Here is a 57,671-nt window from a genome sequence, read left to right on the forward strand (position 1 = left end):
AGTGAGGTTGCAGGTTAAGACCATTACCTCTGACAATGGTAAAGAGTTTGCTCAGCATAAGAAGGTGAAACAAAAGCTCTTTAGCCCTTTCTTCTTTGCCGATGCTTATGCGTCATGGCAGCGAGGAACCAACGAGAATACCAATGGCCTTATCAGAGAGTACTTGCCTAAGGGTTGTGACTTTAGACAAGTCTCTGATAATGAAATACAGGACATTGAGAACAAACTAAACAACAGACCAAGAAAACGATTAGGGTTTAAAACGCCTATGCAGGCGTTCTATAATATTAATTAGCGTTGCACTTGGTGTGTTAATCTAAGATGTGAAAAATAATCAGTTTGAATGGCTGATTATTTCAGCACTTTCAACCCTGCTTTGTTATCGCGTTTAGGTTTAGTCGCAGCTTTTGGTTTATTCGCTACCGCGCTAGCCTCTTCTTCAGGCTCATAGTTATCGTACTCGTTAGGATCAAAAAACATCCCTTGCGAGTTTTCTTTAGCATAGATGCCAAGTACCGCTTGCAAGGGTACCCAAATTTCTTGCGAGACACCGCCAAAACGCGCACTAAAATGAATATAATCATTTTTCATACTCATATTGCCTGTAGCACGGCTGGCGATGTTTAATACGATACGACCATCTTGCACATGCTCGGTTGGTATCTGTACGTTATCAGCAGTAGCATCGACCATCAGATAAGGCGTCAAGGCGTTGTCTTCTATCCATTGATATAGTGCACGTACCATATAAGGACGGGTAGGTGTAATAGAGGTGGTTTCGCTCATCTAATGATTTCCTATACTAATGATGTTCAATAATGAAAAGATATTTTATTTAGCAAATTATCGCACAATAAGTGCAAGTCAATTTCTGTTATATTGATACTTATTCTAAGGCAGCTTCTTATACTTGTCTAATTAACGTACGCTTTTTTGGAAGCTACTACGCTCAAACACTCTCGTTTGATATTCAAACAATGGACGGCTGATAGCACGTGGCAGCTCAATCCCCATTTCATCCAATCGCCATAATAGGGGTGCTAATAACACGTCACACCAACCAAACTTATCAGCCATAAAATAAGGCTTATGAGCGAACAGCGGCGACAGAGTAATCAATGAATCACTGAGTTGTTTTTTAGCAACGGCAGCCTGTGCTTTATTAAAACTATCTGGATGCGTGAGGAGGCGCTTGCCAAGTACGAGCCAATCACGCTGAATGCGCCAAGCCAATTGGCGAAACTGTGCACGTTCCTGCGGTGTCTCAGGGAGCAGTTTGTTTGTGTGATAACGCTCTTCAAGATATTCAAAAATAACATTAATCTCATAAAGCGCAATCTCACGCTGCTGCAATACAGGTAAGGTATGATAGGGATTAAGCTCAGTCAAATCTTCAGGGCGCTCGGAATGCAGACGAGACAAATAGTAAGCAAGCTTTTTTTCTTCAAGTAATAGGCGTACCACATGACTGTCGTAGCCGTCATCAGCATATAAAATTAGCTGACTACTTGGAATGTCATTCGCATCAATCATGAAAGCCTAATGTTAAGAGTGAAGGTTGTCATCGTAAACAAACTCGCAACGTTTATCAAGGTAGTGTACGTAAACATTAGCGCTGAGTGGCTTATTTTCCGGCTTATCTGGTATTTCAGCTTAATGTCAAAGCACAAAAAAAGGCACTACCGAAGTAGTGCCTTTTTTAATTATCAGAACTGTCTGCTAATTATTACTTATTTGACGTCTTTCCAGAATTCTTTGTTCAACAAGTAAACTGGGATGAGTAGTACTAACAAGAATAAAATAACAAAGAAACCAATGACTTGACGGTCGTGACGAGCAGGCTCACCCATCCAAGCCATAAAGTTGACTAAGTCACCAACTTCAGATTCAAATTCTTCTTGGCTTAGCTCTTCTTGCATATTATGCAATACGTGGGGCATAGCAGCATTGGCCAGTACTAAGTTGTTAGCGCCCCAAGGACGACTTGGATCTTCATAGAATGATAATAGGTATGTGTATACCCAGTCATCACCGCGCAGTCTCGTCTCAAGTGACAGATCAGGAGGTGCAGCACCAAACCAAGACGCTTGAACCTCAGGGTCTATCTCAGCAGTAATGTGGTCACCGATTTGATCGGTGGTAACCATCAAATACTTTTCAACCAACTCAGGCGGTATCTCTAAATCTTGTGCAATACGCGAGTGACGAACATACTTGGCTGAGTGGCACCCAGCACAGTAGTTCATAAAGATTTTCGCGCCGTTCTGTAGTGAGCCTTTATTGGTAAAATCAATTGGGGCTGTACTACAGGCCAAATGCTCATCAACACCTTCAGCATTAGTAAACGTACCACAACCACTGCCTTCAGCCATTGCTGTACCAGCAGTCAAGGTCAATGCCGCGCCTAAGCCTAGACCCGCTAGGGATTTGATTAGCGTGCTCATTAGTGACCTCCGGTAACGCGTTCTGGTGGCTGTTTACACTTCTCGATGGCAGTGTAAAACGGCATCAGTAAGAAGAATAAGAAATATAGAATCGTGAATACACGAGCCATAATAGTCGCAGTTGGCGTTGCAGGTGTCGCACCTAAATAGCCAAGTACGATAAAGCTAATAGCAAAGACAGTTAGTGCAATCTTAGACAAGATACCTTTGTAGCGTATTGAGCGTACAGGTGATCTGTCGAGCCACGGTATCAAGAATAGTACAGCGATGGCCGCACCCATGGCGATGACACCGCCCAGCTTACTTGGAACCGCACGCAAGATAGCGTAGAAAGGCGTGTAGTACCATACTGGTGCAATATGCGCTGGTGTTTTCAGTGAGTTCGCTGTCTCAAAGTTTGGTGGCTCAAGGAAGAAACCGCCGCCTTCAGGGAAGAAGAACACCACCGCAAAGAAACAGATAAAGAATACTACAATACCTACCATATCATGCACAGTGTAGTATGGATGGAATTCGATACCGTCTAATGGTACGCCATTTTTGTCTTTTAGCTTCTTAATATCGATACCATCAGGGTTGTTAGAACCTACATGGTGCAATGCGACAATGTGCATGAAGACCAAGCCCACAAGGACCAATGGAATAGCGACAACGTGTAGCGCAAAGAAGCGGTTTAGGGTGATACCTGAGATGATATAGTCACCACGTACCCACTCAGCAAGACCGTCACCGATTACCGGCAGCGCCGCAGGAAGGTTTAAGATAACCTGAGCACCCCAAAATGACATGTTGCCCCAAGGGAGTAGGTATCCAAAGAAACCTTCGGCCATAAGAGCCAAATAGATGCCCATACCGATGAGCCAAATAAGCTCACGAGGTTTTTGATATGAGCCGTAGAGCAGTGCTCTAAACATATGCAAATACACCACGACAAAGAACGCTGAGGCGCCAGTCGAGTGCATATAACGGATGAGCCAACCGCCTTTGACATCACGCATGATGTATTCTACAGACGCAAATGCGCCCTCGGCACTAGGATTGTACATCATCGTCAGCCAAATACCAGTCACCAACTGGTTGACCAATACGACCATTGACAATACGCCAAAGAAGTACCAAAAGTTAAAGTTCTTTGGTGCGTAGTACTTTGACATGTGGTATTCGTAGGTTTCAGTCGCTGGAAAACGCGCGTCCACCCAATGCATTAACTTTTTACCCATACTCATGTTAAGCCTCCCCAACCGTCAAAATGGTACCATCCATACCATATTCTGGAACGGGTAAATTAAGCGGTGCAGGAACGCCACTATATACGCGGCCTGCTAAGTCATATTTTGACCCGTGGCACGGACAGAAAAACCCGCCGTACCAATCATTGCCACCTAAATCCACCGCGCCCACATCAGGACGGTAATTTGGTGCACAGCCTAAATGAGTACAAACGCCTTCCACAACCAATACGGTTGGTTCTATCGAGCGAGTAGGGTTTTTGCAATATTCTGGCTGTAGAGACGCATCAGACTCAGGATCAGATAATAAAGGCGTAACTGATTCTAGTCCTGCGACCATGTCTTCTGTGCGTTTAACGACATAAATAGGTTTGCCACGGTATTTGACAACAATCATTTGTCCATCTTCGATAGCACCAATATCTTGGGTTACTGCAGCCCCTGCAGCCTCAGCTTTAGCGCTTGGGTACCAAGAACGGACAAAAGGTGTCGCCACGGCAGCTACCCCAGCTGCACCAATCGCGGCAGTTGAGGCAATAAGAACTCTACGGCGTTGTACATTAACGCCTTCGGCTTGGCTCATTAATACTTCCTCCAGGTGAATGAAATGGGATTATCCCACACTGGGTTTGTGGCTTAGAAAATATACAATATCAAGCCACTTTAGCTGTGCCTAATTTTGCTAATTGTTACTATTCTAAGCTATTTCGGTGATAAAATAAATTATTGCGTTAAAAATAAAGCAACCTTAATAGGGCATATTAGGGGGTTGAATATGATAACCATATTAAAACAGTCGGATTATCAATGTTTAACGCCAACTTTGCTTTTATAGGGATTGTAAATGTCATGACCTTATAATTAATAAGGATTTTTCAGCAATAGCGAATGATACTTGAAATTACGAAAATGTTCACTAACTTTCACCATCTCACTACTGGATAAAACGAATATCACCACTCTATATATAATAAAGTGGTGATGCTTTCAGAATAATTAATAATGCTTTATCAGACTATCAGAAACTTGTTTATCGAAATACGCAATGCAAAGTACATATGCGATATTCTAATAAATGTGGCTAGAGAAGTGCCATTATTAGTCTTCAAGCTCGCTCCAACGCTCAAGCTTACTCATCATTTCATCTTCGATGGCCAACAAGCGCTCACTTGCGGCTGTCGCGGCATCAAAGTCGGTATTAAACCAAGAGCCATCAGCCAATTTTTCTTGTAGTTGAGTTTGTTCGGCTTCGAGTGCGGCGATTTCTTTGGGTAAGCTATCTAGCTCGCGCTGCTCATTGAAGTTGAGCTTTTTGGCGGCTTTATTTGGCTTCCCAGCGTCAGCTTTATTGGCTGATTTTGACGCTTTAGTATTGCTAACGGGTGCTTTTGCGGCGCGCGCGGCTTCCTCGCGGTTTTTTTGTATCAAGTACTCTTGATAACCGCCGACATACTCTTTGACGATGCCATTGCCATTTTCATCCGTGTCAAATACCCAGGTGGAGGTGACCACATTGTCCATAAATGAGCGGTCATGACTGATCAGCAAGATGGTACCGTTAAAGCTGCTGACCGACTCTTCTAATAGCTCAAGGGTGGCCATATCCAAATCGTTGGTTGGCTCATCAAGTACTAATATGTTGGCAGGTTTTAATAACTGCTTGGCCAGCAATACACGGTTGCGCTCACCACCTGACAAGGCTTTGACAGGGGTACGTGCACGCTCTGGTGCAAATAAGAAGTCTTGTAAATAGCTCATGATATGTGTCTTGCGACCGCCAACTTCGACAAAGTCAGAACCTTCTGAGACGTTTTGCGCGACGCTGGCTTCAAGATCTAGCTGATCACGCAGCTGATCAAAAAAGGCAATTTGCAAATTGGTGCCAAGCGTGACGCTGCCGGTCTTGGTGACCTCGTCATCCGACATATCGAGTAGGGCTTTGATAAGGGTGGTTTTACCAGCACCGTTAGGGCCGACAATACCGATTTTGTCGCCGCGCATAATAGTGGTCGTAAAGTTGTCAACCAGTACATTACCCTCATATTCAAGGTGCAGGTTTTTGACTTTACAAACGAGCTTGCCGCTTTTTTCGCCTTGACCCATCGTGATGTTTACATTACCCACTTGCTCACGGCGTTCGCGGCGCTCTTCACGCAATGCTTTTAGTTCACGGACGCGGCCCTCATTGCGGGTACGGCGAGCTTTGATGCCTTGACGAATCCAGACTTCTTCTTGCGCCAGTTTTTTATCAAAATTGGCGTTGTTCTTTTCTTCAGCCTGTAATTGTAGCTCTTTTAGCTCTTGATAACGAGCGTAGCCTTTGGCGCCTTGAGTGACGTCATAGCTGGTCAATTGACCACGGTCAAGCTCTACAATACGAGTCGCAAGCTTATCAACGAATGCTCTATCGTGGGTGACAAACAGTAGAGTTAGACCTTGCCAATCGAGCAAGAAGCGCTCTAACCACTCAATACTATCAACGTCTAGATGGTTGGTTGGCTCATCAAGTAGGAGTACATCAGGTTTGGTGACCAGCGCACGAGCAAGTAATACGCGGCGCTTACGACCACCAGAGAGTGATGACAAATCATCTTCCGGATCAAGTCCCATTGTTGTGATCAGACGCATGGCATCACGTTCTAAGTCCCAGCCATGGACGGCGTCGATATCATGCTGCAAGGTCGCCATGTGCTCGCAAGCGTCCATGTCGCCATTGGCGCACATCTCCACTTGCTTATTATAATTGATCAGCAGCTCAGCTGTGCGGCGGCTACCGCCCATGACGATATCGAGTATGCGTCCGCTCGACTCGGGGACGTCTTGCTCAAGCATCGCAACACGCATACTGCTGTTGGTGATGATCTCACCACTATCTGGCTGCAATGAGCCATTAATCAGTTTGAATAAGGTGGATTTACCTTCGCCATTGCGGCCAATCAAACACACACGCTCGCCTGAATTGATAGAAAAATCAATACCATCAAGAACAGGCGCGACGCCAAACGCTAAGTGAATGTCTTTTAAATGAATCAGTGCCATAGAGTATCTTAAGCTTATATAATAGTGAGGTAGGGGTTGTTGCAAAATTGCCAGCAGTATAACATGCCACCGCGCAACTGTAGTGCGAGTAAATCGTTTTATCAGTACTATTTATAGCTTTTATTCATAGCGGCTATTTTTTGTTTAGCATGATGGATTTAATGATGCCACTTAGGTTTTGTCACCTATTTTACTTGATAAACCTTTCAGCCTTATATTTACGATACTTTAGAGAAAAATATGAATCAATCTAATAACAAAGATGCTGCTGCGAGCATACAAGACGACTTGCAAACCCAAGTAATTGATCTGCAAATGAATGTAGCGCACCTTGAGATTACAGTAGAAAGGCTTGATGAGGTGATCGCACGTCAAGATAAAGATATTCAGACATTACAGCGTCAGCTACAACTGATTTATAAGCAAATAGAAAATCAAGACCCAGAGAGTGGTATTGCCCCATTTGATGTGATGGCGGATAGACCACCACATTACTGAAAAATAATAGCAAGTAAGATAACCAATAGTAAATAGTCGCAATATGTATATTTTTAGATAAAGGTACCCTTTGGTGACTTAATAGTCATAATATGGAAATAATGTATTTTGGCAGTTGTTTTAGTGTTAAAAAATCTTTACTATCTTCCACCTCGGATGCTGCTTACTTAAGAGAATTAAGTAAAGCAGTAAAACAATGCGGATGTTTGGAGATGTAAAATGCGCGCCACCTTTCACTTAAAAACTCTTGCAGTAGCTGTTGCTGCTCTATCTGTCGCTAGCGCTGCTAGTGCTGCTGGTCTTGACCGTTCAGGCCAAGATGTCACCGCATTCCTACAAGATGGTACTTATGCTGAAGCTGTCTATACCTATATCGATGCGGACGTGACGGGTAAAGATACTTCAGGTAATAAGATTGATGATATCGCAGAGTCTTATGACTTTTTCCGTTATGGCGTAAAAGCAGACATCAACGACACGTTTAGTGTTGGCGTCTTATATGATGAGCCTTTTGGCGCAGCCGCTGACTATACTGGTGATAATAACTTTGTAAATGCAAACGGTGAGGGTACTAACGTAGAAGTACGTACAGAGAGTATTACTGGTATCCTTGGTGCGAAGTTTGGTCAAAATAAAAACTTCCAAGTATACGGTGGCCCAGTTGCTCAGCGCGTAAAGGCAGATGTAAAGCTACGCGGTCCTGCTTATGAAGCTGCGAACGGTTACACTACGAATATTAATGCTGATCAAGATTACGGTTATATCGCAGGCGTAGCTTATAGCAAGCCTGAAATTGCGTTAAAAGCATCATTAACATACCGATCGGAAATCGAACATAACGCTCAAGCATCTGAAATTTATCCTGTTGTAGGTTCTGGTCTTATACCAGCTCCTGTGGTTTCTGCACTTGGTCTGTCAACAAACAGAGTTGATAGTATTGAAATAACTACGCCTGAATCAGTGAACTTTGATTTTCAAACTGGCATCAACCCTACAACCCTAGCGACTGCCAAAGTACGTTGGGTACCATGGAGTGATTTTGCTATCGTACCATCACTATATAACGATGTTAGCAAGATTTCGACTCAGGATGATAAGGGGTTAGCGTTAGTTAGCTATGATGACGACCAATGGCAAGTAGAGCTAGGATTGGCTAAGCGTGTCGCGCCAGCACTTGCTATCAGTGGTACTGTTGGTTGGGATAGTGGTGCAGGTGACCCAGTCACCTCATTAGGTCCTATCGAAGGCTATTATAGTGCTGGTCTTGGCGCGAAATATAATGTGACCGAAAACTGGGCGATATCTGCTGGCGGTAAATACTTATGGTTCGGTGATGCCAAAGGTCAAATCCCAACTAAGACGATCGTTAGTGATTTCGAAAGTAACGATGGTTTTGTATTGGGTGTAAAGGTATCTTACCAAGCTCAGTAAATCACAAATAAATTATGTGATACTGTTTGCTACTAATATAAAAAAGCGATCCTTTAAGGGTCGCTTTTTTATTATGTGTTTTTAAAAATCACATTTAACAGACTATAGGTAAAAATATTTATTTTCTGGCTATAGACCTTACCGTAAAAATCACATTAAAGACAAAAAGTAAACCACAGTATTTTATTTATATCTTATATGTACTGTTCAGTCATAATTGAGAAATAAAGCACTTTTAATGTTGTTTTAGTGTCAAAAAGACATTAGTATTCAACTTAGGACAAAACTTTAGTAATATCAATATCGAGCATAGCAATGCTACATAATGGTTATTAAAGTATTAATACAACAAGGATCGTTGGAGATACACAATGCGCACTACCTTTCATTTGAAAACCCTTGCAGTAGCTATTGCTACTCTTTCTTTCGCTAGCGTAACCAACGCTGCTGGTCTTGATCGTTCAGGTCAAGATGTCACTGCTTTTTTTCAAGATGGCACTTACGCTGAAGCGGTCTATACTTATATTGATGCTGATGTAAGCGGCTACGATAGTGCGAATGTCAACCCTGGTCAAAATGACTATGAGCGCGGCAATAAAACGGGCGACATTGCTGAATCTTATGACTTCTTCCGCTATGGCGTAAAAACTGATATCAACGACACGTTCAGTGTGGGTGTACTATATGATGAGCCTTTTGGTGCTGCTGCTGAATACACGCAAAGTAATTTTGTGGCAAGCAATAATCCTCAAGCTTCAGGAGGCGAATTGGTAGGTGATGGTGTAGACCCACAGACTGCAGGTGCTATAGCATTAGCTGAGTCAGCCACTGCAGGCGAGAATACTAACGTTGAAGTTCGTAGCCAAAGTTTGACTGGTATTTTGGGAATGAAATTCGGTGCCAATAAAAACTTCCAAATTTATGGTGGTCCAGTTGCTCAGCGTATCCAATCTGAAACCAAATTGCGTGGCTTAGCTTATGGGCCTGCTAGTGGTTATACCTCAAACAGCAATCCTGATATGGATTATGGTTATATCGCAGGTATTGCCTATAGCAAGCCTGAAATTGCTCTAAAAGCAGCGTTGACTTATCGTTCTGAGATTGACCATGATATAGATATCTCTGAGAATTATCCTATAGCAGGTATTTTGGCTCAAGGAGCTGCTTTGCAGCAAGGAGCGACTCCAGCACAGGCAGCGGCTATAGGGGCTGCGGCTGCTAACCGGAACAGTAATTATGAGATTACAACCCCTAAATCAGTCAACTTTGATTTCCAGACTGGTATTAATCCTACAACTCTAGCAACGGCAAAAGTACGCTGGGTACCTTGGAGCGATTTTGTCATCACACCACCATTATATAATGACGTTAGTAAACGTAATTACGGCCCTGATGGTTTGGACTTGGTTGAATACGAAGATGACCAATGGCAAGTGGAGCTTGGTCTTGCCAAGCGTGTTGCACCAGCACTTGCTATCAGTGGTACTGTGGGTTGGGATAGTGGTGCTGGTGATCCAACAACGTCGTTAGGTCCTGTCGATGGCTATTACAGCGTCGGTCTTGGTGCCAAATACAACGTGACGGAAAACTGGGCCGTGTCGGCTGGTGGTAAATACTTATGGTTCGGTGATGCAAAAGGTCGTCTACCTAGTGGAAAAATCGTTGGTGATTTCCAAGATAATGATGGTTATATTGCTGGTTTAAAGATTTCTTATCAAGGAAAGTAGCTTCCTTATATAACTGTTAGATAATAAAAAGCGGCCTATCATAGGTCGCTTTTTTATTGATTCCAATATTTTGAAGTGAATAAAAACTCTTAGATATGGAAAGATATTTAGAGTGTTTTACAGAAAGTAAATTAATAACTGATAGCTACAACCTACTTACTACTCATATGTTGTTATACGTTTGATATCTGCCTTCCAGTTGATTGAATGGTAAGCAATGTATCCATTGTCGCTACCTATATGATAGTTAGCTATCCATATAGGTAGGGGCATGTTTAGACAGATCCATTTGGTAATAGTACATAGCTATTCTATTAAGAGTAGATACTCATAATAGAAGGTTAGAGCAGCCTTCCTACTTATAATAGTAGCTACTTACATCATAATTAATAGCTACCAATAAAAAACCTCGCCATTAGTGGCGAGGTTTTTTTATAGTGATAAGGTAAAGTTACTGTATAAACCTACTTGTTCAGGTTCAATTCCATCTCTTTGTATTTAGCGGCGACTGATTCTCTTGGACCGCCCGTCATGATACTGACTACAAAAATAGCGATGGTACTTAAGATAAAGCCTGGAACAATAGCATATAACCAGCTATTTAGTGCCATACCATCTATTTGGAAAGGACCATAGATCCATAAGATAACCGTCAATGCACCTACAACCATACCGGCAACAGCGCCATTACGGTTCATGTGGCGCCATGTGAGACTGAAAATAACCAACGGCCCAAACGCTGCACCAAATCCTGCCCATGCGTTTGATACTAGGTTCAATACTGAGCTGTCTGGATCAGAAGCTAACAAGATAGCAACAATAGCGACCACGACAACTGAGATACGTCCAACCAATACTTGACGAGCTTCTGGTGCATCTCTGTCAAAGAATAGTTTATAAACGTCTTTGGTTAATGAGCTTGATACTACCAATAACTGCGATGAGATGGTACTCATGATGGCCGCTAAAATCGCTGCTAATAGGAAACCTGAAACCAACGGGTGGAATAGGAACTGAGTGAATACTAAAAAGATAGTCTCAGGATCATCTAACGTCATAGCTGTCTTTTGTACATAAGCACGACCAGCAAAACCAGTCATCAATGCGCCGATAAGACTGACAATCATCCAGCTCATACCGATATTACGTGCAGTAGGCACATCTCGTACTGAGCGGATTGCCATAAAACGCACAATAATATGCGGCTGACCAAAATATCCTAAACCCCATGCCATAAGTGAAATGATACCGATGATACTCATACCGCTAGTAATATTTAGTAGGCTTGGATCAATGTTTCTAACCGCTTCAGTCGTGGCTGAAACACCGCCAAGATCTGTAAAGGCAACGAGAGGTACAATGACCATCGCAAACAGCATGATAACACCCTGTACAAAGTCAGTCATCGATACCGCTAAGAAACCACCGAATAGCGTATAAGCAACCACTACACCAGCAGTAACCCATAGACCAGTACCATAGGATAGATTGAGTGAGCTTTCAAAGAGTTTACCACCGCCTACGAGACTTGCCGCTGTGTAGACAGTAAAGAATAAAATGATAACCAAAGCGGAGATTACACGCAGCATATGCGATTTGTCTTCAAAGCGGTTGGCAAAATAGTCAGGTAAAGTAATAGCGTTATCAGCAACTTCGGTATAAACACGAAGACGCGGTGCTACGATGAGATAGTTCAATAAGGCACCAAGGGTCAAACCAAGTGCGATCCAAATACTCACCACGCCATCTGCATACATATAGCCTGGTAGTCCGAGTAGCAACCAACCTGACATGTCCGATGCGCCTGCTGAAAGTGCAGTAACTGCTGGACCTAGATTACGTCCTCCTAAAAGATAACCCTCGGTATCATTGGCTTGCTTAAAATAAGCATAAACACCAATTCCAATCATCACTAAAAAATAGGCGCCAAGTGATATAAGCACGCCACTAGAAACTCCGTTCATATAAGTTATCCTTAACCAACATCGTTGGCTTTAATTATTTTTTAACTATAAAAGTTCTGTCTTAAAAGACGATGCCTCAAACAAAATATCTCAAACAATGTCTAAAGACAAAAAAAGCCATTAATTAAGACATAATGGCTTTTTTCAGTATCTTTTGTAGTTTTATATGATTGATGTCGTTATATGGCTAGCACTCATATAGAGATAGAGAACAATGGGAACCTCGCATTCCACTTATCTGCTGTTATTGCTCGCATCTGCTATTTATATATGAGTATTAGCAACCTACATAACCAATCAGCGAAACCATTAAACCTACTGTTAACCATCATATCTTACTAGAAGTATTCAATATATGACTATCAGTGTCCTTGTGGTAAATTTTTGTTATTAAAACAACGTCAAGCATATTATAACGTATGAGAGTCACGAATGCGAATAGCTTAAATACCTAAATTGTTGTATTGGGATGTTTTTACTCAATTGGCGCCAGCAAATCTAGTAATGCGGTTACGCTACTAGATTGTGTTAGCTTCGGATTGATAACCACACCTAAATAGCGTTGTAACTCAATGTTGTCTGCCATATCGATACGTTCCAAATCTTGACTGACCATAGTTTGCGGAAGGACTGACCAACCCAGTCCAACAGAAACCAGCATCCGAATAGATTCAAGCGGATTGGTACTCATCGTGGCATAAGGTTTTAGGTTATGCTTAGCAAACTCAGCCAAAGTAATCTGACTGGTAAAGGTATTGGCAGACGGTAGAATAGCAGGATAGCGTGCTAACTGCTCTAAAGTGACATTAGATTTGGTCGCTAGAGGTGACAAAGTACCCGTCATAAAATACAGGGGATCTGACCAAAGCGTGTGATAGGTCAAGCGTTTATCGTATACAGGCGGTAGCGTGACAAACGCTAATGACAGATCGCCGTCCAGTACTGCTTTGTGGGCCTTTTCTGAGTCAACAAAATGAACTTCTAACTGAACAGCAGGATAAGTCTGAATAAAATGCTTAAGCACGGGTGCTAGATGATGTAAACCAATATGATGGCTTGTGCCAATTACAAGCTTGCCAGAGACGATATGCTGAGAGTGCTGCAAGTTAATCTTGAAGTTCTCATAATCTTCCAACCAGCGTTTGGCGTGTGGCAGCATCTCAATAGCAGCCTGCGTGGGTACAATCCCGCGGCCTACAGTATCAAATAAAGTAATGTTAAACTCATCTTCTAAGTTTTTGATGCGCTTACTGACGGCAGGCTGAGTAATGAACAGCTTTTCTGCGGCACCTGAAATACTGCCAGTGTGCATAACGGTAACGAATGTCGTCAAGTTTGTGGTGTTCAAACGGATTTCCTTAGCTACTTTATGAGCTATAAATAAAAGTGGGCTGAGCCAATGATAACGTATTAAAAATAAAAGTTTGCATCTGGTTAAAAATCATCAATTATTATTATAGGATTTGCCTGCTATAATCACAAGATATCAAGGCGTATTGTCACATATTTATTCTTTTAAGTTGATTATTTGCAGTCTCAAGCGTGTTTAGGCGCTGCTTATAGCCACAAATCTAAAATTATTAATGAATAATATTTATACTACACAAAATATAGCAATTCTAGAATATATATTTCAATATCATTGATTAGGTAGAAGTTATTGCAAAATGATGCTCTCACACAAATCATAAAGAGCTATCATGCAGTTAAATACGACATTATAGATAAATCTAATCGTTAATTGAACAAACAGAACCTTAGCTTGCCAACAGGTGAGCAAGCGAAAATCAAGTCAGTAGTAATTAATAAAGGATAGCATCATGGCCGGTCAAACTTTATATGACAAACTTTGGAATGCTCATGAAGTCACCAAGCGTGACGACGGTTCGAGCTTAATTTATATCGATCGCCATCTGTTGCATGAAGTGACGAGTCCACAAGCGTTTGAAGGATTGGAGCTTGCCAATAGAGCACCATGGCGTTTGTCTGCCAATATCGCCAGTCCTGATCACAATGTGCCAACAGTCACCAAAGAGCGCTCAGCAGGTGTCACTGGTATTAAAGACAAGGTATCACGTCTGCAGGTTGTCACATTGGATGAGAACTGCACCAAATTTGATATCGCAGAATTTACAATCAACGATGCGCGTCAAGGAATTTTGCATGTCGTTGGTCCTGAGCAAGGTCTTGTGTTGCCAGGTATGACCGTTGTTTGTGGTGATTCGCACACAGCGACACATGGCGCACTTGGTTGCTTAGCACATGGTATCGGCACCTCTGAAGTTGAGCACGTATTGGCAACGCAGTGCTTGATCCAAAAGAAATCAAAAAATATGCAAATCCGCGTCACTGGTCAACTTGGTGCGGGCGTGACCTCAAAAGACGTCGTGCTCGCCATTATTGCGAAGATCGGTACGGCAGGCGGAACTGGACATGCGATTGAATTTGCAGGTCAAGTGTTTGAAGACATGAGTATGGAAGGTCGTATGACTGTCTGTAACATGGCAATTGAGGCTGGTGCTCGCGTGGGTATGGTTGCCGTTGATGATACGACGATAGACTATGTTAAAGGTCGCCCGTACGCGCCAAACGAGTCACAGTGGCCACAAGCTGAAGCCTACTGGCGTACATTATATTCAGATGATGACGCAGTATTTGATACCGTGGTTGAGATCGATGGTAGCCAAATAGCACCGCAAGTATCTTGGGGTACCTCGCCTGAGATGGTCGTTGATATCACCCAATCGGTACCAACACCTGACCAAGCCATTGATGAAGCCCAAAAAGAGGGTTGGTTACGCGCATATACCTATATGGGTCTAGAAGCTGGTCAGAAAATCACGGACATTCAGCTTGATCGTATATTTATTGGCTCATGTACCAATTCGCGTATCGAAGATTTGCGGGACGCTGCAGCAGTGATCAAAGGACGCAAAGTGGCTGATAATATCAAAGAAGCCATCGTTGTTGCAGGTTCTGGACAAGTAAAACTACAAGCAGAGGCTGAAGGTTTAGATGCTTTGTTTACCGAAGCTGGTTTTGAATGGCGCGAGCCGGGTTGTTCAATGTGTCTTGCCATGAATGCAGACAAACTTGAGCCGCAAGAGCATTGTGCATCGACGTCTAATCGTAATTTCGAAGGTCGTCAGGGTAATGGTGGTCGTACGCATTTGGTCAGTCCAGCAATGGCAGCTGCAGCAGCGTTGGCAGGTCATTTTGTAGACGTTCGTACGTTTTAAGACTGATAATAAGTAGCTGACATCATGCTTATATCAACGATAAATATATGAGCATGATGTCAAAACGGTAAAAATTTATTTACTGTTTAATATGCTTATCAAGATCGTCAACCAGCAAAAATATAATTGATAGGAAATTTTATGCAAGCTTATAACACCCAAACCGGTATCGTTTGCCCACTTGATCGCGCAAACGTCGATACCGATCAAATTATCGCAAAACAGTTTTTGAAGTCTATTAAACGTACAGGCTTTGGCGTGAATTTATTTGATGATTGGCGCTATCTTGATGAAGGATATCCAGGCCAAGACCCCAGCACACGTGTTATCAATCCAGACTTTGTATTGAATAAACCCCGTTATCAAGGCGCTACTATATTGCTAGCACGCAGAAACTTTGGCTGTGGCTCTAGTCGTGAGCATGCACCTTGGGCACTTTCTGAGTATGGCTTTCGTACGGTTATCGCACCAAGCTTTGCTGATATCTTTTACAATAACTGCTTTAAAAATGGCATGTTACCGATTGTACTAGATGAAGCAATTGTGGATACTTTAATGAAGGCGACTGTTGCTAATGAAGGCTATGAGCTGACGGCAGATCTTGAGCGTCAGGTAGTCATCACGCCAACAGGCGAAGAGTATGCCTTTGAAGTGGATGCTTTTCGCAAACATTGCTTGTTAAATGGGCTAGATGATATCGGTTTAACCTTGCAGCAAAGCGATGCTATCAAAGACTACGAGCATAAAATGATGCAAAAAACGCCGTGGATCTTTAACGACGTACGCGCTTAGGTAAGGATTTTATGATGCCTTGCTCACAAAACTGCTGGCCAGTCGCAACGCATCGTTGAGTTATGGCGGTGAACTGGCTAAAATGAAGGGTAGTTTTTGACACATTTTATTATCTTCCTTATAAATTATCTTTCTGATAAACAGTAGCCGCCATTATGAATAAAAAACGTTATGCTCTATCGACAAGTACGATTGTTGCTGCAAGCTTATTTTTGTCAGGCTGCCAGCTATTGACGGGCTATCAAAAAATAGATGAGGCAGAAAGTGCGAAAGCGTGGGTAGGTAAGATCCAACCCGTTGCTGGCGAAGTAAATATCGCGTGCGTGGGTACTTACCACTGTGAAATCGTGCAAATAGATAAGACACTGGTTATTTCTCCTGATAATCATGAGCCAGTTAATCCTCAGATTGTAGAGGCTTTACCAAGTTATAAAGGTACTGCAACGCCCCAAATGAGCATAGAGATGACACCGCTCATGAGTAAAAACTCTATAAAGATATTGCCATTAGCCGCATCTGGTATGCCAGGGTTGACCAACTATTATGCACGGGTGATGCCTGCAAAACGTGAAGTCCATGTCAATTTTTATCCAGAGAATAACATGGGATACGTTGAGCGTTTTGCGATGATTCATGATTTTGCGGACGCAGGTACTTACAAGTTACGTGCTTATCAAAAGAAAAGTAGTGAAAAATCTGGCAGTTTGTTGGATACAGCGTCGCCTGAGCCTTTATGTATTGATCTATTACAAGGTAATAAGGTGCAGCGCCGATTCTGTAAACAGTTAGAGTCTGAGCACCAAGGTGAGTTTGTAGAGACAGGCATGGTCAAAGCAGTGACGTCAGCATCTAAACCTAAAACGACCACAGCGTAATAAAAATTAATTGATAAAAATATATCCAAAAGGATTAGTATGGCAACGATTTTAACATTAGCGGGCGATGGTATTGGCCCTGAAATCATGACTCAAGCCATCGACGTGCTCAAAGCCGTCAATGAGAAGTTTTCACTTGATTTGACATTAGAGTCTGGATTGATTGGTGGTGTGGCTATTGATGCCACAGGTGAGCCTTTACCTGATGAAACATTAGCGCGTGCACGTGCAGCAGATGCTGTATTATTAGGCGCTGTCGGCGGCCCTAAATGGGATACGATTGAACGTAGTAAGCGCCCTGAGCGCGGTCTGCTTAAAATCCGTGGTGAGCTGGGTTTGTTTGCCAATTTACGTGTGGCAAAGCTTTATCCGCAGCTAGCCAATGCGTCAAGTATCAAGCCTGAAATTATATCTGGTTTAGATTTGCTGATTGTTCGCGAACTGACGGGTGGCATTTATTTTGGCGAGCCACGTGGTATTCGCACACTAGAAAATGGTGAGCAGCAAGGCTATAACACGATGGTGTATAGCACCAGTGAGATTCAGCGTATCGGTAAAGTTGCTTTTGAGTTAGCAAAAACCCGTGCCCAAGCCGCAGGTACAGCTGCCAAGGTATGTTCAGTAGACAAAGCCAACGTCTTAGAAGTGACTGAGCTGTGGAAACAAACAATGATTCAGATGCAGCAAGCAGAGTATAGCGATGTGGCGTTATCCCATATGTATGCTGACAATGCTTGTATGCAGTTGATCAAAGATCCTAAGCAGTTTGATGTCATGGTAACAGGCAATATGTTTGGTGATATCTTATCTGATGAAGCGGCAATGTTGACCGGTTCTATTGGTATGCTGCCATCAGCGAGCTTGGATGAGGATGGCAAAGGTATGTATGAGCCATGTCATGGTTCTGCGCCTGATATCGCTGGGCAAGATAAAGCCAATCCATTGGCCACTATTTTGTCTGTCGCTATGATGCTGCGTTATACCTTTAAGCAAGAGGAAGCCGCACAAGCGATCGAGCAAGCAGTCAGTGATGTGCTTGATGATGGTCTGCGTACGCTTGATATTTTAGACAGCAGTGAAGCTGGACTCAAGCAAGTGGGCTGTCAAGAGATGGGGCAAGCGGTATTGGCTAAACTGGTATAAGTCAGCTAATCTAATGTAGACCATTTTAAGGTAGTTTTTACAGTTTAATCTCGTTCATTTTATACCCATAAGTTGCTGAGCAATTTATGGGTTTTTTCTGTTATATGATATTGAGTCATGCCTTATTGTAAACGGATCAGTGTGTTTGTTCACTCTCTTAACAAATGCACAGTAGGAAGAGTCGGTTATTAACATAAAGCTGTTAGGGAATAGTGGCAAGACTATGGCAATATATTTTTATAATAAATTTTTCGATATTTTTTGATATATGGTAACTATTTAGGGAGTTTTTTTATGTCTCAATTACTTAAGGTTAGCAGCCTTGTTATAGCGATGGGTACAACGTCCGCATTATTAATAGGTTGTAGTAGCAATGCTAATAATAGCGCACAAACGGCTAATGACAGCAAGTCGCCTAATAGTGGTATGACAGGTACTACAACAGATAATAATAACCATGCAGGAACCGAAGCAAAGATGAGTACTAGTAGCAACCAATCTACTAGTAACCAAACTAATAGCAACAGTATCGATGCTGATACGATGGACAGCACGATGACTGATAGTAACGATATTAGTCCAGTAACCAACGGTGTTAGTCAGCAAATAGAGGGTAATAGCAAAGCCGCAAATTCGCTAAATGAATTACTAACCAAAATTGAATACAGTACAGAAAATCTATCAGAAACTGCTAAAAAGGTAAATGAAGCAACATGGAAAGCTGATACCAAAATTGATCGTAATGTTGCTACCAAATTACAAGCGCTACTGAACTGGAATCATAGTGGTGTGGGTGCAGTGGATGGCTATTGGGGCAAAAACACGCGTAAAGCCATGCAAGCTTTTCAAAAGGCTCAAGGATTACCAGTAACTGAAGCGGTCAATGAAGAGACGTGGCAAGCATTAACTAAGAATTCTACGCTTACTTCACAGCCTGTATTGGTCAGTTATCAGCTGACAGATGCTGATGTGAATGTCAAAACTACCCAAATTCCTGCTAGTGCTGAAGCCAAGGCCAAGCTAGATGGTATGTATTATGAAAGCGTCCTTGAAGCCTTGGGCGAAAAATTTCATATCAGTCGTGATTATCTCAAATCGCTTAACCCCAATGCCAGCTTTAAAAGTGGCGAAACCATCATTGTCTATAACCCAGGTAACCCTAATACAACACCAGTGAGCCGAGTGGTCGCTGATAAAGACACGCAAACCCTATATGCATACGATGACAGTGACAATCTGGTTGCCAGCTATCCAACCACAGTAGGTAGCACAGCAACACCTTCACCAACGGGTACGCATAAAGTCAAAGTCAAAATTCACGAGCCAAATTACACCTATACTAGCGATAATGGCAAAAAATCTATTATCCCGCCAGGCCCTAACAATCCCGTTGGTGTGGTATGGATTGGCCTTAGCAAACCATCGTATGGCATTCATGGATCACCCGATCCTGAACGTATCAGTCGTCAGGCATCAGCAGGTTGTGTTCGCCTCACTAACTGGGATGCACTGAGCCTATTAGGTGTTATCAAGAACGATGCCACTGTCGAGTTCAAATAACTCATCGTTTAATTATTTCATAAAACGCAGACAAAAAAATACCGCTGAAATTTAGCGGTATTTTTTATGGTAAAACAAACAGCAAACACGAAATAGCTAAAACAGTGATAGGCAATAATGAGCAGGTTAGCGTTTTCATTATTATTATCAGTCAAACCACTCAAGCGTCTATATCAGCTATCAGCGATAAAGTAGCTATTTGGTTATTGGCTGTATTTTTATAAATACTTTTATAACCATATGAGTTGGCGAGTATTTAGTTTTTACCACGGTAAGTAATACGACCTTTAGATAGGTCATAAGGGGTCATTTCAACCTTAACTTTATCACCTGTCAAGATACGAATATAGTGCTTACGCATCTTACCTGAGATGTGTGCAATGATTTCGTGTCCGTTTTCTAAACGAACCTTGAACAAAGTGTTAGGAAGGGTATCAATGACTTCGCCTTCAAATTCGATAATATCGTCTTTTGCCATAATTTGTATCAATCAATTAAAAATAAGCCCATATTATACGTAAGTTAGCGGATTAAAGCAATACAGAACCTGGTTTTGACTTGACAGCATGTAAGTGATATGTATGCTAATTTAGTCAGGTAAGTTTAACCAAATCGGTGTGAGGGGTGCCTGCGGCAATAGTCGCTGGAAATGCTCAGGATAATAGGCATTGATGAAATACAAGCCATCCCCTGAGGCCGTAGGCGGCGCAATTGTTCGATCCTCTTTGCTCAAAATGTTTAAAAAGTCTGCTGGCTCTAACTCATGTCTGCCAATCGCGTATAGCGTACCCATCAAGTTACGAACCATGTGATGCAAAAATCCATCTGCCTGTATATCGAACACTATAAACTGACCATGAGCGAAAAGGTCGGCATGACTGACGGTACGTACTGGCTGATTGGATTGACAGGCTGCCGCACGGTAGCTGCTAAAATTGTGAGTACCAACGATATCGGCAGCTGCCTTTTGCATCGCTGCTAGGTCTAAAGGCTCATAGATATGGGTAACCTGATGATTGAGTATCGCAGGGCGCTGCGCTTGATTAAGGGTGATATAACGATAACGACGAGCAATCGCACCAAAACGCGCATGGAAGTCAGCTGGCATCGGTTGAATCCAGCGCAAAGCAATATCGTCAGGCAGTAGGCTATTGACACCGCGTAACCAGTTATGAGTAGGGCGATACGCATGCGTGGTAAAATGAGCAATCATATTGCTGGCATGGACACTGGCATCAGTACGTCCAGCGGCGATGACTTCGACGGATTCATTGGCGACCTTGCCGATAGCGGTTTCTAGTGCTTCTTGTACACCCAGCACTTCTCGTTGCCGCTGCCAACCATGATAGTGCGTACCCAAAAACTCAATCGCAATCGCCAAAGTATAGGTTGGTGAACGTTCAGGTTCGATAGTTTCAATCTTAGACATTTTGGTTTCTAAGCTTATAAAGTCGGAATTAATTAAGGAGCATTTATCGCTTTTTGATGCTTGTGCCAGGCTGACTGACATTATTCAACCAGCGCTGTCGGCGCCTTGCTGGACTGTCATAGCGCAGTAGCAACCATAACAACCGTGCATAAATAGCAGGGATGGTTAAGCGTCCACCAGCAATAACGTGGTAGTCATATTGCCAACTGCCTGCCGCGTAGCTGTCGCTCACACCGCCAAACGGACATTGACTGGCAGATATCACCATGTGTCCATGCTCGTGAACCAAATCAAGCGTCTTTGCTAGTGCAGTCGAATAGGGAATATTCCCCGCGCCAAATCCTAATAGGATAATGCCACAAGACGGCTGTGATAATAACGCTTGTAGTTGATCATTGAGCACCTGAACATCATTAGGTAAGCAGTATAAAGCATGGATTTTGGCCTGATCAGCACTTGCTTTGATATTGGGTAGTAAGTCTTGCTGATCATCAAGCCAATGCTGCCTACGGGTATCTGAGAGATTTTTTATATAACTGTTGGCTGGATACGCTGCTCGAGAGTGACCAGTAAATGCCATAAGGTCATGACTGTGAATTTTTTGCACCGTTTGTGCAGGCCACGATTCACCGCCAAAGCTGATCTTGACACCTGATTCACCAGCCGCAGCTAGCTTCAATGAGTCGTTAAGGTTGCCCCAAGCGTCGCTATGAGCATCGATATCGTAGGAGTGAATCACTTCACTATCTAATAACGGCCGCATACTTCCAGTGACCACAATACAAATATCGCTACCGGCAAACGCTTCTGCTAAAAATGCACCTAAATAACTCAACGTGTCAGTGCCACTAATCAGGACAAAGCGTTTATTACCTTGATTATAAGCATTCAGTAATAGCTGATAAAAATGTACAAAATCAACTGGCGTAAGCTGGCTACTGTCTTTGATCAGCGTGTTGTCTAGCCATGAAATTTCTGGTGAACCAGTCGTATTGCCTTGCTCAGCCAATAGTTTTTGTAGCGTAGGTAAAAAGATATCTGCCGATAGCGGCGCTAGAGGTTTGCCATAGCTACCAAAGGTACCACCAGCATAGATTAATTGAATGGGGTCAGACATAGTTTTGGTCATAAAAGAAGATGGCATAGTATCAACACAGTAAACAATTATGAAAAAAGAAGCGCCAGAGCGTTTATTAGTGACAGGTTGAGAGGTCAGTAATAGATAGTATCAGAATTAAATGCAAAAAATCAGCAAGCCTCCGATAATAAGAGATACTTGCTGATAGGCATCTAAACGACTGATTATGCTGTGCGCTCAAGTAATAGTTGTGCTTGTTGTTTCTGCTCACTATTACCCTGAGCGATCACTTCATTAAGCAAACGTTTGGCACTGTCATATTCGCCTAATTGTAAATACTGATTGGCTAAATCTAGCGTCACTTGATTGCTATCTAATGATTTTACAAAGTCAAAATCTGCGGCAAAGCGCGATGAAAAATCTTCTGCTGATTCAACCGCTTCATGACTGATATCTGTTTCAGGTTCTGCTGGTGCAACGGTAGAGGCTGGGGGAGTCGCTACGGAAGAATCTAATAAAGAGTCAGTTTCTATGATATCGAAGTCATCAGCTATAGGCGTGTCATCATCAAATCTTAACGACGTAACTGGCGTAGTATCTGATGCTTCAAAAGCATCAATGTCGGTGTCATCGTTGATCAGTTGTTCTTCAAAACTTAAGTTTGCAACGCTATCATCTTCGAGAGTACTACTGTCATTATCAGCGTTTTCAAAGTCAATATCTTCCAAAACAAAGCCATCAATATCGTTACTTACGTCAGTAGTAGATGGCTCATTAATCGCGAAAGTGTTAACGGCATCAATATCGTCTGATTCGTCCAGATCGTCTAAAGATAAAGTAAAGTCATCTTCAATGTTTTGGACAGCATTGCTAGAAGCTTCTTCTTCATTTTTATTAACAGAAGCATCTTTATCTGCATCGGCTGCTAAATCATCAAAATCTAAGATGAAGTCGTCTTCTAATACTAATGCTTCGCTTTCACTGTCTTGAACATCTGATACGTCAGAATTTTCAATTAAAGTGTTTTCTGCAGGTGATTCAAAATCGAACTCAAAGTCACTAAGGTCGTTGTCTTCTATGACCTCATCATTCTTGGCCTCGTTATTTTCGATGGTATTAGTATGGTCGCTTGTAGAAATATAAAGGCTATCATCATCCGTGGCCAATGATGTAACAGGAGTCTCATCAGTAGCATTTGACTCATTGAAATCATCTTCTAAGTCACTGAGCGTCAGATCAAAGCTATCGTCTACGTTTTCAGTAGGCTCACCTGAAAACACTGGGCTATCGATAGGTTTGTCTATTACTAAATCGTTATTATCTTCAATAACAGGACGATCAGATATGTTAGCGGTATCATCGGCTTGATTAGTAGTAGATAAATCGAAATCTAGACTATCAAAACCATCTTGATTGTTTTCTGTTGTTGCCTCGTCTGTTACCACTTCTGGTGCGGCTACTGGGCTTTGCTCTCCAATGTATAAATCTTTTAATTCATCAGCAAGCGTAATGGTTTTGGCATCGTTATGCATTTTAATGCGGTTATAGACATCATGAAAGTTTTCTGGCTGATCTAGCGTAGCGTATATGCTCAATAGCTTAATAGATAACTGACTGTCATTAGGCTTTTCGTTTAGTCCACGATTGATCGTTTCAATGGCTTTGTCGTAGCGCTGTTGATCCATGAAACGCTGGGCAATCGTAATATGATCGAACTTATTGCTATCATTTTGATTGGTTTGGGCAGCAGTGCCATAATCCGTTTTTGATGCTGGTGCAGCGGTATTTTTTACTGAGCTTGCAGGTGGTTGTACACTTTGGTTTTGTGCTTTATTTTTGCGCAATAAAAAAACAGCGACTAACAGGATAAGCACCAATCCAGCGATGATATATAGCATATTGTCCATAGTTATTCCTACTCCTAAGATCACAGCATCGTGCGTTGATCCGTTAGGCAATTATTGATTGCGTAGTTTTTTGAGACGAGCTTGTAGCTCAGCCAGTTTTTGATTTTGTAATTGAAGCTTTTTCGTATAGTTGTCCAGCGCGCTGCTGGTTTTTGACAAGCGCTGAGCTTGTGAGGCAGTCTCTTGTCTTGATGCTTTTAGCGCTGCTAATATATCGGTGCTTAGACCATTGCCTTTATCTGCCGCTGATTTCGCCTGAGTGCCATCTGCATTACCATCATGACCAGGGGCAAGGACAGAAAACTGTGCTTGCGGTAGTGTCTGGGTCTTAGTGGTTGGTTTTGTAGAGACACTTGCGGCTTGAGAGACATCAGCTGGTTTTTTAGACGTCTTTTGCGCTGGCTTTTTTGGCACAGGTGTATTCGCTCGGCGGCTATATTGTCTTTGAGCACTAATGGCTGCTTCTAAGCTTTGCTGTGACGGTATAACATCGTAGCTAGGTAAGCGAAGCTTAGCATCTGCTTTTAGTTGGTCAGCATCTTGATTAATAAAAGCATCAGGGTTCTGTGACTGAATTTGTTTCATTACAGTCGACGTGTCTAGGTTGTTTTCACGTGCGATCTGCTGCGCGATCATCCACAAACTATCATTGCGTTGCACCTGATACTGAGTTGTTGCATTCCTCGTTACTTTATTGCTAGCTGTACTTGGATTATTCATAGTTTTGGATGGTACAGGTGATGCTATATTAGCAGGTATATTACTGCCTTGAGCTGCGGCGATAACACGATTGTCTGAGTCGATTGCACTTTTTGAGTCATCTCTCGCTTTAGGGGTTGTTGCTTTGACAGGTGAGCTTGCCATGAGGTCAGAGTCTGCTTTACTGCTTGGTTGTATTTGGCGCGTCACTTGTATGTTTAGGATATCAAGCTGCTTGTCAGTACTTGGCTTATCTGCCGCAACTACGTTGTTATGAGTGCGCGCCTCAGTACCGCCTTTATCATCAGGTGTCATGGTACCGCTACTACTACTTGCTACACTTAATCCACTGTTATCCGAAGTGTTCACCGAGCTTTGGCTGTTACCAATAGCAGTTGAATGACCGGTATTATTTTTTATGTCAGCATTGCTGTTTAAGCGACCATTATTGAGACGGCTAGGTGTATAGGTAAGACTGTTGACCTGTGAGATAGCCGTCACTGTTGGCGCCTGAATATTAGGTGCTGGTGATGTAGAAGCCAACAATTCAGTCGCTGATTTGCTTGGTTTTGATAACTTGGGCGAGGATATAGCAGGGGCCGACATCAGTGGCGGCGGCGCGCCTTTTCTGACCGTCAAAGGCATGGCATTACTTACAGAAACGCTAGGCAAATTTGGCTTCTTGGCACCTGTGGCGATATTCTTACCAGTATTGATAGGTACACTATCTTTTAATGGCATCAGTAGCGTTTTTGGTACCATATTTTGCCGACCATTATCATTAATCGCTAAAACGACATCAGCAAAAGGCTTAGACACAGGCTGTGATGTGGTAATAAAAACTTGACCGCTGGTCGCCGAAGTAGGCTGAAAGCGTACCCTCATAGAGTCAGTCGAGGTCAACCCCATTTGCTGGTAAATGGTCGAGTTTGCCAAACTGGCAGAAAAGTCAGCTGATTGAATGTTACTGACGACGATGCTCGCTACTAAAGGCTCATGCTGGGCCGAAGTGACCACCGTCTTACCAATGGTTGCTGCTTGTACGCTCGGCACTAACACGGCGGACCCTACAGAACAAAATAGTGCCATCGATACCGCGCGATGTACAGTAGTCAAGCGACGAGATAGATGACAAGACATGAGCAGCCCTTTAGTATAAATAAGTTGTCTTTGCTGTTATAACAAAATACCGTTTAGTTTACCAGTTTATTTCACAACTGTTGTGTCCAATGCACAAAGTGTCTTTGTAGTGTTCACTGAGCTTTTTTATCTAGTAGCATGGCATCGCCATAACTAAAGAATCGATACTGTTTTTCGATAGCATGTTGATAGGCGTGTTCAATAGATGCCTTACCTGCGAATGCTGATACTAGCATTAGTAGTGTCGATTTAGGTAAGTGGAAATTGGTCAATAACCGATCGATAACGCCGAATTTGAACCCAGGGTAAATAAATATATCTGTATCGCCTGACCAACTAGAGAGTGCCTGACCGTCAATGGCAGTTTTTTGATAAGCCGTTTCGAGAACACGCGTCACTGTGGTACCAATCGCAATAACCTTTTTACCATTCGCGTGCGTTTGATTGATGAGGTTTGCCGTGGTCTGCGGCAAATGCGCGTATTCACTATGCATGGTGTGATTGAGTAGGTTATCTGTTTTGACGGGAGCAAAAGTACCCGCCCCAACGTGCAATGTGACAAAAGCGGTATTGATACCTTTCTCGTCAAGCTTGCTCAGTACGGATTCATCGAAGTGTAAGCTTGCCGTTGGTGCAGCCACGCTGGCGAGCTTGGCAGGATCATGAAAAACGGTTTGATAACGAGTGTTGTCAGTGTCATCAGCATGGCGCTCAAAGTAGGGCGGGATAGGCAGTTCACCATAAAGCTCTAGATGCGGCAATATCGGCGCATCAAACGCCAAAATGAATAAGTTGTCTTGGCGACCAATCATCGTAGCGCTCATATGACCATCGGCAAGTTGTAAGCGTTGACCAAGCTTGAGCGCTTTGCTGGCTTTTACATGGCAAAGGGCAATATGCTCTTGATTAACTGCTTCATCATTGGTGTCTTTTAGATGCAGTGGCACTTCATCCAAGTCCGAGATATCGACTAGGCGTTCAATCAGTACTTCAAGCTTACCGCCAGTATCCTTTTGACCAAATAAGCGTGCTTTCATCACCTTGGTATCATTAAAGACAATCAGATCTCCAGCCTCTAATAAGTGAGGCAACTCAGAAAACAAACGATCTTCTACACGAGTGTCATTTATTTGAGTACGAGCTGGCAAGTATAGAAGTTTTGAAGCAGAGCGCTGCGCTAATGGGTAGCGTGCAATCAGACTGTCTGGCAGCTCATAGTCATAATCTTCAACGCTCAGATAATCTAAGACGTCGTTTTTTTTGTCGGTATCAGTTGGCGCGTCAGTATCAGTAGAGTCAATGTGAGAGTCGGTCATAATCAGTCTTTAAATGGATAGGGATTTTGGCACAATTGTAGCAGAAATACCTTTGTGAGAGGATACTTTGCTCAGCAGTAATCATGTATAAGATATGCTTCAAACCTATAAATAGCCTAAGTAAATATTATAGGCTATGTCAACTTACAAAGAAGTTTTTATCAGTTGTAGACTAATTTACTCGAATAGATTTAGTTGAGGCAGTAACTGAGCGGCAGGTGCTAACGAAGAAAAAGTCACACCAACTAGCCGAATAGGCAGCTGGCGTGGAATATCCAAGAATAGCTTGTCTAGCCAATAATGTGCAGACTCAGCGCTATCAAACGTCGTAGAAAGCGTGTGTGAGCGAGTGATTTGAGTAAAGTCTGAATATTTGATTTTTAGAGTAATGGTATGAGCGACTAACTGCTTTTGGTGCATTTGATTAAAGGCATCGGCGTTTTGCTCATATATTTGGGTGAGTAGCGCGTCATCATCATTTAGATTATTTTTGAATGTGGTCTCTGAACCAACAGACTTGTGCGTGCGTTCAGACTTTACAGGGCGCGCATCGCGGCCATGAGCAATATCATGATAAAACTGACCACGTTTACCAAATTCTTGTACCAATACGGCAGCTGGTGTACGCCGAAGATCAGCGCCATTACTTACACCCATCGCATGTAAGCGCTTTGCCGTTGCTTTGCCTATGCCATGAAACCGCTCAATGGGTAGCGTGCTAATAAAGTGATCTGCCTCTTTTGGCGTGATGATGGCTGTACCGTTAGGCTTATTGATGTCAGAGGCAATCTTGGCGAGCATTTTATTAAATGACACGCCAGCAGACGCAGTCAATCCTGTATATTCCAATATCTGCGCACGTAACCAATTGGCCATCAATGTCGCTGAGCCTTTGTGTACAGATAACCCTGTGACATCAAGATACGCTTCATCTAATGATAGCGGCTCCACATGGGGCGTTAAACTATGCATAATGCGGCGAATATCACTACTGACCGCTCGATAAACCTCGAAACGCGGTCTTACAAATATCACTTCTGGGCAAAGTTTGCGAGCTTCATAGCATGACATTGCAGAGCGTACACCGAATTGACGCACCTCATAACTGGCAGCGGCAACCACACCTCGACCATTAGGATCGCCACCAACCACCAATGGCTTACCACGTAGTTCAGGAAAGTCACGCTGCTCCACACTGGCATAAAAAGCATCCATATCGATATGAATAATTTTACGGGAGTTCAATTGAATAGAGTCTGTCATATTCAATATTTTACCTGAATTAATGGCTTTTTCTATTATCAATTGTTAGAGACCAAAGTAGCTTTTCCGTAAATTTTTGACTAAACCGCAATAATATTTAACTATTGATATATATTGGTAATTAAATATATTGTAATGTTATGTACAGCAAACAAGACAACTTTATAAACCTTATGCTAATGTTAGCGAACAGTTGTTTTCTATCAGCATCTTTTATTAAGAGGTTTGGTAAGTTATTTTATTTTAATAAACCGTCTATCTTAATAGAGCTGCCATTCATCATAAATTTGATGGACATCTATTATAGTTGGCAGATTAAAGTTTTAAACTATAAGTATTCACAGTAATAGGTACGGTAACAAGAGTAGTTAACGCCTCATATATTTTTAGTACTGTAAAAAGACGTTGTTTGTAGCGCTCATACCAAACTTGTGCATTGAGTACTGGTAGATTAGCTCTTTAAAAAAATATCGTTGCTAGAGAGTTCAGAACGACCAAGGAGCAGAAAATGAATAACGAATTGAAAGGGAGTGATTTAACACGGGCAATGCTAGCACGCGGCGAAAAACGAGTATGGTGTGCAGTTTGCGATGACAGCGACGAGCAAGCTATGATGGATCATTGTGGTAATGACTTTACCGCGTATATTGTGTCGTTTCGTAATGGGTCTTTTTATTGCAGTGCTGGCATGCCATGGAGCTATGCCGTACCGATTAAGATAAGTGTTGTTAGAGAATCTGAAGTAGCGATGTAAACAAAGAATTCACAGATATAAAAGTAACAGACACAAAAAAACCTCCGAAAAGGGAGGTTAGATTGTACTGCTATATGGTACCAGTGGTCGGACTCGAACCGACACGCTTTTAAAGGCAACGGATTTTGAATCCGTCATGTCTACCAATTCCATCACACTGGCATGTTAGAAGATAATGTCTATTAAATAAATATTATCGAATTGGGCTACAGGGTTAACTCTGTATAGGCTGCGTATTATAGCAGCCTATTTTTGGTCGTCAAGACTTATTTAAAATAATTTTCGATCAATTCAACATTTTTATCCTACAAAGGCACGTTCAACTGCGTAATCTGCTTGCACACCCATGCGCGGTGATACAGTCAGACCAAAATCATCTAGAATGGCTGACACTTCGGCGTTGAATGGCATGCTGCCACATAACATGACGCGGTCGTCGTCTTTATTCATTGGAGGCAAACCGATGTCTTCGAATAATTTGCCAGACTTCATCAAGTCTGTGACTCGGCCTTGGTTTCTAAACTCTTCACGAGTGACAGTCGGGTAGTAGATGAACTTTTCGCGGAACCATTCACCAAAGATTTCATCATTCGGTAGCTCATTTTCGAACATATCGCGATAAGCCAAATCATCAACGTGGCGGACACCATGAACCAAAATAACTTTGTCAAAACGATCATATACTTCAGGGTCACGTGCCAATGCCAAGAAAGGGGCAAGTCCGGTACCTGTTGAGAGCATGTATAAATGTTTGCCAGGTAATAAATCATCTAATACCAACGTACCTGTTGGTTTTTTGCTGACCAATAGCTCATCGCCGACTTTGATGTGCTGCAAACGTGAGGTTAAAGGGCCGTCTTGAACTTTGATGGAGAAAAACTCTAAATGCTCTTCGTAGTTAGGACTAGCAATCGAGTAAGCACGTAGCAGTGGTCTACCATCGACAACAAGACCAATCATCGCAAATTCGCCATTACGAAAGCGTAGGCCATCGTCACGAGTGGTTTTAATGCTAAATAGAGAGTCATTCCAATGATGAACCTCTGTGACCGTTTCGGTGCGAAGTTTTGACATAAAGTCCTCGTTAATTAATAAGTGGTTATCGCTGTCGTTAGGCTTAAATACGTATTAAATCAAAATTTTCAATGATAGATTAAAAAATATAAAAACCTATCAGTATTCTAATAGTTATCGAAAAAGCTGAATGTTAAAACGTACCTACCGTAAAATTCAATAATCAGGTTTATCTATCAGCCGATAGGGCTGTAGACTATTTTTCTTGCATGTTAAATCATCAGTATTGATAAGAGGAGTTACAGATAAGCCAAATGTAAAAGACTCTCATCAAAAAATTTCTTGCACATGATATCAAACTTTAAAGTAAAAATCCGTCTAGCTGCTACCCACCAGCATGATAAAATGGAATATCGTTAGTGAGTAATTTTGTATCATTTGGCCAAATTGTCTAAAAAGAACCGTTTTTTATTACTGGAGCCGCGCTATGTCTGATGACAATATGTCTTTAGATAACTCTCACCACGCCCCAATCATTGGCTACCATCGTGCGCCGCTTTCACAAAAATTTGGGGCGCCGCGTCAGCCGAATTTGGTCGCGCTGATCAGTGCCATTGAAATGCTAGCGCCCTACGATACGCCAGCCGCGTTTGAGGGTTTAGAAGACTTTAGCCATATATGGATCAGTTGGCAGTTTCATCATAATTATCGAGATAAAGACAATCAACAAGCCAATAATGGCTTTCGAGCGCAAGTGCGGCCACCAAGACTGGGTGGCAACCAAAAGATAGGCGTATTTGCCAGTCGCAGTATGTATCGTCCATCAGAACTGGGACTGTCCGTTGTCAAACTTGAGCGTATTGAGATAGTACAAGGTCGCGTACTACTTATCATCAAGGGTGCTGATATGATAGATGGCACGCCAATTATCGATATAAAGCCGTACGTAGCTTATAGCGACGTGCTTCTAGATGCAAAAAGTGGATTTGCACCGATTGCGCCAACATTGCTAGATGTGGTCATAACAGAGGCGGCTTACGAACAATTTATGCTGCTAGCAAGCGTAGCAGAGCCTGCTGAAGTCAGTAATAATGATGCAAGCCATAGCTCTATAAAGAGTGTGCCGAAAAGTGCTACAGTTGCTTCGATGGTCGAGCACATACAAAGTCAATTGCTAATCTCTGATATCGATGCTATCAAAGCGCTAATTGCGCAAGATCCAAGGCCTGCATACCGCCGCAGAGAGAAAAAAACCTCATTTATCATGCGCTATAAGTCTGTTGATGTGAGCTTTTGGCTGATAGACTCAGGACAGTTGCAAATAACAGCGGTAGTGGCAATATAAGTGATATGAATCGATAGCATGTTTGTCAACGTACCCCAAACAATAAAAGAAGAAAAATATGGCTGCTCAGAATTATTCGATAGTGATTGATTTACGCTGGTGCCTAGATGAATTATTGGCAGATAAAGTCATCGATCAACGTGGCTATAATTTGGTAATCACCAGCCGCCGAAACAAAGCGCAGCATCCATTGCTGACGATTAGTGAGTTTGGCTTGCCCAATGGCCATGCCCTAGATGGTAACTCTGATAATAAGTTGACGCTGGCATGGCTAAATCAGTGGCTAGCGGCCAAAGCAGACATGCCACTCGTTCGTATTGATCCATTAAAAGTTGACGTCCCGGCAGTGACGCAGCTGATGTCTTTTGAATATGCACGCTCACAGTATATTTTGCCCATTGAGGTCACTTTAGATGAAGTGGTCATCGGGACAGATCAACCTTTTTATACCGATTGGCACTCAAATATCGAAAAGCTAATCAAGTCAAAAAGCTATCGCACGGTCTATATCAATCCTGAGCAAATCAATCGCTACCGCCAAGAGTTCTATCAAGTCACGCAAGCAATAGCAGGGGCAAATAGTGTTCACAAACGTGCTGCGGCTGATGTTACTAATGTCGAAGCATTGCTGCAATTGGGTGACAACACCAACCCTGATGCCAATGACCAGCATATCGTCAGAGTCGTTGATTGGCTCTTACAATATGCTTTTGAGCAGCGTGCCAGTGATATCCATTTGGAGCCGCGCCGTGAGACAGGAAAAGTGCGTTTTCGTATTGATGGCGTGCTGCATACTGTGTACGAGATGCCACTCGCGATTATCGTGGCAGTGACGGCACGTATCAAAATCTTAGGGCGTCTGAACGTTGCAGAAAAACGTAAGCCGCAAGATGGTCGACTAAAAACGCGTACGCCGAAAGGGCTAGAGACTGAGCTACGTCTCTCTACCATGCCCACTGCCTTTGGTGAAAAGCTGGTCATGCGAGTCTTTGACCCTGAAGTGCTCGTACGCTCGTTCGCGCAGCTTGGTCTGTCGGGTAAGCAGCTTGAGACGTGGCATGAGCTGACCGCAAATCCCAACGGCATTATTTTGGTCACGGGCCCAACCGGATCAGGTAAAACCACCACCCTTTATAGCACGCTCAAGCAGCTAGCCACTGAGCAGGTGAATGTTTGTACGATTGAAGACCCCATTGAGATGATCGAGCCTGCCTTTAACCAAATGCAGGTCAATCCAGGTGTCGATTTGTACTTTGCGGATGGTATTCGCTCCCTGATGCGTCAGGATCCTGACATCATTATGGTTGGGGAGATACGGGATGCAGAAACAGCAAATATGGCAGTACAAGCCTCACTGACGGGGCATTTGGTGCTCTCGACCTTGCATACCAATGACGCACCAAGTTCTATTACGCGCTTGCACGATCTGGGTATTCAGCCTTTTTTGACCTCAGCGACTATATTAGGGGTCATGGCACAGCGCCTGTTACGGACGCTATGTCCGCACTGCAAAAAAGCAGTAGAGGTGACGCCGGACAGCGAAATAGCCATTCAGTGGCAAGAGCTTGTTCAGCCTTGGCGCGCGCCAGTACCCACACAGATTTATACCGCGCAAGGCTGCGAGCACTGTCGACATACTGGCTATCAAGGACGAGTCGGACTCTATGAGATTATGCCGCTCTCTAATGAGTTAAAAAAATTGGTCGCTGCCGATGCCAATTTAGACGTACTTAAGCAACAGGCATACCGCGAAGGGGTGCAACCCTTACGTGTCTCTGGTGCAAAACGCGTGAGTGAAGGGGTGACGACGATAGAAGAGGTGATGCGTGTGGTGCCGCTACATTAGTATGAGGTATTTACAAACCAGATTATCAACAATAGCCACACCTAAATATTGCTGTGTTTGACTATAGCGATATTTTCTCGACTTGAAAATATAAGTCTTTAGAGCAATCAACACACTAACGAATGTTAAATTCCAATAACTTTTACTGATATTGTTCCAATAACGAGATTATTTATGTTTACAGATACACATTGCCACCTTAACCGCTTAGATCTAACCAAATATGATGGCCAACTGGCTGGCGCGATTGACGCCATGAAAACGGCTAATGTCACTCGCGCGATGGCGATCATGTGTGATTTTGCTGAATATGATGAGATTGCTGATATTGTCAGCACTTATAATGATGAGACTTTAAACCTAGGGATGAGCGTCGGTATTCATCCTTGTGAAGACATTGGTATATTACAATCAGCGACAGTCGAGCGTCTGATAGAAACGGCCAAAGCGGATCATGTGTGGGCAATTGGAGAGACAGGACTCGATTATTACTGGTCAACAGAAAACAAAAAAGCGCAGCAAGCCAGCCTTGCGCGTCATATTCATGCCAGTCAGCAACTAAAAAAGCCACTCGTCATCCATATGCGTGATGCCAAAGAAGACACGATTGATATTCTAAAAAGTGAAGGTGCGGAGCATGGCATCATTCATTGTTTTACTGAAGATTGGGAGACGGCGAAGCGTGCGCTAGATCTAGGGTTTTATATCTCATTCTCAGGTATCGTGAGCTTTAAGAGCGCGCAAGACATCAAGGATGCAGCTCAAAAAATGCCGAGAGACAGAATACTTATTGAAACTGACAGTCCATACTTGGCGCCAGTCCCCAAACGCGGTAGACCAAACGAGCCTGCATATGTTCCCTACGTGGCAAACTGTATCGCAGACATGTATGGATGTAGTAGCGAGGAAGTCGGTGCACTGACGGCAAAAAACTTTGAAAATTTACTGGCACAGTATCATTAAAATGGTTATGCTATGACCACTCAGTCATTTATTTGATAGTCTTGTGGTTCAATTCCCTTAGGTATGTATCACACTAAATATAGCCACCTGATTATCAATGACTATTTAGCAAACATAAGCATATTCCCTTTTGTGGTCCTCGAGCAGTCTTGGTACAGTCTCATACTTTCATTGCCGATGTACTGCCGTAAATGATGGTTGTATGCTTAATCTTGTCATGTTTTAGGAGAGATTATGAGTCGTCAGCATCAGTTTAAGGCACGAGAAGAAAATATCTTAGCGATGGCAGAGCAATTGCTACTTGAGTCAGGCGATGGTGATATTACTTTGGACAGTTTGGCAGATCAGCTCGACTTGGCTAAAGGCACGCTATATAAGCATTTTTCTAGCAAAGATGAGCTTTATCTGCGTATTATTATCCGCTACGAAGAGCAGCTATTTGATATCAACCGTATTGATGACTGTCCCTCGGCAGGCGTTGCCCGCATGATTCTTCAGCAGCTATTTAATCCACAAAAAGCCATGCTATTGAATCAAATCGAAGAGCGTCTGGCAGCATCGGTCACTGGTCTGAATCGCTTATTTGGCGAGTTGTATGATATTCGTCGCCAGCGTATGAAGCGCTTGATTGATATTATCAGTGCTTATCTGAAAGACGAGCATAGTAGTCTGAGTACTCGCGATTATTTATCTTCTATTTGGGCGATGGGTCAAGGCGGTGCGGGTCTACTAAACTCAAGCTTTTATCAGCGTTATTTGGGTCGACGTGATACCTTGCGCTACGCCTTTGTTCAGCAAATGCTAGAATTGCCGAGTCATTATCCTGCCGAAGATGAAGAGGTGATGGATGAGGATATGCAAGAATTAGTAGAGCAGATCGATACTGAATCAGAAGAGCATCGCAATACCAATTATTAGAATGTCGACTGATTTTCGATGTCATTGATTATTTAGTGTTACGTGTTGTCATACCTGATATGGCAGCACGTCAAAATGTATCTTTCAATGTATCTTTCTTAGCGTTCATAAAAATGAACGTTATCACCCTATATACAAAACTGAATTACAGGCTTATAGGTGCAATATGCCGGTCACTGTCAAGACTCAGTCCAGCTCAGCAGCCAATTGCCCTTTAGCCATCGTCGGTCAATCGCCTTGTCCAAATCGCTTTGGTATTTTAGCTACATCGTCTGATTGTAGTTGTCTCTCTCTATCAAGTAATGCATGTCCCTCACAACATACCTCATCAATAAGCAGTCATAAGCAAAGTGGTTTTACGCTGGTTGAAATCGTGGTAGTGGTGGTGATTCTATCTATATTTGCCGGCATGATGAGTCTGTCTGTCGGCAGTAGTGACTCTCGCAAAAACCGCGCCTTTTATGAACACTTCACTGATTCGCTGAGCTACGTCCGTTTGCTATCAGTTGAGCGTATGCAGCCGATGGGCTTACGTTTGCAGGCAGATAAGCAGGGACAGGTAGCGCCTGTAATCGTTACCTTATCGAATCCTTATATTGCCTATCAAACGGCTGATATTTCAGTAGGTAACAGGGACAACCAGCCAAAGAACGCAATGGAGCTGTCTGCTGATTTGAGCAGTCTGTCAGACTCTACTGGAGAGACTCAGCCAACACCGAGCTGGGAGGTTGAATCAGAGGTTAGCTTGCCTGAGCTGCCCGCTGGCGTGAGTATCAGAGTGCAGAGCTTGGATGCTAGTAATTCAACGAGTACAGGACAGACGCAAACGCTACAGCCTTGGTTTAGTGATCAAAGCGTGCCGCAGGTACTATGGTTTGGTACGGGCCAAGCGACGCCTGTCAACATCGAAGTAATTCACGATTCGCGTCTGGTGGGTGAGGTGATTACGATAATGCCCGATGGTAGTATGATGATAGGGCAGGGATTATAGTGAATAAGTTGTCCAAATATTCGGCGACGAAGGCTCAGCCTACGTCTCTCAAATCTATATCACTTAAGTCTGGGCGCGAGAGTGGTTTTACCTTGATTGAGGTAATGGTTGCCTTAGCCATTCTGGCAGTAGTGGCCGTCGCGGCGAGCCGTGCTAGCAGTGCGTATTTGAAATCGGTTGATATATTGCGCACCCGCACGCTTGCTCATTTTGTCGCACAAAATGCCGCTGCTGATTTGCGTATTCAAGACACATGGTTGACCGCCAACCGTACCCAAACGATTAATGCTCAAGGGCGTGACTGGCAAATAGTCATGACTGTCGGTGATGCCATCACACCTGCACTAAAACAAGTAAATATCGCAGTGGCGCCTATCATAGACGGACAGGCAGGCACGTCGGTCACTGATATTAGTGTCATGCTAAGCAATGCCGACCAAGATACAGGCAGTTTAGATTTAAGTAGTGAAAGTAGTATCGGACAAGCAGGGGGCGGCTTGTGAGTATGAAACTACAGCGCGGATTCACGCTCCTTGAGCTAATGGTTGCCATGGCGATATTTGCCATGCTGGCAGTGGCAGGCTGGCAAGTATTTGATGGTGTCAACCGCGCCCGCGAGCGCGTACAACGTCATGCGGATAATTTAGCCGTACTACAGTATGCCTATCTACAATTACAGCAAGACATGGCACAAATAATCCCGTATCAAGCGCCTAATACTCAAAATACTGGGACGGCGAGTAGCGATATAAATGGCAATACGAATAATAATGCTCAAGACAATACGCCTGAGCCATTTATGAGCTTGGACGGTGAACATATCAGCTTTGTACGCTTTGCTGATCCTGATCCACGTTATCAAAGCAGCACTAGTCTCCAGCATATTGAATATATTTTTGCAGATGAGCGCCTGATACGTCGTCAATATACCAGTCTTGAAGATGGACGCGATAGCGTCAGTTTAGACAGTGTGTTATTAGAAGGTGTTACTGCTGGGCGTTGGCAAGCCTATTTGCCAGAGCTTAGCACCAAATTTCCAAGCGATGACGTCAATAATAGTAGCAATACAAATATAGCATTGGGGCAAGCAGCGGGTGCTAACCCCGATGTTGTTTTGCTACCCAAAGGGGTTGCCGTCAACTTTACTTATCAAGAGATACCAATCACTTGGCAGTGGGCCCTAGCGCCACAACCAATACCCCGTAGTAGCGCAAAGGCTGCTAATAGCAGCGATAGTAATGATAATAGCAGCGACAATAATAATGGTAGTGATAGTAACAACAGTAATAGCGGTAGTAATACAGATAATAGCAGTGTGGGACACAGTAATTGAGAAGGTAGTATTTAACATGCATCACTTGCTCAGCGACATAAGCTCTCTATGACAATGAAAGCAAACTCTCAGCGCGGTGTGGCGCTGCTTACTATCTTACTATTGGTGGTGAGTATCACGGTGGTGGCAAGCGCGATGCTTGCTAGCCAAAAAGTTGCGATTAGGCGCAGCGGATTATTGTTTGATCAAAATCAGCTATTGCAAGACATCGATGCCGGTCAGCAGCTGGCAGTGACGATGATTCGTGCTGATAGCAAGCTTAACGACACCGATAGTGAGCAAGATATCTGGGCACAGCCGATACTGCCGTACACATTAGCGAATCATAGTGTCAGCATCGAGCTGCGTGATGAGGCGGGTCGTTTTAATATCAACAACTTACATCAAGGTGGCACGGTTGATACTGCTGCGCTAGAAGTGTTCCAACGTCTCTTAACACAGTTGAATTTAGAACCAGATATTGCTATTGCCGTCCTCGATTGGCAAGATACGGACAGTGAAGTCTATCTAGATGGCGGTGATGAAAGTGCGGTATATTCTCAGCAACTAAACCGTTCAGTAGATGGCGCACTACCAAACCAGCCTTTTGTTAGCGTTGATCAGTTACAAGAGGTTCAAGGGGTGAGTGCAGAGGTGTTAGCGACACTACGACCTTATCTGACGGCGGTTCCTTATTATTTACCTATCAATATTAATACTGCGAGCCCCGCATTGCTTGCCGCACTGATCGATGGTGCCAGCAGTCAGCAGATGCAAGGGATAGTCGACACGCGCAGTAAGCAAGCGCTCACGTCTATCGATGAGCTATGGCAACTGCCAATTTTGAGTGGCTTAGATAAAAAGCAGCGGGCAGCATTGACGCCTTTGTTGGCAGTTGATAGCCAAGCCTTTATGGCGCTTATTACCGCGAGTGATAATGCAACTGTTGGTCAGGCAAGACAGCGCTTTGCCACTGTCTTGATTGGTAAAAACGCAGCGAACGACAGTCAAACCTCAAACGACACTAGTGGTAGCAGTAGCGATGTCATTAGCGGAAAGCCCAAGGAAGTCAAAGTAGTCACGCAGCGACTATGGGCGTTTCGTCCTAGTTTTTGATGAATGGTAGTGCGCTTTTTATTAATCTCTCAAGCGAGTCTCTTCACTAGATTTCCAGTTATAAGCCCCATAAAACAACATCTGCGCTTGGCGAGTGCAGTTATGTAGCATCAACTGTTTATTTTCTTCGATGACATTTAGATCGATTTCGTCATCGTGATCTTCAGTGTAGGTCAATTCTAACCAGTCGATAATCCAAGAAAAGAACATATTTACGCCAGCCTCAGCCAATAGACGACGGTCATAATCATTGATATGGGTAAATGCTGGCTGTAATGCCAGATCATCTGCCAAGCTTTGGGCATGTTTTTTAACCAGTTCATTGATGGCTTTTCGCACAGATTCTGAGCCACCGTAGCGCTCACTGACCAAAAACTGCCAGTAGTAAGGCTGATCGCTGACCATATATAAGAACAACTGAATGCTTTTGGCTATCTGACGATCAAAGCTACGCTTGCGTCCAATTTGTAGGCTATCGCTGAGTGTGGCGAGCGTACCACCCAACTCTTCGATGACCAAGGCGCGACCGAGCGACTCCATATCATCAAAATGGCGATAAAACGCAGTCGGCACAACGCCAACCTCACGCGTGACTTGTCTGAGACTGATAGAGCTAAAAGACTGCCCTGTCATACATAGATCGAGTACGGCATTAAAAAAAGCGTGCCGAGTTTGAAGTTTTTTTTGTTCGCGACTGCTCATAATATTTCAAAATTATCCGATAGAGGTTTATCATACTCATTTCAGCGCACAAATACGACCAAAATGCACAATTCGTGCTAATTTACTAAACCTGCATTGGTCTTTTAAACCACCGTACCCCAATGACCTTGCAATTCTTGCGCCAATCGATAGGCTTCATGGTCATTCATACCTGTAATAAAATCTAAAATATTCAATATATTGTGATAAATATTGTCTGATAACACGCGGCGATGCTCATCTAAGTGTGGCTGTAGTAATCTTAACAGACTCTGTTGCTCAAACGACATAGATGATGACGTAGCCTCACTCGTCTCAGTACCCGTCCAAGCCAGTGGTACAAAGGCATCCATTAGACGATGCAAGCATTGATTGGCCATTAGCTCCATTCTTACCTTGTTTGGATGATTAAATATTTTTTCGCGGGCCAATTGCTTGGCCTGCAAGATGCCAGTTTGTACAGTGGTGTCGCAATGGGCAAACAAGCTGCCTTGGAGCGTACCTGCCAGCAAGTCTTCACTATTGGCCACAAAAGCATCGGTGATCGTATTGACCAAGCGCATCATGGCGCGTGATCGCAAAGAGGCCAGACTCTGCCTGACTGACATATGCACAGGCAGGCTGACGCTATCAGGATGCTCGCCAATCAGCTCATAAAAAATCGTGGCAACCTCGCTATAGGTTAGCATATTCAGATTGATACCATCTTCTAAATCTATCAGCGCATAACAGATATCATCTGCAGCTTCTAACAGATACGCCAACGGATGGCGTGCAAAGCCATCGTGATGTGTTGAGCGCGGCAAATGCAAACAGGCTGCCAGCTCCTCTAACTGAGAGGTCTCGCTATAAAAGCAGCCGAATTTCTGTACATTATGGGCGTTGTCATTTGCATCATTGCTGTGAGTGGCAAGCCAAGGATATTTCATAAAAGCGCCTAGCGTTGCGCAGGTAAGACGCATACCGCCTTTATCGGGATGGTGCTCATTGCGCACCAGTAACCGAAACCCTTGTGCATTGCCTTCGTAGGCCAGTAAGTCTAACCGCTCGTTGCTGCTTAATTTTTGCAAAATTGCTTGAGGATCAGGCTGCCGAAACCAGTCACGAATGGCGTACTCTCCAGCATGACCAAACGGCGGATTACCAATATCGTGAGCGAGGCAGGCTGCTTGTACAATTACGCCAATATCAGATGGCGAGACTCCTGCTAGTAAGCCATTGCCTAGCTTATCATGGAGCTTTTCTGCGGTCATCATCCCTAAAGAGCGTCCAATAGAGGAGACCTCAAGCGAATGGGTCAGGCGAGTATGGATACCCAGCTGATTGGTCAATGGATGAACTTGGGTTTTTTGATTCAACTGCCTAAACGAGTGAGAGAATACCAGTCTGTCATAGTCTTTGTGAAACTGTGAGCGAGTACTTGTATTAGCGCCGTATTTTTTGGCAGCGCCAAGACGCTGTGAGTTGAGAAGATGAGACCATTGCGCAGTAGAAGACGACAAAGAGGTTGGGGTACTTAGCATATTGGAACATCCGAAACCAAGGGAGCCTCTAGCATAACAAAATAGCGCCCTTGGTACAGCCACTAAGCGCCATGGCAATTAAGATTTATGACAATCAAAAATTACCTCTTCCTCGTCGATAGGCACATCACTATTTAGTGTTTTGTTTAGCAAGGTTGCGTTGTCACCATCCACTTGCCATATAATGCCATGAGTGTCATCTAATCCAATATCACTTGTGTATATGGTTTTGTCAGTAAGGGCGTCGCTACCAGAGGCAGCTGTCAAATCGTATTCGATACCGTCAATAAGTAGGTGCGCGGTCTGTGGTGTGGCATCGGTATGATAGTAGACGCCGATAGTAGCAGTAGGCTCACAAGAGAATGGTGTGCTGTTGCTAGCGTGCTCAGAATGGTCGTGACCCTCATGATCATGTCCTTCGTGAACGTCCATGTCATTATGACTTTCATGGTCATGTCCTGCATGATCGTGTTCCATATCATCATGGGCATGTTCATCGTGCTCTGCGTGACTGTCTACGGTTGTCACATCTTCAGATGCTGCTGGCTCACCGTCTGTTTTTGGCTGGCAGCCTAACAATGAAACTGTCATAACACTGCCTATGAGAGCAGCACTTGCAAATTTGGAAAAAGAGAAAAAGTCAGTCAAAGTATAAGCCCTCAAATAAGCAAGATAAGATATGTTATAATATAACAAAAGGGTAATAAAATAAAGCCGATGCTGGAAAATATCCAACATCGGCTGATTAGCTATCAGATAGTATTGACTAGCTAAAGCTACACGTTAAATCTAAAGTGCATGACATCGCCATCTTGAACGATGTAAGTTTTGCCTTCCAGCCGTGACTTACCAGCGGCAGCAGCGCCTTTTTCACCGTTGTATTCGATGAAATCATCATAAGCGATCACTTCAGCACGGATAAAGCCGCGCTCAAAGTCCGTATGAATCACGCCAGCGGCTTGCGGGGCAGTAGCGCCAATTGCAACGGTCCATGCACGGACTTCTTTGACACCAGCGGTAAAATAGGTCTGCATATCAAGCAAATCATAACCACCGCGAATCACTTGATCAAGACCAGCCTCTTCCATGTCCATCTCAGCCAAAAAGTCTTTTTTGTCCTCTTCATCTAGCTGGGCAATTTCAGCTTCGATTTGGTTGCATAGAGGAATGACGATAGATTCTTCGCCAGTCGCGTAATCACGAACAGCGTCGAGATAGGGATTGTTTTCAAAACCATCTTCAGCAACGTTAGCAATATACATGGTTGGCTTTAGGGTGATGAGGCCGTAGCTGCGGATGAGTTTTTTCTCATCAGCGTCTAGATTGGCCGCGCGCGCCGCTTTGCCTTCTGCTAATAATGGCTCAATCTTTTTGAACACATCCAGCATGGCGCTAGCGTCTTTGTCACCGCCTTTGGCTTTTTTGGTCAAGTTCAGTATCGCGCGTTCAACCGCTTCCAAATCTGCCAATGCCAACTCAGTATTGATGGTTTCGATATCATCAATCGGACTGACGCGACCATCGACGTGTACCACGTTGTCATCATCAAAACAGCGAACGACATGGGCAATCGCATCAGTCTCACGGATGTTGGCGAGGAACTGGTTGCCCATGCCTTCGCCTTTTGACGCGCCTGCCACCAAACCTGCGATGTCTACAAACTCCATCGTCGTTGGCAATACGCGTTCAGGGTTGACGATATCAGCCAATTTCTTTAGGCGTGGATCGGGTACTGGTACGATACCGGTGTTGGGATCTTTGGTACAAAACGGAAAGTTTTCAGCGGCGATACCCGCTTTGGTCAACGCATTAAACAAGGTGGATTTACCCACGTTTGGTAGGCCGACGATGCCGCAATTAAAACCCATAACAGTCTCTCAATGTATTAATAAAATAGTTGGTACTGAGCTAATATAAGACTTGATATTTAGTCAGGATAAAACTGAGTTCATCTAAAGCTCAGCTTGTTTGAAATATTAGTCAAATAGACAATCAAAATTGGGCACATTGTAGCAAATTTACGGGAATAGGGGTGAGGTTGTTACTTTATATGCTAAGGTTTTTACTCAGCGGTGGCAGGTGTGTTTGTACTAAGGCTCAGATAGGTTAAACGCTGAAAAGTGAATACAATGGGTTGCTTCTTATTTAGACAAGCGGTGTTCGATTTGGTATTCAGTATTTTTTGCTATAGTACGTTATCATAGATAAATAGTGGCATCAGCTCACAAACAGTCAGTGAAATTTGCTGGCTGGTTTAATTTTTTCAAACAATCAGCTCGCTCCAAAACAAAATGTAAGGCAATATCCGATAATGACAACCTCGATTTTTGATACACGCCGCTATAAATATCCACAGAATTTTCTTGAGATGAAGCCCAAACTTGCTCGACTTGAGCAGGCCATCAAAAAGCTCGAGACAAACCTCATTGACGCTAATGATCAAGCAAATACGAAGCTGTTGACGCAAAGGTTGGATAGTCATTTGGGATTGAAGGTCGACTATGCCAGTGAGCTCAATCCCGATCAGCTCATGGCTGCCACCACTATCGAAGGTAAAGTGTTGGTGATTGCGGGTGCAGGATCGGGCAAAACCAAGACTTTGACCTATCGCACCAGCTATTTGCTCGAAAACGGCGTGTCACCTAAAGAGATTTTGCTACTAACCTTTACTCGTAAAGCGGCAAATGAAATCAAAGATCGCGCTAAATCTTTGCTGGCAAGTAGTCTTTCAAATCAAGAGCTATCTGATGATGCATTGGCTGAAGATAAGCTCCCAACTGACAAGGCATTAAATAATATCACCAGTGGCACCTTTCACTCATTTTGCAATATGCTGCTGCGTCAATACTCTGGTCTGCTCGGTATCAATCCACGATTTACGATTTTAGATACTGGCGATAGCGAGGATGCTATCGACTTGGTACATAAAGAAAAAAAGTATCCTACCCAAACCAAAACCCAAGCCTTTCCGCGCAAAAAAACATTGCAAAATATCATTTCAACCTCTAGAAACAGACGCATTCCTATTCGCGACCTAATAGAAAGTAGCTATCCTGATATCGCCGTACATATTCCTATCATCGAGCAATTAGCAATTGATTTTCATGAGTATAAGCGCGCCAATCACTTATACGATTTTGACGACATTATCAGTCAAGTGGTACGTCATCTAAAAACCAACGACACCTTTAGGCAGCGACTTCAAAACACATATCGTTATGTCATGGTTGATGAATATCAAGACACCAATATTCCGCAAAAGCAGCTAATTGACTTAATATGTGAGCCTGATTCGGTGTCACTAATGGTCGTTGGCGATGACAATCAAAGCATCTATGCCTTTCGCGGTGCTAATTACGAAAATATTTTGCTATTTGGTGAGACGTATCCCAATGCCAAACTTATCAAGCTTGAGCAAAATTATCGCAGTACACCTTCGGTACTAAACTATATCAACGCGTTGTCAGCGCAAATCACGCTAGGCTATCAAAAGCAGCTGTATTCTGATGCGCCAATAGCAGGCGACAAGCCAATATTTCGACGACTCAGCGATGAGACAAAAGAAGCGAGTTATATCACTGATAAGATAGTCGCGCTAAAGCCTGAGTATGATTATAACGACTTTGCGGTATTGTGCCGCACGTCTTTTCAGTCCAATTATGTACAGCTAGAATTTATGGCGCGCAATATTCCCTTCATCGTGGTGGGCGGTATCAAGTTTATTGAAAGACGCCATATCAAAGACGTGTTGGCTTTTGTCAAAGTTCTCTATAACCCGAACGATACGATTGCTTGGCATCGTATTTTAACTTTGTTTAAAGGGGTAGGAGCAGTCACGGCGACGCGCTTAACCCAAGCCATCACCGCTGACAATAATGCGTTTGAGTCGCTACTGGCAGCATCGTTTGCCAAAAAAAGCGATCAGCTAAAGCCTCTATACCACACGCTTACCAAGGCCCAGCAAGCAGAAACGGTTGAGACAGCCATTGAGCATATTCTTGAGTTTTATATCCCTGTGTTAAAGTTGATAGAAGACAACTGGCGTGAGCGTAGCGAGGACTTTCGGGTGCTAAAGAATTTAGCGACAGAGCACACGAGCCTCGATAGCTTTTTAGAAAATCTTGCGCTCGATCCGCCCAATGACTCAGTCGCGGTCATGGAAAGCTCTGACGATGGACAAAGTAATGATAAAGTCACGATCTCAACCATTCATAGCGCAAAAGGGCTTGAGTGGCCAGTGGTGTTCGTCAATTCATTGGTCGATGGCATCACGCCGCATCATCGCTCATTGGACGACTTTGAAGCATTAGAAGAAGAGCGTAAGCTGTTTTATGTGGCCTGTAGTCGTGCGAAGACGCAGCTGTATTTGACCGCGCCGAATTACTTCTCTAGTTACTCTGGATACTTTGATATGGCCTCACGCTTTATTGCGGAACTATCGGCTGACGAGGTAACAGTAGAGACGGTAAAATCGCCTATCAAGAAAAATGATGACCCAATATGGTGGTGATTTTTTGAGGATATTGATGGTATCTATCATACTGGGTTTTAGTGTGTATTTTGCGGATTTTGGTCGTCCAATAATGGCTTCATACGCCAACTATTCCTTTTGAAAATGACCTACAAATAAATGTATAGCCAAAAGTATTTAATAGCAAAAATATTTTTCAAATAAGGGTTTAAAATTTATCCCAATGCGTTACTATGACCACCTAATTTGGTAAGACCTTTATATTTGATACTCTGTATTAACACCCTAAGAAAAGGATAGGTTATGCGCTACGAAGTGATCGTTATCGGTGCAGGTATGGTTGGCACGTCAATCGCGTGGCATCTACAAAAAAATAACTCAAACGTATTACTCTTAGACAAAAAATTGCCAGGGTCAGAGACCTCATATGGTAATGCCGGCTTGATTCAGCGCGAAGCCATTCATACGCATCCTTTTCCTCGTCAGCTGACAGAGATGATCCGAGTATTACCTAACCAAGGTACTGATATTCGTTATCGCATACCGGCAATTCTGCGTTATCACCAAGCGCTGCTACAGTACTGGAAATACTCAACGCCTGCGTCAGTCAAAAAAATCGAATCTGAGTGGCAGACCTTGATTGAGCATTGTACCAGTGAGCACCAAACCATGATTAGCGCCTCTGGTGCTGATGAGCTCATTACTCGTGATGGTTGGCTACAATTACATCGCTCAGAAGAGACTTTCAAAGAAGCGCAAGCATCCGCCATTGATGCACGTAATCAAGGGGTTGAGCACAATGTATTGAACCTTGAAGAGCTAAAAGCAATGGAGCCCCGCGCCAATTTTGACGGTTTCGTTGGTGCTATTCATTGGTTGAATTCATGGCAGGTATCAAACCCAAGCTCGCTGGTAAAAGCCTACGCAAAAAACTTCCAAGACATGCAAGGTACGATCAAAGAAAATGACGTCAAAGAAATCGTCAAAGAGGCGGATGGCTGGAAAATCACCACTGATAAAGATACCTATTATAGTGATAAATTGGTCATCGCAGCAGGTCCTTGGTCAAATGATTTGATCAGACCACTTGGTTACAATCTGCCATTGTTCCCAATGCGCGGCTATCATCAGCATTTCAAAGTGACAGACAAGAACACAATCCATCACAGTATGTTTGATATGGACAAAGGCTTTGTCATGGGGCCAATGCAGCAGGGTATCCGTATCACTACGGGTGCTGAGATGACTACCATGAATGCGCCAAAGAATTTTGGTCAATTACAAACGGTATTGAAGCTTGCAAGAAAAATTTTGCCATTAGAAGATGCGGTTGAGAGTGAAGCATGGGCAGGATCGCGTCCTTGTATGCCTGACATGAAGCCCGTCATCGGTCCTGCTGATAAGCATGACAACCTCTGGTTCGCATTTGGTCACAGCCATCAAGGCTTCACTTTGGGACCAATGACAGGGCGTCTGGTTGAAGAGATGATTCATAATAAGCCTGCATTGGTCGATCTTGCACCATTTAGTGCCCAGCGTTTTTCTAACTAAGCGCGACTTGACTGACTAAACACAGATTCAAATTAATAAAAAGGTATAGACATGATTAAGAAGCTACATAGCAATCAGCGCATGAGCAAAACGGTAATCCATAACCAGACGATCTATTTGTGTGGTCAGGTCGGTAATGCAGAAGACGATATCAAAGCGCAAACGTTGACGTGTTTGGAAAAAATCCAAACGCTATTAGAAGAAGTGGGCAGCGACAAATCAAAGCTACTATCAGTCACCGTTTGGATCAAAGATATGGCGGATTTTGCTGCTATGAATGAAGTCTATGACAAGTGGTTTGAAGGCATACAGCCACCAGCGCGTGCTTGCGGCGAATCAGCATTGGCACGCCCTGAGCTATTGGTTGAGATGATTGCCATCGCTGCTGAGTAATAAGCGGCTCGTAGTACTTGTAGTATATGTATTAAATAGAAATAAAGAAGGCCATGATAGCGATATCATGGCCTTTTCTATGCGTAGCAATAAGCCAACTCGATTATTGAAAAGGAATATGCTAGCTTTTTAATCCAAGCACGCGCCGTATAACGTCAGCGAAGCAATACAATGATTATTATAGGAATTAGCATTCTTTCCATACCGCTTGGCGTTTCTCAATAAAAGCATCAATCCCTTCACCCACATCGTCTGCCACCATATTGCAAGTCATGACCTCACTGGCATAGTCATAAGCGTCTTCGACACTCATATCCAGCTGCTTATAAAACATACAGAAGGTCATCTCTATCTAGAGTGGTGCCTAATTGAGTCATTTATCATCCTTGATAATGGGTTGGTTTATAGTTTTATATATAGCTGACTAAATAGTAGCATGGCTCATATTCTATACAATAGATGGAGCACATAGAAAGCGCATAAAAAAATAGCGCACTCAGGTGAGGAGTACGCTATTGGTTTTTCAGTTAAATATAAGCTAAATTCATACTAAGCTGTATTTATACTGAACCTAGTATGCGCCTTCGCTATAGATAAGCTCGTAGCTATGGCTATATATCTCGACGATGTTACCGAACGGGTCTTCCATATAGATCATGCGATATGGCTTTTCGCCAGGGTAGTAGTAGCGTGGTTTTTCCATACGTTTTTTGCCACCTGCGGCAACCATACGCTCAGCCAGCGCTTCAACGTTTGGGTCTTGGACGCAGAAGTGAAAAATACCTGTTTTCCAGTATTCAAAGTTATTTTCAGGGTTTTCCTGATTTTTAAATTCAAAAATCTCAACACCGATACGGTCACCAGTGGAGAGGTGAGCGATCCGAAAGCGGCCCCAACCAGCACCGAATACTTCAGTGCACATCTTACCAATCGGGCTGTCATCTTCAATAATCTCAGTAGGCTCCATGATGGTGTACCAACCCAGCACTTCAGTATAAAATTTTACAGCAGCATCTAAGTCAGGGACTGACAGACCGATGTGCGAAAAGCTTCTGGGATAAACGTTGTTCATAGCTTGTGCTCCTGTTTGCTGTACTCTTGTTTGACGTGAGGCCAGTATACAAACGCACTGTCATTATGTAAAATTATCAAATATTATAAAAATAAGTATGAAACGTAATGATTAATGTCACATGGCTACGCACTTTTTGTACGCTTGCCGAAGTTGGGCACTTTACTCGCACGGCTGAACGTCTATATATGACACAGTCCGGTGTGAGCCAACATATACGTAAGCTAGAAGAGCAGCTGGACACAGATTTGTTAATTCGACAAGGAAAGCAGTTCTCATTGACCAATGCAGGTGAGCAGCTTTATAAAGAAGCAGGCGAGATATTGCAGCGATTATCAAATTTAGAGCAGCGCATCAGTGAAGATCCGCCTTACGAAGGGCTAGTACGGTTGATGTCACCGGGTAGTGTGGGACTTAAGCTATACCCGCAGCTTTTGACCTTACAGCAACAGCACCCAAAGCTAGTGATTGATTATCGCTTTGCCCCCAATGCTGATATTGAGCAGGCATTGGCAAATCACGAGATCGATATTGGTTTTATGACGGACATCTCAGATGATGAAACGATTAGCTGCAAGCCTATGGCGCAAGAAGCATTGATACTCGTAACCCCTGCGACTACAGTAGAGCCGAGCTGGGAGCAGCTTATGGCACTTGGATTTATCGATCATCCGGATGGTGCCCATCATGCAGGCATGCTACTGACTGCCAATTACGAGCAATTCCAGCATATCAATGATTTTGAGAAAAAAGGCTTCTCTAATCAGATTGGTCTAATTTTAGAGCCCGTCAGCAGGGGAATAGGTTTTACTGTCTTGCCGGCGCATGCGGTGGCTGCTTATCCAAAGCCTGAGCTGATTAACAGTCATCATTTACCAGTTGCTGTTAGCGAAACGCTATATCTGGCAGTCAGACAACAGCAGGCACTTTCTAATAGAATGCATACGGTCATTAATGCAGTAAAAAAATGGCTATAGATATGTTGAGAGTGATAAATGTACAGCTAACAAAGGGTTTAATAACTGTACATTTAGTGAAGAAGGTTCATTGATAGATTGCGACTATCTCAAAGTCTGCCCAAGTTTGATACTTGCAGCGATATTAGCAGCAGTCGTTTCAATGTTGTTATAAGCAGAACCCAACACATTATCGATCGTATCTACTTTTTGGATACTTGGCATCACAACATTGAACTGACTGGTCTGAGCAGGTTTTAGTCCGTCAACACTGCCGCAGATAGCGATAACAGGTGTGCGGCTGGCCTTAGCGATTTGGCTGATACCACCAGCGACCTTACCCATGGCGGTTTGCGCATCGAGCTTGCCTTCACCTGTGATGACAAGATCAGCCTCTGCGATATGCTGTGACAGGTGAGCCACTTCGGCAACCGTATCAAAGCCTGACTTCAGCTGAGCTTTAAAGAACGTCATCATCGCATAGCCAAGACCGCCTGCCGCGCCAGCGCCTGCAACGTGTTGACAGTCTTCATAGCCATGCTGTCCACATATGGTCGCAAAGTGACTGAGCGCTTTATCCAAGGTATTGACTTGCTCCGGACAAGCGCCTTTTTGTGGGCCAAACACAGCGCTGGCCCCAAGCAGACCACAGAGCGGATTGGTCACATCACAAGCAACCTCAAATACTGTGTCTGATATCTTTGTATGAAGGTTAGTATTATCGAGTTTATGTAAGCTGGCAAGTGCGCCACCACCATGAGTGAGCAGACTGTCATTGATATCATGAAATGTTATGCCTAACGCCATTAGCATGCCAAGGCCTGCATCATTGGTTGCGCTACCACCCAGACCGATGATGATGCGTTTAGCCCCTTCCTCCAAAGCATCAGCAATCAGCTCCCCAACGCCATAAGTGCTAGCAACGATAGGATTACGCTCATCAGCTGTTAGTAGGTGCAATCCGCAGGCTTGAGCCACTTCAATAACCGCCGTCGCATTGGGCAATAACAGATACTTGGCGATGATTGGTCTCATCAATGGATCATGCACTCTGACTTCTTTCCAGCGCCCACCCAAGACATAAGACAATACCGCTGAGGTGCCTTCACCGCCATCCGCCATCGGCAATAATTTGTAATCAGCATCTGGAAACACTTGACTAAAGCCAGATTGAACGGCGTGGCAAACATCGAGTGCTTCTAGGCTTTCTTTAAACGAGTCAGGGGCGATCAAAATTTTCATACGGCTCTCTTTGAATATCTTAATGACACGATCATCGCAACAGTGTCGTGTTTTAAAACGTTTACTTAGCAATAATCAAATAAACGTATATATACGTACCCAATCTCATGAACTAGATAAACACTAGGGTTAACAACCAGATAAATACGATGCTAGTCACCCCTTGGATACCAGTGGCCATTGAGTGCGCTTTGTACGCTTGTGCCACGCTCATGCGACTAAACTGACTCACGATCCAAAAGAAGCTATCATTGGCGTGAGAGATCGTCATGGCACCGGCACCAATTGCCATCACACAGAATACACGGCCAAGCTCACTGTCCAAGCCAATTTGGTTCAACAGTGGGGCAACCATAGCAGAGGTTGTGACCAATGCCACTGTGGTTGAGCCTTGTGCTGTTTTTAGCGCAGCAGAGACGATAAATGGCATAAAAATACCTAAACCCAAGGCCGATAACGTTGAACCTAGATAATCGCCAATTGGCGTCACTTTTAGCATGGCACCAAATGCGCCACCAGCACCAGTGATCAGTAGGATAGGGGCTGCTACTACCAAACCTTGTGAGATACTATCGCTGATTTGCTGCGTTTTTTGCTCTGAATCAATCAATAAAAACGATAAAAACAAACCAATCAACAATGCAGTCAGTGGATTACCGATGAATATCAAAACCTCTGCTAGCGTACCACTACCGAACGGTGCACTTGGGAAATTGGCAACCGACGACAGACAAATTAATATGATAGGCACAATGATAGGTAAAAACGCCATTGTTGCTGAAGGCAGTTTGCTGTAGTCATCGCGTGTTTTTATGCCTTCAGGTAGGGTCGCTGCTTGAGCATCTGTGGCATTGATATTATCAGGCGTGGCATTAAGAAAGCGATTCGACCACCACCAGCCGGCCAATACGGCAACAGCCGTGACAACCACACCGACCATGATGACCAAACCTAAGTTTGACTCTAGTCCTAAATTACCTGCCGCCGCGATTGGGCCTGGCGTAGGCGGTACGAAGGTATGAGTGGCGTATAGACCAGTAGCCAAGGCAATACTCATCGCGACACTTGATACATGTAATCGCTCAGCCAAAGACTCTTTTAAAGAGTTTAAGATAATGTAGCCAGAATCACAAAATACAGGCACCGAAACCACTGCACCGACGATAGACATGGTCAAAGTAGGGAAGCGTGGCCCCAATACTTTGATGACTGACTCTGCCATTACAATAGCCGCCCCTGTTTTTTCGAGGATTAAGCCAATAATCGTACCAAACACAATCACAAGACCGATGTAGCCTAAAATACCACCGAAACCATCAGAGATTGTCTTTGCAACAGTGTTGAGCGGTACTTGGTAAAAAAGGGCAACCAAAAAAGCGGACAAAATCAACACTAAAAAAGGATGCCACTTCAATTTTGCGGTAGCGAAAATAATAAAAAGAATGGTCAGCACAAGCCAAAATACAATCATCACTGTCTCAATATGGTTTATATCTTAATGAGTTATTCACGCAAACAGGCATCAATAACGATACGAAATTTTGAAGGGGCATATTTTATAGCAAATAGGGGGCACTAGGAAATACATTTGTCAAAGAGATGCTGTTTGTTATGGCGATATGAACATTTTCTGATGAGAGTAGTGGCATTCTTATGCCTGCAGAGTTATCGCTTTTTCGATTTTCAGACCGCATTTAACCAAGGTTTTTCACTAAAAAAAGACTGACCACTATAGATGGCCAGTCTTTTATAAGGTATCGCTTATTTTTTTTGTTCAAGATGAGTTTTATATAAACTCCAATCTAAGCAATCTTATCGAAGAACGCTTTATTGTCAGTAGCTATCGTAGAATCGAAGCTTACGTAAATACCTTTATCATCTAGCGTTGCATACCAGTGATCATCATCGCCGCTGGTCAGTATCTGAAAGTATTTGTCATTTACGATTCTACCTACCGTATAGATCTCACCCTCTGAATAGAAATCGTTACCTTTGACACAAAGTAGTTTATCGTCAGTGTTTATTTCATCAGTGTTAGTCATATTAAAGTACTCTATCAACGAAAAGTATAAAAATAGAAAAATCTTTCTACTCGTTATGATGAATACAATTATATAGACAGTATCTTGTTGGTTGGTATAGCATTTTTAAGTGAGTTGTTGCAAATGGTTACTGCAAGATATCATGCTGACAAATAGTATTGAATACAGCTTTTAGTAATCGATTGATACTTACAAGGCATCAAGAAAACTCTGATGTAATGCGAAAGTATTACGATCACATGTATAAAATATCGACATAAAAAAAGCCAGCAACACAAGGTCACTGGCTTTTTTATAGACTGAGTCTAATTATCTAGAAGATTACTCTTCAGAATAATCTTCTTCAGCTTCTTCTTCGTCAGCTGAATCTTCGTTGTTACCATCTTCAGAAAGAATAGTAACTAAGATGCTAGCAGTAACGTCATGGTGTAGCTGAATATCAACATTGTATTCGCCAACTTGACGTAGTGTGCCTTCAGGTAGCTTGATTTCAGCACGGTCTACTTCTAAACCTGAGTTAGTCAATGCTTCAGCGATATCGCGAGTACCGATAGAGCCGAATAGCTTGCCTTCGTCACCTGATTTCGCACGCATGATAACATTAACGTCAGTTAGTGCATCAGCACGCTCTTGAGCAGTAGCGATCTCTTTTGCTTCTTCAGCTTCAAGCTCAGCACGACGTGCTTCGAACTTTTCAATGTTAGCTTTGGTCGCAGGTAGAGCGCGGCCTTGAGGGATAAGAAAGTTACGACCGTAACCTGGTTTTACATCGACAGTTTCACCGAGTTTACCAAGGTTGACGATACGCTGTAACAAAATAATTTGCATGAGTCATTCCTAGTTAGCGGTTAACCTTGATGGTTATCAGTGTATGGAAGTAGCGATAAATAACGAGCTTGCTTGATAGCAGTCGCTAGTTGACGCTGATATTTAGTAGACGTACCGGTAATACGGCTTGGTACGATTTTGCCATTATCACTAATGTACTGTTTTAGCAATTCAACATCTTTATAGTCGATGTGAGTGATGCCTTCAGCAGTGAAACGGCAGAATTTGCGACGGCGATAGAAACGTGCCATGAGTATTCTCCTTTAATTAGTCTTCACTGTTGTCGTTGTCGTCATTATCGTTTTCACGATTGTCTGGACGACGAGTAGTTGCTTTGCGTGCGCGTTTTTCATCGGCATTCTTGGCTAACTGCGACTCTTCAGTGATAGCTTCGTCACGGCGCATAACTAGACTACGAATGATCGCGTCGTTATAGCGGAATAATTCTTCAAGTTCAGCCAAAGTCTCGCCGTCAGTTTCGATGTTGAAAAGAACGTAGTGAGCTTTGTGAATCTTGTTGATTGGATAAGCCAATTGACGGCGGCCCCAATCTTCAAGGCGATGGATAGTACCACCGTTGTCTTGAACCAACTTGATATAGCGTTCAACCATGCCGACCACTTGGTCGCTTTGGTCTGGGTGTACAAGTAACACCAGTTCGTAATGTCGCATTATGACTCCTTACGGATTAGTAGCTATTAACCCTATGTTAATAGCAAGGAGATTTATAAGGTAAGCCCACGTTCTTAAAAATATAGTAAGAAATAAGCTTAGTTTATAAAGCGCCGTATTATAACAGCACTTGGCGCTTAACACAAAGGGTAATCACCAAGCGGCTGCCAATAAGATATAAAAAGATGGAAAATAAGCGTTACTCAATAAAAATGCTGCGATCTTGCGCAGCGTTTTTATCTGAAACAATATGGTGAATAAAATATTATTCAGATTTTGACTTTTTTACCAGTTGGCTACTGTCTGCTTTGACCACTAAAGTTTTGGCAAGTTTGTCATGCCAACCGATATTTTCAGGGCTTTTTGATGCCATATAATAATGGATAGCAATAATCACAAAACCCAAAAAGCTAGTAAACGAAAACAGTAAATTATAGATAATAAACAACAGTAACGTACGTGTACCGACCAGCTTGATAAACGAGGGTAGACGATGTGTGGTCTGATCCACAACCCGAATACCAGTGATTACTTTGCCTAGGGATTGACCACGCATGGTAATAAATACCAGCTGCAGTGCAAACAAGCCAAAAACCATGACTTGCGACATCATGAGCGTACTGCTTGGAATGCTTTCCATCAACGACATTGAATATTGATAGGCAGCGTCCATATTTTGGATGTTTTGAAACTTGGTATAGTCTACATCCATTTTGGTCAGTGCCATTACTAATGGCAATATGGCCAATACGTAAAGCAGGCCGTTGAGCGCGGTTGCCAATATGCGTGACATAATCGGCGCCAGTACCACATCACCAATGACTTTATCATTATCTGCGACCGTCTTTTTGAGAGCAGTTTTGTTTAATGAGACATTGTTGTGCGGCGTTTGATGACGATTGGTCGTCATATCGGCCTTCACATTTTTAGAACGTTCAGGCTTGCCATATAGTCTATCTAATGATATTGAATTATTATCTTTAGTATTGCTGGTATCTTCAGGGAAGACGGTCACATTATTGATAATAGAATCATTCGCATCAGGAGTAGTAGCACCAGTCGGTCGATAGACCGTTTGATTATTGGTCACATTTCCTACGCGCTGCCACTGATCTAAGCCTTCATGCCAGATTAAATCATCAAGCAATACTTCGCCTGATGCCAGCATGATATTAAGCTGCTCCAGATTGTATGGACCAGCTTGTACGTTATTTCGAGCAAGGAAAATCTGCATAGTTGCCTGCATAGTTAGTCATGTCTTAAGACATTATATTAGGGTCTATTTGAAAAAATCAAATAGACCCTAATAGTGGTATCTTTAATGACTGTGTGAGTTACCGCTGCGACTGAACGTAACGGTCTACTTTTCTTCACCAGCTAGGAAGAACCAAGTATCTAGCACAGAATCAGGGTTCAATGATACCGAGCTGATACCTTGTTCCATTAACCAGAACGCTAGATCTGGATGGTCTGATGGGCCCTGACCACAGATGCCAACATATTTGTTTTGCTTACGGCAAGCGTCGATAGCCATAGTGAGCAATTTCTTAACAGCAGTGTCACGCTCATCAAACAGATGTGAGACGATACCTGAGTCACGATCAAGACCAAGCGTTAACTGAGTCAAATCGTTAGAGCCGATTGAGAAACCATCGAAGTACTCTAGGAACTCTTCTGCGAGTAACGCGTTGGTTGGTAGCTCACACATCATGATGATGCGTAGACCATTTTCACCGCGTTTTAGACCATTTTTCTCAAGTAACTCGATTACTTGCGCCGCTTCACCAGTGGTGCGGACGAATGGAATCATGATCTCAACGTTGGTTAAGCCCATCTCATCACGAACACGTTTTAGCGCTTTACACTCAAGCTCAAAACAGTCACGGAAGTTGTCAGAGACATAACGGCTAGCGCCGCGGAAACCAAGCATTGGGTTCTCTTCTGATGGCTCGTACAGCTTACCACCAAGCAAGTTAGCATATTCGTTTGATTTGAAATCTGACATACGAACAATAACTGGCTGATCCATAAAGGCAACGGCTAGGGTTGAGATACCTTCAACCAATTTATCAACATAAAAGTCAACAGGTGAGGCATAGCCTGCGATACGCTCTTGAATGGCTTGTGAGATCTCACGTGGCAAGCTGTTCATGTTTAGCAGCGCTTTTGGATGCACACCGATCATACGGTTGATAATAAACTCTAAACGCGCAAGACCAATACCTTCGTTTGGCATCTGGGTGAATGAGAAGGCGCGATCTGGGTTACCAACGTTCATCATGACTTTGAATGCAAGCTCTGGCATAGACTCAACCGAGTTGGTCTGTACTTCAAAGTCAATCTGGCCTTCATAAATAAAACCAGTGTCGCCTTCAGCACAAGACGCAGTCACGTCTTGACCATCGACTAGCAGTTCAGTGGCGTTACCACAACCAACGATGGCGGGCACACCTAACTCACGCGCGATAATGGCTGCGTGACACGTACGACCACCACGGTTGGTGATGATGGCAGAAGCGCGCTTCATGACTGGTTCCCAATCTGGATCAGTCATGTCTGATACCAGAACATCGCCTTCTTCTACTTTGTCCATCTCGTTTAGGTGAGTAACGATACGTACTTTACCCGAACCGATGCGCTGACCGATTGAACGACCTTCACACAATACTTTTGCGCCAGTCGTGTCGATGACATAACGCTCCATGACATTGCTGTCTTGGCGACTCTTAACGGTTTCAGGACGTGCTTGAACGATAAAGATTTCACCGCTATCACCGTCTTTTGCCCATTCGATATCCATCGCGTGGCCATAATGCTGCTCGATGGTTACTGCTTGCTTGGCAAGAGAGGTCAGCTCTTCGGTAGTCAAAGAGAACTGCATGCGATCTTGTTTTTCAACATCGACCGTTTTCACTGATTTTGCGGTGCTGCCTTCATCACCATAAACCATTTTCTTGTGTTTGCTGCCTAGGTTACGACGAATAACGGCAGGCTTACCATCAGCGAGCAGACGTTTTGAGATGTAGAATTCGTCTGGGTTGACCGCACCTTGTACAACCATTTCGCCAAGACCATAGCTTGACGTGATGAACACGACTTGATCAAAACCGCTTTCGGTATCCAGCGTGAACATAACACCAGCAGCACCAGTCTCTGAGCGCACCATACGCTGTACGGCAGCGGACAA

52 protein-coding genes and 1 tRNA gene (1 of these 53 running past the window's edge) are annotated in these 57,671 nt (G+C 43.4%); 22 read left to right on the forward strand and 31 right to left on the reverse strand.

Going from position 1 to position 57,671, the window contains the following annotated elements:
• Positions 1–295: IS30 family transposase (locus BLR43_RS10470; protein WP_167669407.1), on the forward strand; the 295-nt coding region annotated here is incomplete at its 5' end.
• Between the two features lie 56 nt (positions 296–351).
• Here BLR43_RS10470 and BLR43_RS10475 read toward each other — a convergent pair.
• The 6 genes from BLR43_RS10475 to BLR43_RS10500 all read right to left on the reverse strand — a co-directional run bounded on the left by BLR43_RS10475 (position 352) and on the right by BLR43_RS10500 (position 6,712).
• Positions 352–786 carry a ClpXP protease specificity-enhancing factor gene (locus BLR43_RS10475; protein ID WP_071001274.1) on the reverse strand — a complete coding sequence of 145 codons (435 nt, stop codon included), beginning with the start codon at positions 784–786 and terminating at the stop codon, positions 352–354.
• A 132-nt stretch (positions 787–918) separates the two neighbouring features.
• Positions 919–1,533: a glutathione S-transferase N-terminal domain-containing protein gene (locus BLR43_RS10480; protein WP_071001275.1), complete on the reverse strand. Its 615-nt coding sequence runs from the start codon at positions 1,531–1,533 to the stop codon at positions 919–921.
• A 197-nt stretch (positions 1,534–1,730) separates the two neighbouring features.
• Positions 1,731–2,444: a cytochrome c1 gene (locus BLR43_RS10485; RefSeq protein ID WP_071001276.1), complete on the reverse strand. Its 714-nt coding sequence runs from the start codon at positions 2,442–2,444 to the stop codon at positions 1,731–1,733.
• Positions 2,444–3,649: a cytochrome b gene (locus BLR43_RS10490; RefSeq protein WP_197496753.1), complete on the reverse strand. Its 1,206-nt coding sequence runs from the start codon at positions 3,647–3,649 to the stop codon at positions 2,444–2,446. Before BLR43_RS10490 ends, BLR43_RS10485 begins: the two co-directional genes overlap by 1 nt.
• Before the next feature lie 22 nt (positions 3,650–3,671).
• Entirely contained in the window at positions 3,672–4,256 is a 585-nt protein-coding gene (petA, locus tag BLR43_RS10495; RefSeq protein WP_071001278.1) for a ubiquinol-cytochrome c reductase iron-sulfur subunit, read from the reverse strand.
• A gap of 515 nt (positions 4,257–4,771) precedes the next feature.
• Entirely contained in the window at positions 4,772–6,712 is a 1,941-nt protein-coding gene (locus tag BLR43_RS10500; protein WP_071001279.1) for an ATP-binding cassette domain-containing protein, read from the reverse strand.
• A gap of 240 nt (positions 6,713–6,952) precedes the next feature.
• Here BLR43_RS10500 and BLR43_RS10505 point away from each other — a divergent pair, with 240 nt between their 5' ends.
• The 3 genes from BLR43_RS10505 (at position 6,953) to BLR43_RS10515 (ending at position 10,368) form a co-directional block, all read left to right on the forward strand.
• Entirely contained in the window at positions 6,953–7,210 is a 258-nt protein-coding gene (locus tag BLR43_RS10505) for a SlyX family protein (protein ID WP_058024131.1), read from the forward strand.
• 219 nt (positions 7,211–7,429) lie between these two features.
• Positions 7,430–8,641 (forward strand): OmpP1/FadL family transporter, encoded by a 1,212-nt coding sequence (locus BLR43_RS10510; protein ID WP_071001280.1) that lies wholly within the window; start codon positions 7,430–7,432, stop codon positions 8,639–8,641.
• Positions 8,642–9,012: 371 nt separating this feature from the next.
• A complete protein-coding gene (locus BLR43_RS10515; protein ID WP_093070982.1) occupies positions 9,013–10,368 on the forward strand; it encodes an outer membrane protein transport protein in 1,356 nt (451 codons plus the stop codon).
• A gap of 464 nt (positions 10,369–10,832) precedes the next feature.
• On the opposite strand, the gene putP is transcribed toward BLR43_RS10515, so the two are convergent.
• On the reverse strand, positions 10,833–12,332 hold the full coding sequence (gene putP / locus BLR43_RS10520) for a sodium/proline symporter PutP (protein ID WP_093070984.1): 1,500 nt from the start codon (positions 12,330–12,332) through the stop codon (positions 10,833–10,835).
• A 475-nt stretch (positions 12,333–12,807) separates the two neighbouring features.
• On the reverse strand, positions 12,808–13,680 hold the full coding sequence (locus BLR43_RS10525; protein WP_071001286.1) for a LysR family transcriptional regulator: 873 nt from the start codon (positions 13,678–13,680) through the stop codon (positions 12,808–12,810).
• Between the two features lie 472 nt (positions 13,681–14,152).
• On the opposite strand from BLR43_RS10525, the gene leuC reads away from it, so the two are divergent.
• The 5 genes from leuC (at position 14,153) to BLR43_RS10550 (ending at position 19,941) form a co-directional block, all read left to right on the forward strand.
• Positions 14,153–15,571, forward strand: a complete 1,419-nt coding sequence (gene leuC / locus BLR43_RS10530) for a 3-isopropylmalate dehydratase large subunit (protein WP_071001287.1) — start codon at positions 14,153–14,155, stop codon at positions 15,569–15,571.
• A gap of 141 nt (positions 15,572–15,712) precedes the next feature.
• Positions 15,713–16,363, forward strand: a complete 651-nt coding sequence (leuD, locus tag BLR43_RS10535; RefSeq protein WP_071001288.1) for a 3-isopropylmalate dehydratase small subunit — start codon at positions 15,713–15,715, stop codon at positions 16,361–16,363.
• A gap of 155 nt (positions 16,364–16,518) precedes the next feature.
• Complete coding sequence (locus tag BLR43_RS10540; RefSeq protein ID WP_071001289.1) at positions 16,519–17,238, forward strand: hypothetical protein; 720 nt, start codon at positions 16,519–16,521, stop codon at positions 17,236–17,238.
• A 39-nt stretch (positions 17,239–17,277) separates the two neighbouring features.
• Positions 17,278–18,381 carry a 3-isopropylmalate dehydrogenase gene (leuB, locus tag BLR43_RS10545; protein ID WP_071001290.1) on the forward strand — a complete coding sequence of 368 codons (1,104 nt, stop codon included), beginning with the start codon at positions 17,278–17,280 and terminating at the stop codon, positions 18,379–18,381.
• A 294-nt stretch (positions 18,382–18,675) separates the two neighbouring features.
• Positions 18,676–19,941, forward strand: coding sequence for a L,D-transpeptidase family protein (locus tag BLR43_RS10550; RefSeq protein WP_071001291.1), 1,266 nt, complete (start codon positions 18,676–18,678; stop codon positions 19,939–19,941).
• A gap of 256 nt (positions 19,942–20,197) precedes the next feature.
• Here the strand turns inward: BLR43_RS10550 and infA are convergent, their stop codons facing one another.
• The 7 genes from infA to dinB form a co-directional block, all read right to left on the reverse strand.
• Entirely contained in the window at positions 20,198–20,419 is a 222-nt protein-coding gene (gene infA, locus BLR43_RS10555) for a translation initiation factor IF-1 (RefSeq protein WP_021814850.1), read from the reverse strand.
• Positions 20,420–20,530: 111 nt separating this feature from the next.
• Complete coding sequence (truA, locus tag BLR43_RS10560) at positions 20,531–21,370, reverse strand: tRNA pseudouridine(38-40) synthase TruA (protein ID WP_071003569.1); 840 nt, start codon at positions 21,368–21,370, stop codon at positions 20,531–20,533.
• Between the two features lie 43 nt (positions 21,371–21,413).
• Positions 21,414–22,499 (reverse strand): asparaginase, encoded by a 1,086-nt coding sequence (locus BLR43_RS10565; protein WP_071001292.1) that lies wholly within the window; start codon positions 22,497–22,499, stop codon positions 21,414–21,416.
• Positions 22,500–22,672: 173 nt separating this feature from the next.
• Positions 22,673–24,355, reverse strand: coding sequence for a FimV/HubP family polar landmark protein (locus BLR43_RS10570; RefSeq protein ID WP_071001293.1), 1,683 nt, complete (start codon positions 24,353–24,355; stop codon positions 22,673–22,675).
• A 51-nt stretch (positions 24,356–24,406) separates the two neighbouring features.
• Positions 24,407–26,194 (reverse strand): type IV pilus assembly protein FimV, encoded by a 1,788-nt coding sequence (locus BLR43_RS10575; RefSeq protein WP_071001294.1) that lies wholly within the window; start codon positions 26,192–26,194, stop codon positions 24,407–24,409.
• A 113-nt stretch (positions 26,195–26,307) separates the two neighbouring features.
• Entirely contained in the window at positions 26,308–27,510 is a 1,203-nt protein-coding gene (gene queA, locus BLR43_RS10580) for a tRNA preQ1(34) S-adenosylmethionine ribosyltransferase-isomerase QueA (RefSeq protein ID WP_071001295.1), read from the reverse strand.
• A gap of 177 nt (positions 27,511–27,687) precedes the next feature.
• Positions 27,688–28,773, reverse strand: a complete 1,086-nt coding sequence (gene dinB, locus BLR43_RS10585) for a DNA polymerase IV (protein ID WP_071001296.1) — start codon at positions 28,771–28,773, stop codon at positions 27,688–27,690.
• 508 nt (positions 28,774–29,281) lie between these two features.
• Between dinB and BLR43_RS10590 the strand changes: the two genes are divergently transcribed.
• Positions 29,282–29,527, forward strand: coding sequence for a hypothetical protein (locus tag BLR43_RS10590; RefSeq protein WP_071001297.1), 246 nt, complete (start codon positions 29,282–29,284; stop codon positions 29,525–29,527).
• A 75-nt stretch (positions 29,528–29,602) separates the two neighbouring features.
• Here the strand turns inward: BLR43_RS10590 and BLR43_RS10595 are convergent.
• Both BLR43_RS10595 and BLR43_RS10600 read right to left on the reverse strand, forming a co-directional pair.
• Positions 29,603–29,689 (reverse strand) — tRNA-Leu (locus BLR43_RS10595).
• Positions 29,690–29,827: 138 nt separating this feature from the next.
• Positions 29,828–30,601 carry a ferredoxin--NADP reductase gene (locus BLR43_RS10600; RefSeq protein ID WP_071001298.1) on the reverse strand — a complete coding sequence of 258 codons (774 nt, stop codon included), beginning with the start codon at positions 30,599–30,601 and terminating at the stop codon, positions 29,828–29,830.
• 427 nt (positions 30,602–31,028) lie between these two features.
• Here BLR43_RS10600 and tsaA point away from each other — a divergent pair, with 427 nt between their 5' ends.
• From tsaA to gspK, 8 genes are all read left to right on the forward strand, one after another.
• Positions 31,029–31,886, forward strand: a complete 858-nt coding sequence (gene tsaA, locus BLR43_RS10605; protein ID WP_071001299.1) for a tRNA (N6-threonylcarbamoyladenosine(37)-N6)-methyltransferase TrmO — start codon at positions 31,029–31,031, stop codon at positions 31,884–31,886.
• Between the two features lie 58 nt (positions 31,887–31,944).
• Positions 31,945–33,732: a type IV pilus assembly ATPase TfpB gene (gene tfpB, locus BLR43_RS10610; RefSeq protein ID WP_071001300.1), complete on the forward strand. Its 1,788-nt coding sequence runs from the start codon at positions 31,945–31,947 to the stop codon at positions 33,730–33,732.
• Between the two features lie 174 nt (positions 33,733–33,906).
• Complete coding sequence (locus BLR43_RS10615; RefSeq protein ID WP_071001301.1) at positions 33,907–34,695, forward strand: TatD family hydrolase; 789 nt, start codon at positions 33,907–33,909, stop codon at positions 34,693–34,695.
• A gap of 234 nt (positions 34,696–34,929) precedes the next feature.
• Entirely contained in the window at positions 34,930–35,613 is a 684-nt protein-coding gene (locus BLR43_RS10620) for a TetR/AcrR family transcriptional regulator (RefSeq protein ID WP_071001302.1), read from the forward strand.
• A gap of 166 nt (positions 35,614–35,779) precedes the next feature.
• Positions 35,780–36,604 (forward strand): prepilin-type N-terminal cleavage/methylation domain-containing protein, encoded by an 825-nt coding sequence (locus BLR43_RS10625; protein WP_083328789.1) that lies wholly within the window; start codon positions 35,780–35,782, stop codon positions 36,602–36,604.
• Entirely contained in the window at positions 36,604–37,107 is a 504-nt protein-coding gene (gspI, locus tag BLR43_RS10630; protein ID WP_227517161.1) for a type II secretion system minor pseudopilin GspI, read from the forward strand. Before BLR43_RS10625 ends, gspI begins: the two co-directional genes overlap by 1 nt.
• A gap of 2 nt (positions 37,108–37,109) precedes the next feature.
• The gene (gene gspJ / locus BLR43_RS10635; RefSeq protein WP_071001303.1) at positions 37,110–37,937 is read left to right on the forward strand and encodes a type II secretion system minor pseudopilin GspJ; all 828 of its coding nucleotides are present in this window, start codon (positions 37,110–37,112) and stop codon (positions 37,935–37,937) included.
• Positions 37,938–37,985: 48 nt separating this feature from the next.
• Entirely contained in the window at positions 37,986–39,032 is a 1,047-nt protein-coding gene (gspK, locus tag BLR43_RS10640; protein ID WP_071001304.1) for a type II secretion system minor pseudopilin GspK, read from the forward strand.
• Positions 39,033–39,053: 21 nt separating this feature from the next.
• On the opposite strand, the gene BLR43_RS10645 is transcribed toward gspK, so the two are convergent.
• The 4 genes from BLR43_RS10645 to ychF all read right to left on the reverse strand — a co-directional run bounded on the left by BLR43_RS10645 (position 39,054) and on the right by ychF (position 43,125).
• Positions 39,054–39,734 carry a TetR family transcriptional regulator gene (locus BLR43_RS10645; RefSeq protein ID WP_058023818.1) on the reverse strand — a complete coding sequence of 227 codons (681 nt, stop codon included), beginning with the start codon at positions 39,732–39,734 and terminating at the stop codon, positions 39,054–39,056.
• Between the two features lie 104 nt (positions 39,735–39,838).
• Complete coding sequence (locus tag BLR43_RS10650) at positions 39,839–41,257, reverse strand: deoxyguanosinetriphosphate triphosphohydrolase (RefSeq protein WP_071001305.1); 1,419 nt, start codon at positions 41,255–41,257, stop codon at positions 39,839–39,841.
• Between the two features lie 78 nt (positions 41,258–41,335).
• A complete protein-coding gene (locus BLR43_RS13745; RefSeq protein ID WP_071001306.1) occupies positions 41,336–41,848 on the reverse strand; it encodes a hypothetical protein in 513 nt (170 codons plus the stop codon).
• Positions 41,849–42,033: 185 nt separating this feature from the next.
• Positions 42,034–43,125 (reverse strand): redox-regulated ATPase YchF, encoded by a 1,092-nt coding sequence (ychF, locus tag BLR43_RS10660; RefSeq protein ID WP_071001307.1) that lies wholly within the window; start codon positions 43,123–43,125, stop codon positions 42,034–42,036.
• 443 nt (positions 43,126–43,568) lie between these two features.
• Between ychF and BLR43_RS10665 the strand changes: the two genes are divergently transcribed.
• The 3 genes from BLR43_RS10665 (at position 43,569) to BLR43_RS10675 (ending at position 47,672) form a co-directional block, all read left to right on the forward strand.
• Positions 43,569–45,767 (forward strand): ATP-dependent helicase, encoded by a 2,199-nt coding sequence (locus BLR43_RS10665; RefSeq protein ID WP_071001308.1) that lies wholly within the window; start codon positions 43,569–43,571, stop codon positions 45,765–45,767.
• Between the two features lie 264 nt (positions 45,768–46,031).
• Entirely contained in the window at positions 46,032–47,279 is a 1,248-nt protein-coding gene (locus BLR43_RS10670) for an NAD(P)/FAD-dependent oxidoreductase (protein ID WP_071001309.1), read from the forward strand.
• A 54-nt stretch (positions 47,280–47,333) separates the two neighbouring features.
• Positions 47,334–47,672, forward strand: a complete 339-nt coding sequence (locus BLR43_RS10675; RefSeq protein WP_071003571.1) for a RidA family protein — start codon at positions 47,334–47,336, stop codon at positions 47,670–47,672.
• 187 nt (positions 47,673–47,859) lie between these two features.
• On the opposite strand, the gene BLR43_RS13930 is transcribed toward BLR43_RS10675, so the two are convergent.
• Together BLR43_RS13930 and BLR43_RS10680 are read right to left on the reverse strand one after the other, a co-directional pair.
• Positions 47,860–47,985, reverse strand: coding sequence for a hypothetical protein (locus BLR43_RS13930; protein WP_257785220.1), 126 nt, complete (start codon positions 47,983–47,985; stop codon positions 47,860–47,862).
• Positions 47,986–48,243: 258 nt separating this feature from the next.
• Entirely contained in the window at positions 48,244–48,744 is a 501-nt protein-coding gene (locus BLR43_RS10680; RefSeq protein ID WP_071001310.1) for a lactoylglutathione lyase family protein, read from the reverse strand.
• 107 nt (positions 48,745–48,851) lie between these two features.
• Here BLR43_RS10680 and BLR43_RS10685 point away from each other — a divergent pair, with 107 nt between their 5' ends.
• On the forward strand, positions 48,852–49,721 hold the full coding sequence (locus BLR43_RS10685; RefSeq protein WP_071001311.1) for a LysR family transcriptional regulator: 870 nt from the start codon (positions 48,852–48,854) through the stop codon (positions 49,719–49,721).
• Between the two features lie 84 nt (positions 49,722–49,805).
• Here the strand turns inward: BLR43_RS10685 and BLR43_RS10690 are convergent, their stop codons facing one another.
• The 8 genes from BLR43_RS10690 to ppsA form a co-directional block, all read right to left on the reverse strand.
• Positions 49,806–50,942, reverse strand: coding sequence for a glycerate kinase (locus BLR43_RS10690; protein WP_071001312.1), 1,137 nt, complete (start codon positions 50,940–50,942; stop codon positions 49,806–49,808).
• Between the two features lie 112 nt (positions 50,943–51,054).
• Complete coding sequence (locus tag BLR43_RS10695; protein WP_093070987.1) at positions 51,055–52,413, reverse strand: GntP family permease; 1,359 nt, start codon at positions 52,411–52,413, stop codon at positions 51,055–51,057.
• A gap of 331 nt (positions 52,414–52,744) precedes the next feature.
• Positions 52,745–52,984, reverse strand: coding sequence for a hypothetical protein (locus BLR43_RS10700; RefSeq protein WP_093070989.1), 240 nt, complete (start codon positions 52,982–52,984; stop codon positions 52,745–52,747).
• A gap of 321 nt (positions 52,985–53,305) precedes the next feature.
• Entirely contained in the window at positions 53,306–53,812 is a 507-nt protein-coding gene (gene rplI / locus BLR43_RS10705) for a 50S ribosomal protein L9 (RefSeq protein ID WP_093070991.1), read from the reverse strand.
• A gap of 20 nt (positions 53,813–53,832) precedes the next feature.
• Positions 53,833–54,063, reverse strand: a complete 231-nt coding sequence (gene rpsR / locus BLR43_RS10710) for a 30S ribosomal protein S18 (protein WP_010198808.1) — start codon at positions 54,061–54,063, stop codon at positions 53,833–53,835.
• Between the two features lie 16 nt (positions 54,064–54,079).
• On the reverse strand, positions 54,080–54,484 hold the full coding sequence (gene rpsF / locus BLR43_RS10715) for a 30S ribosomal protein S6 (protein ID WP_071001316.1): 405 nt from the start codon (positions 54,482–54,484) through the stop codon (positions 54,080–54,082).
• A gap of 265 nt (positions 54,485–54,749) precedes the next feature.
• The gene (locus BLR43_RS10720; protein WP_093070994.1) at positions 54,750–55,730 is read right to left on the reverse strand and encodes an RDD family protein; all 981 of its coding nucleotides are present in this window, start codon (positions 55,728–55,730) and stop codon (positions 54,750–54,752) included.
• Positions 55,731–55,844: 114 nt separating this feature from the next.
• Positions 55,845–57,671, reverse strand: the 3' portion of a protein-coding gene (gene ppsA / locus BLR43_RS10725; protein WP_093070996.1) for a phosphoenolpyruvate synthase. The gene runs 555 nt beyond the window's last position; only the last 1,827 of its 2,382 coding nucleotides appear in the window; its start codon lies beyond the right edge, outside the window; the stop codon is at positions 55,845–55,847.

It is taken from the genome of Psychrobacter pacificensis (assembly GCF_900101915.1).
GTDB classification, from domain to species: domain Bacteria; phylum Pseudomonadota; class Gammaproteobacteria; order Pseudomonadales; family Moraxellaceae; genus Psychrobacter; species Psychrobacter pacificensis.

Coding starts and splice junctions, on each gene's coding strand:
- BLR43_RS10475 (WP_071001274.1), bottom strand. CDS start 786: ATGAGCGAAACCACCTCTATTACACCTACCCGTCCTTATATGGTACGT.
- BLR43_RS10480 (WP_071001275.1), bottom strand. CDS start 1,533: ATGATTGATGCGAATGACATTCCAAGTAGTCAGCTAATTTTATATGCT.
- BLR43_RS10485 (WP_071001276.1), bottom strand. CDS start 2,444: ATGAGCACGCTAATCAAATCCCTAGCGGGTCTAGGCTTAGGCGCGGCA.
- BLR43_RS10490 (WP_197496753.1), bottom strand. CDS start 3,649: ATGCATTGGGTGGACGCGCGTTTTCCAGCGACTGAAACCTACGAATAC.
- petA (WP_071001278.1), bottom strand. CDS start 4,256: ATGAGCCAAGCCGAAGGCGTTAATGTACAACGCCGTAGAGTTCTTATT.
- BLR43_RS10500 (WP_071001279.1), bottom strand. CDS start 6,712: ATGGCACTGATTCATTTAAAAGACATTCACTTAGCGTTTGGCGTCGCG.
- BLR43_RS10505 (WP_058024131.1), top strand. CDS start 6,953: ATGAATCAATCTAATAACAAAGATGCTGCTGCGAGCATACAAGACGAC.
- BLR43_RS10510 (WP_071001280.1), top strand. CDS start 7,430: ATGCGCGCCACCTTTCACTTAAAAACTCTTGCAGTAGCTGTTGCTGCT.
- BLR43_RS10515 (WP_093070982.1), top strand. CDS start 9,013: ATGCGCACTACCTTTCATTTGAAAACCCTTGCAGTAGCTATTGCTACT.
- putP (WP_093070984.1), bottom strand. CDS start 12,332: ATGAACGGAGTTTCTAGTGGCGTGCTTATATCACTTGGCGCCTATTTT.
- leuC (WP_071001287.1), top strand. CDS start 14,153: ATGGCCGGTCAAACTTTATATGACAAACTTTGGAATGCTCATGAAGTC.
- leuD (WP_071001288.1), top strand. CDS start 15,713: ATGCAAGCTTATAACACCCAAACCGGTATCGTTTGCCCACTTGATCGC.
- BLR43_RS10540 (WP_071001289.1), top strand. CDS start 16,519: ATGAATAAAAAACGTTATGCTCTATCGACAAGTACGATTGTTGCTGCA.
- leuB (WP_071001290.1), top strand. CDS start 17,278: ATGGCAACGATTTTAACATTAGCGGGCGATGGTATTGGCCCTGAAATC.
- BLR43_RS10550 (WP_071001291.1), top strand. CDS start 18,676: ATGTCTCAATTACTTAAGGTTAGCAGCCTTGTTATAGCGATGGGTACA.
- infA (WP_021814850.1), bottom strand. CDS start 20,419: ATGGCAAAAGACGATATTATCGAATTTGAAGGCGAAGTCATTGATACC.
- truA (WP_071003569.1), bottom strand. CDS start 21,370: ATGTCTAAGATTGAAACTATCGAACCTGAACGTTCACCAACCTATACT.
- BLR43_RS10565 (WP_071001292.1), bottom strand. CDS start 22,499: ATGACCAAAACTATGTCTGACCCCATTCAATTAATCTATGCTGGTGGT.
- BLR43_RS10570 (WP_071001293.1), bottom strand. CDS start 24,355: ATGGACAATATGCTATATATCATCGCTGGATTGGTGCTTATCCTGTTA.
- BLR43_RS10575 (WP_071001294.1), bottom strand. CDS start 26,194: ATGTCTTGTCATCTATCTCGTCGCTTGACTACTGTACATCGCGCGGTA.
- queA (WP_071001295.1), bottom strand. CDS start 27,510: ATGACCGACTCTCACATTGACTCTACTGATACTGACGCGCCAACTGAT.
- dinB (WP_071001296.1), bottom strand. CDS start 28,773: ATGACAGACTCTATTCAATTGAACTCCCGTAAAATTATTCATATCGAT.
- BLR43_RS10590 (WP_071001297.1), top strand. CDS start 29,282: ATGAATAACGAATTGAAAGGGAGTGATTTAACACGGGCAATGCTAGCA.
- BLR43_RS10600 (WP_071001298.1), bottom strand. CDS start 30,601: ATGTCAAAACTTCGCACCGAAACGGTCACAGAGGTTCATCATTGGAAT.
- tsaA (WP_071001299.1), top strand. CDS start 31,029: ATGTCTGATGACAATATGTCTTTAGATAACTCTCACCACGCCCCAATC.
- tfpB (WP_071001300.1), top strand. CDS start 31,945: ATGGCTGCTCAGAATTATTCGATAGTGATTGATTTACGCTGGTGCCTA.
- BLR43_RS10615 (WP_071001301.1), top strand. CDS start 33,907: ATGTTTACAGATACACATTGCCACCTTAACCGCTTAGATCTAACCAAA.
- BLR43_RS10620 (WP_071001302.1), top strand. CDS start 34,930: ATGAGTCGTCAGCATCAGTTTAAGGCACGAGAAGAAAATATCTTAGCG.
- BLR43_RS10625 (WP_083328789.1), top strand. CDS start 35,780: ATGCCGGTCACTGTCAAGACTCAGTCCAGCTCAGCAGCCAATTGCCCT.
- gspJ (WP_071001303.1), top strand. CDS start 37,110: ATGAAACTACAGCGCGGATTCACGCTCCTTGAGCTAATGGTTGCCATG.
- gspK (WP_071001304.1), top strand. CDS start 37,986: ATGACAATGAAAGCAAACTCTCAGCGCGGTGTGGCGCTGCTTACTATC.
- BLR43_RS10645 (WP_058023818.1), bottom strand. CDS start 39,734: ATGAGCAGTCGCGAACAAAAAAAACTTCAAACTCGGCACGCTTTTTTT.
- BLR43_RS10650 (WP_071001305.1), bottom strand. CDS start 41,257: ATGCTAAGTACCCCAACCTCTTTGTCGTCTTCTACTGCGCAATGGTCT.
- BLR43_RS13745 (WP_071001306.1), bottom strand. CDS start 41,848: ATGACAGTTTCATTGTTAGGCTGCCAGCCAAAAACAGACGGTGAGCCA.
- ychF (WP_071001307.1), bottom strand. CDS start 43,125: ATGGGTTTTAATTGCGGCATCGTCGGCCTACCAAACGTGGGTAAATCC.
- BLR43_RS10665 (WP_071001308.1), top strand. CDS start 43,569: ATGACAACCTCGATTTTTGATACACGCCGCTATAAATATCCACAGAAT.
- BLR43_RS10670 (WP_071001309.1), top strand. CDS start 46,032: ATGCGCTACGAAGTGATCGTTATCGGTGCAGGTATGGTTGGCACGTCA.
- BLR43_RS13930 (WP_257785220.1), bottom strand. CDS start 47,985: ATGAGTGTCGAAGACGCTTATGACTATGCCAGTGAGGTCATGACTTGC.
- BLR43_RS10680 (WP_071001310.1), bottom strand. CDS start 48,744: ATGAACAACGTTTATCCCAGAAGCTTTTCGCACATCGGTCTGTCAGTC.
- BLR43_RS10685 (WP_071001311.1), top strand. CDS start 48,852: ATGATTAATGTCACATGGCTACGCACTTTTTGTACGCTTGCCGAAGTT.
- BLR43_RS10690 (WP_071001312.1), bottom strand. CDS start 50,942: ATGAAAATTTTGATCGCCCCTGACTCGTTTAAAGAAAGCCTAGAAGCA.
- BLR43_RS10695 (WP_093070987.1), bottom strand. CDS start 52,413: ATGATTGTATTTTGGCTTGTGCTGACCATTCTTTTTATTATTTTCGCT.
- BLR43_RS10700 (WP_093070989.1), bottom strand. CDS start 52,984: ATGACTAACACTGATGAAATAAACACTGACGATAAACTACTTTGTGTC.
- rplI (WP_093070991.1), bottom strand. CDS start 53,812: ATGCAAATTATTTTGTTACAGCGTATCGTCAACCTTGGTAAACTCGGT.
- rpsR (WP_010198808.1), bottom strand. CDS start 54,063: ATGGCACGTTTCTATCGCCGTCGCAAATTCTGCCGTTTCACTGCTGAA.
- rpsF (WP_071001316.1), bottom strand. CDS start 54,484: ATGCGACATTACGAACTGGTGTTACTTGTACACCCAGACCAAAGCGAC.
- BLR43_RS10720 (WP_093070994.1), bottom strand. CDS start 55,730: ATGCAGGCAACTATGCAGATTTTCCTTGCTCGAAATAACGTACAAGCT.